Source organism: Candidatus Methylospira mobilis, from assembly GCF_009498235.1.
Lineage (GTDB): Bacteria > Pseudomonadota > Gammaproteobacteria > Methylococcales > Methylococcaceae > Methylospira > Methylospira mobilis.
Map to the genome: position 1 here is coordinate 574,114 of NZ_CP044205.1, position 57,671 is coordinate 631,784.

The 57,671-nt window shown below is 54.1% G+C and carries 53 protein-coding genes and 2 pseudogenes (2 of these 55 only partly in view); 8 read left to right on the forward strand and 47 right to left on the reverse strand.

Annotated elements, in window-relative coordinates; translation table 11 throughout:
- The 11 genes and pseudogenes from odhB to gcvA form a co-directional block, all read right to left on the reverse strand.
- Window positions 1-1,078: the 5' portion of a 2-oxoglutarate dehydrogenase complex dihydrolipoyllysine-residue succinyltransferase gene (gene odhB, locus F6R98_RS02385; protein WP_153247595.1), read on the reverse strand. It extends 179 nt beyond the left edge of the window; only the first 1,078 of its 1,257 coding nucleotides appear in the window; the start codon lies at window positions 1,076-1,078; the stop codon falls past the left edge of the window.
- Window positions 1,079-1,093: 15 nt separating this feature from the next.
- Window positions 1,094-3,892 carry a 2-oxoglutarate dehydrogenase E1 component gene (locus tag F6R98_RS02390; protein ID WP_153247596.1) on the reverse strand — a complete coding sequence of 933 codons (2,799 nt, stop codon included), beginning with the start codon at window positions 3,890-3,892 and terminating at the stop codon, window positions 1,094-1,096.
- Between the two features lie 3 nt (window positions 3,893-3,895).
- Complete coding sequence (locus F6R98_RS02395; RefSeq protein ID WP_153247597.1) at window positions 3,896-6,046, reverse strand: YgiQ family radical SAM protein; 2,151 nt, start codon at window positions 6,044-6,046, stop codon at window positions 3,896-3,898.
- Window positions 6,030-6,848, reverse strand: coding sequence for an indole-3-glycerol phosphate synthase TrpC (gene trpC / locus F6R98_RS02400; RefSeq protein ID WP_153247598.1), 819 nt, complete (start codon window positions 6,846-6,848; stop codon window positions 6,030-6,032). The genes F6R98_RS02395 and trpC overlap by 17 nt, the downstream gene beginning before the upstream one ends.
- A 47-nt stretch (window positions 6,849-6,895) precedes the next feature.
- Window positions 6,896-7,921, reverse strand: a complete 1,026-nt coding sequence (gene trpD, locus F6R98_RS02405; RefSeq protein ID WP_153250873.1) for an anthranilate phosphoribosyltransferase — start codon at window positions 7,919-7,921, stop codon at window positions 6,896-6,898.
- 166 nt (window positions 7,922-8,087) lie between these two features.
- Window positions 8,088-8,675: an anthranilate synthase component II gene (locus tag F6R98_RS02410; protein WP_153247599.1), complete on the reverse strand. Its 588-nt coding sequence runs from the start codon at window positions 8,673-8,675 to the stop codon at window positions 8,088-8,090.
- Window positions 8,672-10,159, reverse strand: coding sequence for an anthranilate synthase component I (gene trpE / locus F6R98_RS02415; protein ID WP_153247600.1), 1,488 nt, complete (start codon window positions 10,157-10,159; stop codon window positions 8,672-8,674). The genes F6R98_RS02410 and trpE overlap by 4 nt, the downstream gene beginning before the upstream one ends.
- Before the next feature lie 12 nt (window positions 10,160-10,171).
- Complete coding sequence (locus F6R98_RS02420; protein WP_153247601.1) at window positions 10,172-10,885, reverse strand: phosphoglycolate phosphatase; 714 nt, start codon at window positions 10,883-10,885, stop codon at window positions 10,172-10,174.
- Window positions 10,860-11,552 (reverse strand): ribulose-phosphate 3-epimerase, encoded by a 693-nt coding sequence (gene rpe / locus F6R98_RS02425; protein WP_153247602.1) that lies wholly within the window; start codon window positions 11,550-11,552, stop codon window positions 10,860-10,862. Before rpe ends, F6R98_RS02420 begins: the two co-directional genes overlap by 26 nt.
- Before the next feature lie 602 nt (window positions 11,553-12,154).
- Window positions 12,155-12,919: pseudogene (locus F6R98_RS02430) on the reverse strand (IS5 family transposase).
- A 107-nt stretch (window positions 12,920-13,026) separates the two neighbouring features.
- A complete protein-coding gene (gcvA, locus tag F6R98_RS02435) occupies window positions 13,027-13,998 on the reverse strand; it encodes a transcriptional regulator GcvA (protein ID WP_153247603.1) in 972 nt (323 codons plus the stop codon).
- A 152-nt stretch (window positions 13,999-14,150) separates the two neighbouring features.
- On the opposite strand from gcvA, the gene F6R98_RS02440 reads away from it, so the two are divergent.
- Window positions 14,151-14,450, forward strand: coding sequence for a hypothetical protein (locus tag F6R98_RS02440; RefSeq protein ID WP_153247604.1), 300 nt, complete (start codon window positions 14,151-14,153; stop codon window positions 14,448-14,450).
- A 30-nt stretch (window positions 14,451-14,480) separates the two neighbouring features.
- Here F6R98_RS02440 and F6R98_RS02445 read toward each other — a convergent pair whose 3' ends face one another.
- The 33 genes and pseudogenes from F6R98_RS02445 to cysG form a co-directional block, all read right to left on the reverse strand.
- A complete protein-coding gene (locus F6R98_RS02445) occupies window positions 14,481-14,984 on the reverse strand; it encodes a retropepsin-like aspartic protease (protein WP_153247605.1) in 504 nt (167 codons plus the stop codon).
- 131 nt (window positions 14,985-15,115) lie between these two features.
- Window positions 15,116-15,427, reverse strand: coding sequence for a hypothetical protein (locus F6R98_RS02450; protein ID WP_153247606.1), 312 nt, complete (start codon window positions 15,425-15,427; stop codon window positions 15,116-15,118).
- 299 nt (window positions 15,428-15,726) lie between these two features.
- Window positions 15,727-15,930 (reverse strand): hypothetical protein, encoded by a 204-nt coding sequence (locus F6R98_RS02455; RefSeq protein ID WP_153247607.1) that lies wholly within the window; start codon window positions 15,928-15,930, stop codon window positions 15,727-15,729.
- A gap of 417 nt (window positions 15,931-16,347) precedes the next feature.
- Window positions 16,348-16,776: a hypothetical protein gene (locus F6R98_RS02460; protein ID WP_194270101.1), complete on the reverse strand. Its 429-nt coding sequence runs from the start codon at window positions 16,774-16,776 to the stop codon at window positions 16,348-16,350.
- Between the two features lie 199 nt (window positions 16,777-16,975).
- A complete protein-coding gene (locus F6R98_RS02465; protein WP_153247609.1) occupies window positions 16,976-17,638 on the reverse strand; it encodes an alpha/beta hydrolase in 663 nt (220 codons plus the stop codon).
- A 4-nt stretch (window positions 17,639-17,642) separates the two neighbouring features.
- Window positions 17,643-18,266, reverse strand: coding sequence for a hypothetical protein (locus tag F6R98_RS02470; RefSeq protein WP_228125052.1), 624 nt, complete (start codon window positions 18,264-18,266; stop codon window positions 17,643-17,645).
- A 36-nt stretch (window positions 18,267-18,302) separates the two neighbouring features.
- Window positions 18,303-18,674, reverse strand: coding sequence for a hypothetical protein (locus F6R98_RS02475; protein WP_153247610.1), 372 nt, complete (start codon window positions 18,672-18,674; stop codon window positions 18,303-18,305).
- Between the two features lie 135 nt (window positions 18,675-18,809).
- Window positions 18,810-20,267 carry a hypothetical protein gene (locus F6R98_RS02480; RefSeq protein WP_153247611.1) on the reverse strand — a complete coding sequence of 486 codons (1,458 nt, stop codon included), beginning with the start codon at window positions 20,265-20,267 and terminating at the stop codon, window positions 18,810-18,812.
- 1 nt (window position 20,268) lies between these two features.
- Complete coding sequence (locus F6R98_RS02485) at window positions 20,269-21,621, reverse strand: KGGVGR-motif variant AAA ATPase (RefSeq protein ID WP_153247612.1); 1,353 nt, start codon at window positions 21,619-21,621, stop codon at window positions 20,269-20,271.
- On the reverse strand, window positions 21,618-22,058 hold the full coding sequence (locus tag F6R98_RS02490) for a hypothetical protein (RefSeq protein WP_153247613.1): 441 nt from the start codon (window positions 22,056-22,058) through the stop codon (window positions 21,618-21,620). The genes F6R98_RS02485 and F6R98_RS02490 overlap by 4 nt, the downstream gene beginning before the upstream one ends.
- Before the next feature lie 159 nt (window positions 22,059-22,217).
- A complete protein-coding gene (gene prlC / locus F6R98_RS02495; protein WP_228125053.1) occupies window positions 22,218-24,254 on the reverse strand; it encodes an oligopeptidase A in 2,037 nt (678 codons plus the stop codon).
- A 148-nt stretch (window positions 24,255-24,402) separates the two neighbouring features.
- Window positions 24,403-24,738, reverse strand: coding sequence for a BrnA antitoxin family protein (locus F6R98_RS02500; protein WP_153247615.1), 336 nt, complete (start codon window positions 24,736-24,738; stop codon window positions 24,403-24,405).
- A gap of 65 nt (window positions 24,739-24,803) precedes the next feature.
- The gene (locus F6R98_RS22380; protein ID WP_265588125.1) at window positions 24,804-24,932 is read right to left on the reverse strand and encodes a BrnT family toxin; all 129 of its coding nucleotides are present in this window, start codon (window positions 24,930-24,932) and stop codon (window positions 24,804-24,806) included.
- A 478-nt stretch (window positions 24,933-25,410) separates the two neighbouring features.
- Window positions 25,411-25,814 (reverse strand): annotated as a pseudogene (locus tag F6R98_RS02510) (recombinase family protein).
- A gap of 145 nt (window positions 25,815-25,959) precedes the next feature.
- Window positions 25,960-26,991 carry a hypothetical protein gene (locus tag F6R98_RS02515; RefSeq protein ID WP_153247616.1) on the reverse strand — a complete coding sequence of 344 codons (1,032 nt, stop codon included), beginning with the start codon at window positions 26,989-26,991 and terminating at the stop codon, window positions 25,960-25,962.
- A gap of 364 nt (window positions 26,992-27,355) precedes the next feature.
- On the reverse strand, window positions 27,356-27,601 hold the full coding sequence (locus F6R98_RS22675; protein WP_153247617.1) for a hypothetical protein: 246 nt from the start codon (window positions 27,599-27,601) through the stop codon (window positions 27,356-27,358).
- 296 nt (window positions 27,602-27,897) lie between these two features.
- On the reverse strand, window positions 27,898-29,841 hold the full coding sequence (locus F6R98_RS02525) for a heme lyase CcmF/NrfE family subunit (protein ID WP_153247618.1): 1,944 nt from the start codon (window positions 29,839-29,841) through the stop codon (window positions 27,898-27,900).
- Complete coding sequence (gene ccmE, locus F6R98_RS02530) at window positions 29,838-30,290, reverse strand: cytochrome c maturation protein CcmE (RefSeq protein WP_153247619.1); 453 nt, start codon at window positions 30,288-30,290, stop codon at window positions 29,838-29,840. Before ccmE ends, F6R98_RS02525 begins: the two co-directional genes overlap by 4 nt.
- The gene (gene ccmD, locus F6R98_RS02535) at window positions 30,287-30,454 is read right to left on the reverse strand and encodes a heme exporter protein CcmD (protein WP_153247620.1); all 168 of its coding nucleotides are present in this window, start codon (window positions 30,452-30,454) and stop codon (window positions 30,287-30,289) included. Before ccmD ends, ccmE begins: the two co-directional genes overlap by 4 nt.
- Window positions 30,451-31,182 carry a heme ABC transporter permease gene (locus F6R98_RS02540; protein ID WP_153247621.1) on the reverse strand — a complete coding sequence of 244 codons (732 nt, stop codon included), beginning with the start codon at window positions 31,180-31,182 and terminating at the stop codon, window positions 30,451-30,453. Before F6R98_RS02540 ends, ccmD begins: the two co-directional genes overlap by 4 nt.
- A 14-nt stretch (window positions 31,183-31,196) precedes the next feature.
- Window positions 31,197-31,874 (reverse strand): heme exporter protein CcmB, encoded by a 678-nt coding sequence (gene ccmB / locus F6R98_RS02545; protein WP_153247622.1) that lies wholly within the window; start codon window positions 31,872-31,874, stop codon window positions 31,197-31,199.
- Window positions 31,871-32,488, reverse strand: coding sequence for a cytochrome c biogenesis heme-transporting ATPase CcmA (ccmA, locus tag F6R98_RS02550; protein ID WP_153247623.1), 618 nt, complete (start codon window positions 32,486-32,488; stop codon window positions 31,871-31,873). Before ccmA ends, ccmB begins: the two co-directional genes overlap by 4 nt.
- Before the next feature lie 479 nt (window positions 32,489-32,967).
- Window positions 32,968-34,116, reverse strand: a complete 1,149-nt coding sequence (locus tag F6R98_RS02555; RefSeq protein ID WP_228125216.1) for a GGDEF domain-containing protein — start codon at window positions 34,114-34,116, stop codon at window positions 32,968-32,970.
- 434 nt (window positions 34,117-34,550) lie between these two features.
- Complete coding sequence (locus F6R98_RS02560) at window positions 34,551-35,282, reverse strand: amino acid ABC transporter ATP-binding protein (RefSeq protein WP_153247625.1); 732 nt, start codon at window positions 35,280-35,282, stop codon at window positions 34,551-34,553.
- Entirely contained in the window at window positions 35,272-36,072 is an 801-nt protein-coding gene (locus F6R98_RS02565) for an amino acid ABC transporter permease (RefSeq protein WP_153247626.1), read from the reverse strand. Before F6R98_RS02565 ends, F6R98_RS02560 begins: the two co-directional genes overlap by 11 nt.
- Before the next feature lie 2 nt (window positions 36,073-36,074).
- The gene (locus tag F6R98_RS02570; RefSeq protein ID WP_153247627.1) at window positions 36,075-36,860 is read right to left on the reverse strand and encodes a transporter substrate-binding domain-containing protein; all 786 of its coding nucleotides are present in this window, start codon (window positions 36,858-36,860) and stop codon (window positions 36,075-36,077) included.
- 131 nt (window positions 36,861-36,991) lie between these two features.
- Window positions 36,992-37,564 (reverse strand): chemotaxis protein CheW, encoded by a 573-nt coding sequence (locus F6R98_RS02575; protein WP_153247628.1) that lies wholly within the window; start codon window positions 37,562-37,564, stop codon window positions 36,992-36,994.
- A gap of 127 nt (window positions 37,565-37,691) precedes the next feature.
- Complete coding sequence (locus tag F6R98_RS02580; RefSeq protein ID WP_228125054.1) at window positions 37,692-40,976, reverse strand: methyl-accepting chemotaxis protein; 3,285 nt, start codon at window positions 40,974-40,976, stop codon at window positions 37,692-37,694.
- Between the two features lie 1,130 nt (window positions 40,977-42,106).
- Window positions 42,107-42,958 (reverse strand): FTR1 family iron permease, encoded by an 852-nt coding sequence (locus tag F6R98_RS02585; RefSeq protein ID WP_407079302.1) that lies wholly within the window; start codon window positions 42,956-42,958, stop codon window positions 42,107-42,109.
- Window positions 42,955-43,290, reverse strand: a complete 336-nt coding sequence (locus F6R98_RS02590) for a cupredoxin domain-containing protein (protein ID WP_153247630.1) — start codon at window positions 43,288-43,290, stop codon at window positions 42,955-42,957. Before F6R98_RS02590 ends, F6R98_RS02585 begins: the two co-directional genes overlap by 4 nt.
- A gap of 187 nt (window positions 43,291-43,477) precedes the next feature.
- Entirely contained in the window at window positions 43,478-43,990 is a 513-nt protein-coding gene (locus tag F6R98_RS02595; protein WP_153247631.1) for a DNA-deoxyinosine glycosylase, read from the reverse strand.
- Window positions 43,991-44,045: 55 nt separating this feature from the next.
- On the reverse strand, window positions 44,046-44,291 hold the full coding sequence (locus F6R98_RS02600; RefSeq protein ID WP_153247632.1) for a hypothetical protein: 246 nt from the start codon (window positions 44,289-44,291) through the stop codon (window positions 44,046-44,048).
- A gap of 33 nt (window positions 44,292-44,324) precedes the next feature.
- Window positions 44,325-45,713: a siroheme synthase CysG gene (gene cysG / locus F6R98_RS02605; protein WP_153247633.1), complete on the reverse strand. Its 1,389-nt coding sequence runs from the start codon at window positions 45,711-45,713 to the stop codon at window positions 44,325-44,327.
- Window positions 45,714-45,770: 57 nt separating this feature from the next.
- On the opposite strand from cysG, the gene F6R98_RS02610 reads away from it, so the two are divergent.
- Window positions 45,771-46,010, forward strand: coding sequence for a sulfurtransferase TusA family protein (locus tag F6R98_RS02610; RefSeq protein ID WP_153247634.1), 240 nt, complete (start codon window positions 45,771-45,773; stop codon window positions 46,008-46,010).
- Window positions 46,011-46,022: 12 nt separating this feature from the next.
- Here the strand turns inward: F6R98_RS02610 and F6R98_RS02615 are convergent, their stop codons facing one another.
- Complete coding sequence (locus tag F6R98_RS02615; RefSeq protein WP_153247635.1) at window positions 46,023-46,676, reverse strand: histidinol-phosphatase; 654 nt, start codon at window positions 46,674-46,676, stop codon at window positions 46,023-46,025.
- Between the two features lie 1,182 nt (window positions 46,677-47,858).
- On the opposite strand from F6R98_RS02615, the gene F6R98_RS02620 reads away from it, so the two are divergent.
- From F6R98_RS02620 to F6R98_RS02630, 3 genes are all read left to right on the forward strand, one after another.
- Window positions 47,859-48,968, forward strand: coding sequence for a hypothetical protein (locus F6R98_RS02620; protein WP_153247636.1), 1,110 nt, complete (start codon window positions 47,859-47,861; stop codon window positions 48,966-48,968).
- 844 nt (window positions 48,969-49,812) lie between these two features.
- A complete protein-coding gene (locus tag F6R98_RS02625; RefSeq protein ID WP_153247637.1) occupies window positions 49,813-51,345 on the forward strand; it encodes a hypothetical protein in 1,533 nt (510 codons plus the stop codon).
- A gap of 61 nt (window positions 51,346-51,406) precedes the next feature.
- A complete protein-coding gene (locus F6R98_RS02630; protein ID WP_153247638.1) occupies window positions 51,407-51,916 on the forward strand; it encodes a hypothetical protein in 510 nt (169 codons plus the stop codon).
- Between the two features lie 942 nt (window positions 51,917-52,858).
- Here the strand turns inward: F6R98_RS02630 and gstA are convergent.
- Window positions 52,859-53,482 carry a glutathione transferase GstA gene (gstA, locus tag F6R98_RS02635; RefSeq protein ID WP_153247639.1) on the reverse strand — a complete coding sequence of 208 codons (624 nt, stop codon included), beginning with the start codon at window positions 53,480-53,482 and terminating at the stop codon, window positions 52,859-52,861.
- Window positions 53,483-53,854: 372 nt separating this feature from the next.
- Between gstA and F6R98_RS02640 the strand changes: the two genes are divergently transcribed.
- Window positions 53,855-54,265 carry a winged helix-turn-helix transcriptional regulator gene (locus F6R98_RS02640; protein ID WP_228125055.1) on the forward strand — a complete coding sequence of 137 codons (411 nt, stop codon included), beginning with the start codon at window positions 53,855-53,857 and terminating at the stop codon, window positions 54,263-54,265.
- A gap of 191 nt (window positions 54,266-54,456) precedes the next feature.
- Here F6R98_RS02640 and pdxR read toward each other — a convergent pair whose 3' ends face one another.
- Window positions 54,457-55,932 (reverse strand): MocR-like pyridoxine biosynthesis transcription factor PdxR, encoded by a 1,476-nt coding sequence (gene pdxR / locus F6R98_RS02645; protein ID WP_228125056.1) that lies wholly within the window; start codon window positions 55,930-55,932, stop codon window positions 54,457-54,459.
- A gap of 191 nt (window positions 55,933-56,123) precedes the next feature.
- On the opposite strand from pdxR, the gene F6R98_RS02650 reads away from it, so the two are divergent.
- Both F6R98_RS02650 and F6R98_RS02655 read left to right on the forward strand, forming a co-directional pair.
- On the forward strand, window positions 56,124-57,140 hold the full coding sequence (locus tag F6R98_RS02650) for an FAD-binding oxidoreductase (protein WP_265588127.1): 1,017 nt from the start codon (window positions 56,124-56,126) through the stop codon (window positions 57,138-57,140).
- A gap of 31 nt (window positions 57,141-57,171) precedes the next feature.
- Window positions 57,172-57,671, forward strand: the 5' portion of a protein-coding gene (locus tag F6R98_RS02655; RefSeq protein WP_153247642.1) for a M24 family metallopeptidase. 187 nt of this gene lie beyond the right edge of the window; 500 of the gene's 687 nt are visible here — the first part of the coding sequence; its start codon is at window positions 57,172-57,174; its stop codon lies off the right edge, out of view.

Consider the following 57,671-nt stretch of genomic DNA (forward strand, 5'->3'; position numbering starts at 1 on the left):
CGAGTATGGCGCTTTGCGGCGGGTTGATGATTGGTGTCGACAGCATGGAGCCGAAAATACCGCCGTTGGTGATGCTGAAGGTGCCGCCGGCGAGCTCTTCGTAACTCAGGCGGCCTGCGCGCGCCTTGCGTGAAAACTCGACCACGGATTTTTCGATTTCGCCGAAGCTCAGGGTGTCGGCATCGCGCAATACCGGCACTACCAGACCCCGTTCGGTCGATACCGCCAGACCGATGTCGTAGTAGTCGTGATAAACCAGATCGTTGCCGTCTATCGAGGCGTTGACGATGGGGACGCGCTTGAGGGCTTCGACCGTGGCCTTCACGAAAAACGACATGAACCCCAATTTAACGCCGTGTTCCTGCTCGAAACGTGTTTTATACAGGTTGCGCAGTTCGTAAATCCTGTGCAGGCTGACTTCGTTGAAAGTGGTCAGGGTCGCGGTATTTTGCCGAGACGCCAGCATGCGCTCGGCAATGCGTGCACGAAGGCGCGTCATGGGCAGCCGGCGTTCAGCGCGTGGCTGCGCCACGCGCTGAACGGGCGTGCTGGTGTTATCCGTCTGTATATCGTTTTCCGGTTGCGCGGAATCGTTTTGCTTCGCAATAGCCGGATCATGCCTGCCGGCGAGATAGTCCATTACGTCCTGACGCGATAACCGGCCTTCCTTGCCGGAGCCGGGTATCTCGGATGGGTCGAGCCCATGTTCGGTCAATAAGCGGCGTACGGCGGGGCTTACCGGTTGCTTGTACGGGTGGGATGGCGTGGTGACGGCAGCTACGGGCGCGGCGGTTTCCGGCAGCACCGGGGTGTTCTGTATGAGGCTGCTGTTTTGGGTTATGCTTGTTTCCAGTATTCCAAGCAGTTCGCCCCCGGTAACGAGATCTCCTTTATTGCGGAGTATCTGCTTGAGGATGCCGGAAACGGGAGCCGGAATATCCAGGATCACTTTATCCGTTTCCAGTTCGACCAGCGTTTCGCCCTGCGCAACCGCGTCGCCAGGCGCTTTGCGCCAGTCGAGCAGGGTTGCGTCCTGTACCGATTCGGGCAGGTTGGGGACGGGTATTTCTATCTGCATGTTGGTTCCTTTTTCCTAACCGAAAAGCGCGCGCCTCACCAGATCTTTCTGCTCTGCCTGATGCCTGGAGAATTTGCCGACCGAAGGCGCGGCGCAACGTGCGCGGCCCGCATAACGCGGTAATATACCCGACTTCAGTTCATCCAGGAATCGGTTCCTGATATGGTGCCATGCGCCCTGATTTTCCGGTTCTTCCTGACACCAGATGATATCCGCCAGATGCGGAAAGCGTTGCAGCGCCTGCTGCAGTTCTTCCCTGGGGAACGGATAGAGCTGCTCGATGCGCAGTATGGCCGTTTGATGCAAGCCTTCGGTGCGCCGCCGCTCCAATAAGTCGTAATAAACCTTGCCGCTGCACAGTATGACGCGCGTAATCAGCTCCGGGTTCAGCTCGTCGGTTTCGCCGATTACCGTAAGGAAACGGCCTTCGCTCAGCTCATTCAGCCGTGAGGTCGCGTGCTTGTGGCGCAGCAGGCTTTTCGGAGTCAGCACGATCAGCGGTTTCCTGAATGGGCGCAGCAGTTGCCGGCGCAACAGATGAAAGATTTGCGCGGGCGTGGTGGGGACGCATACCTGTATGTTTTGCGATGCGCACAGTTGCAGGTAGCGTTCCAGACGTGCGGAAGAATGTTCCGGTCCCTGACCTTCGTAGCCATGAGGCAGCAGCATGACCAGACTACAGAGCCGCCCCCATTTGGTCTCGCCGGAACTGATGAACTGATCGATGACTACCTGAGCGCCGTTGGCGAAATCGCCGAACTGCGCTTCCCATACCACCAAGGCGTTCGGCTCGGTCGTGCTGTAACCGTATTCGAAACCGAGTACGCCTTCTTCCGACAGCAGGGAGTCGTAAATTTCGAAACGGCCCTGACTGGGAGACAGGTGCTGCAGCGGCAGCCAGGGGTAGCCTTCATTCTGATCGAAAAGGATGGCATGGCGATGGAAAAACGTGCCGCGTCCTACATCCTGTCCGCTGATACGCACCGGATGGCCCTCCATCAGCAGGGTGGCGTAAGCAAGATTTTCGGCGTAGCCCCAGTCCAGCGCCAATTCTCCTGCGGCCATTTTCCTGCGGTTGTTGAGTATGGCAAGTACTCTGGGGTGAACTTCGAAACCCGCCGGCGCGTGCGCCAGCAATGGTAGCGCCTTCGCTAGTTGCCCGACTGATATTCGGCTGCCGCAGGGCTCGCGCCAGTCCTTGCCGAGATACGGGTCCCAGCGGGTTTTAGCGTAACGCGTGGCGTCGTTCAGCGTGACCCGGAATTCGTTTTCACCAAGCTCCAATTGGGTTTGATAGTTCTGACGCAGGCTTTGCAAGTCATTTTCGTCCGTCAGGCCGCCGGTAATCAGTTTTTGCGCATATATTTCCGTAACCGGGGTATGGGTGCGGATAAAGCGGTACATCAGCGGCTGCGTCACTGCCGGTTCATCCGCTTCGTTGTGGCCTTGACGCCGGTAGCCGATCAGGTCGACGACCACATCGCGCTTGAACTTCATGCGGAAATCCAGCGCCAAACGGGCTGCGTAAACCACCGCTTCCGGGTCGTCCGCATTCACATGAAATACCGGCGCCTGTATCATGTTGGCGACATCGGTGCAGTTCAGCGTCGAGCGCGCGTCGAAGGGGTTGCTGGTGGTGAAGCCGATCTGGTTGTTGATGACGATATGCAGCGTGCCGCCGATGGTAAACCCCGGCGTTTCCGCCATGTTCAGCGTTTCCATGACCACGCCTTGGCCGGCAAAGGCGGCATCGCCATGTATCAGTACCGGCATGATGGCGTTTTCGCCGTTTTCGCCAGCGCGGTCCTGGCGCGCACGCACATTGCCGCAGACTACCGGGTCGATGATTTCCAGGTGGGAGGGATTGAATGCCAGCGCCAGATGCATCGCGCCGTAAGGCGTTTCCAGGTCGGAGGAAAATCCCTGATGGTATTTGACGTCGCCGGTTTGCCTGCCGGTTTCATGCAGGCCGCTTTCCTCGAATTCCTGAAACAGCAGCGCCGGCTTTTTCCCCATGATGTTGACCAGCACGTTGAGCCTGCCTCTATGCGCCATGCCGATTATCATTTCGCGCGTGCCGTACTCGCCCGCGTTCATGATCAAGGCGTCCAGCAACGGTATCAGGCTTTCGGCGCCTTCCAGCGAGAAACGTTTTTGCCCGGTATATTTGCGGTGCAGGTATTTTTCGATGCCTTCAGCGGCAACCAGCAGTTTGAGCAGGTTCAGTTTCTGTTCCCTGGCGAGCGGCATTTGCGCACGGGTGCTTTCCAGCCGCTGCAGTATCCAGGTGCGAATTTCGGTGTCGACGATATGGGTATATTCGGAACCGATACTGCCGCAGTAAGTGGCGCGCATATCGGCAATGATGTGGTTCAGGGTGCGTGTTTCCCGGCTGCCGAGTATGTCGGGGTAAAACAGGGTTTCGCCATCCTCCGGCGTCAATCCATGAGTGGCCGGGTCAAGGTAGCGTAACTGTAACGGCGACATGGTGGTAAGCGGATTGTTGTCGGCTACCTGGTGTCCGGCATTTCGATAATAACGGATCAATCGATCCACCGCCGCTTGTTTACGCAGACGGTCTTCCAGGCCTGGCGTTTGCTCGAGAGGCGGAGAAGGCGCCGCTATCTCGGCTTTAACGGGGTCATGCGGCGCAATGGCTGCAAATTTATTGCGCCATGAAATATCTACCGACTCCGGGTTGAGCCGATAGTTTTCGTATAGCTGCTCGATAAAGCCGCTATTGTCTTCGGTGAGGACTCCGCTGTCTTCCAGTTGTTGCAGCAGCAACAGGGCTGTTTCGGGAGATGGATTCATGGATTAACGCCTCCGGGCCGGTTTTTTTCCGGGCTTGCCCGGATTTTCTTGTCCGCGAGTATGCTGGGTGCGGAATGCGATCCCGCCGGCAGGCGTTCTATGTCCTTCGCTGCGCACGCCGGTACCGGCCGGTTGATAGCCGGGTATCAGATGCTGCTTGCCGTTGCCGATCAGATCGGAGCGTCCCATGCGCTTGAGCGCGTCGCGCAGCATCGGCCAGTTTTCCGGGTCGTGATAGCGCAAAAATGCTTTGTGCAGTCTGCGCTGTTTCATGCCGCGCGCAACCGGAACCTCTTCGCTGTCGCGGCGGATGCGGCGCAGCGGATTTTTGCCGCTATGGTACATGGTGGAAGCGATAGCCATCGGCGACGGCAGAAACGCCTGCACCTGATCGGCGCGGAAACCGTTGCGCTTGAGCCACAGCGCCAGCGCCAGCATGTCTTCGTCGGTGGTGCCGGGGTGGGCGGCGATGAAGTATGGAATCAGGTATTGTTCCTTGCCGGCCTGTTTGGAGTAGCTATCGAACAGGGCTTTAAAGCGGTCGTAAGCAGCGATGCCGGGCTTCATCATTTTCGAAAGCGGCCCGCTTTCGGTGTGTTCTGGGGCGATTTTAAGATAGCCGCCGACATGATGGGTAACCAGTTCTCGCACATATTCCGGCGAATGCACGGCAAGATCGTAGCGCACCCCGGAACCGATCAGGATCTTTTTGATTCCCGGCAATGCCCGCGCGCGCCGGTAAAGCCGGATCAATGCGTCGTGGCTGGTGTTCAGGTTCTTGCAGATGCCGGGGTATACGCAGGAAAGCCGACGGCAGGACGCTTCGATTTCGCGGCTTTGACAGGCCAGCCGGTACATGTTCGCGGTAGGGCCTCCCAGATCGGAAATAACGCCGGTGAACGACGGCGCGTGATCGCGTATGCTTTCGATTTCGCGGATGATCGAGTCTTCCGAGCGGTTCTGGATGATGCGCCCTTCGTGTTCGGTGATGGAGCAAAACGAGCAGCCGCCGAAACAGCCGCGCATGATGGTCACTGAATGCTGGATCATTTCGAATGCCGGGATTTTGGCGTTTCCGTAGCTGCGATGCGGAAGGCGGCTGTACGGCAGGTCGTATACCGCGTCCATTTCCGCCGTGCTCAAGGGAAGCGCTGGAGGGTTCAGCCAGACATGGCGCTCGCCGTGTTGCTGTATCAGTGCGCGCGCGTTGCCGGGGTTGGTTTCCTGGTGAAAAACCCGCGAAGCGTGGGCGTACAGCACACGGTCGTCGCGTAGCGCTTCGAACGACGGTAGCCGGACAACCGTGTTATTGTAATCGTTGTGCGCCGCGGCGCGCCTGAATTGAATCGGGGCTTCCTGTCTGGGCGTGTTTTGCGTGCCGCATCCGGGTTGTGTTGTCGTGTCCAGATACGGACTCACCGGTACTTCGGCGTTGCCGGGGGTGTCGATATGCGTCGAGTCGATCACCGCCCAGTCTTCCGGTATGCCTTTACAGATCTGCGCGGTGCCGCGTATGCCGGTCAGTTCGCCAACAGGGGTTCCGGCCGCAAGGCGGTGAGCGATTTCGACAACCTGCCGCTCACCGTTGCCGAAAACCAGCAAGTCGGCCTTGGCGTCGAGCAATATAGAGCGCCGGACTTTGTCCGACCAGTAATCATAATGCGCGATGCGTCTGAGGCTGGCTTCGATGCCGCCGAGGATGACCGGAGCATCGCGGTAGGCCTCGCGGCAGCGTTGCGAATAGACCAGTACGCAACGGTCCGGGCGTTTATCGGCGGCGCCGTTCGGCGTGTAGGCGTCGTTGGAGCGTACGCGCCGGTCCGAGGTATAGCGGTTGACCATGGAGTCCATGTTGCCGCCGGTCACGCCGAAAAACAGCCTCGGCCGTCCCAGTTTTTGAAAGTCGCCGGTGCTGTTCCAGTCGGGCTGCGCGATGATGCCGACGCGGAAACCCTGTGCCTCCAGCAGGCGTCCGATCAGCGCCATGCCGAAACTGGGATGATCGATATAGGCGTCGCCGGTGACCAGTATGATGTCGCAGGCATCCCAGCCCAGCGCATCCATTTCTTCGGGGGAGGCTGGCAGTTCGGGCGCAATGCCAAAGCGCTTTGCCCAATAGGGACGGTAGGAAAAAAGACTAGGGGGTTTTTGCATCTGTACTGGAAAACAGGACTCGTAATTTTTCCCCTGGATCATCGGCGCGCATGAAGGCTTCACCTACCAGAAAGGTGTCGACATGATGATCCCGCATCAATTTGACGTCAGCCGGGTTGAGGATGCCGCTTTCGGTAACGACGATACGATCATCCGGTATGATCGGCAGTAAATCAAGCGTGGTTTGCAGGCTGACTTCAAAAGTGCGCAGGTTGCGGTTGTTGATGCCTATCAATGGTAAGTTAATTTTCAGCGCGCGCTCCAATTCGATGCCGTCATGGACTTCGACCAGAACATCCATGGCCAGTTCCCCGGCCAGAGCGGCCAGATCGGACAGTTGACGGTCGTCCAGCGCTGCTGCGATCAACAATATGCAGTCGGCGGCGATCGCGCGCGCTTCGTAAACCTGATAGGCATCGATCAGAAAGTCCTTGCGTATCACCGGCAGCGCGCAAGCAGCGCGTGCCTGTTGCAGGAAGGCTTCGCTGCCCTGAAAAAAGTCTTTGTCGGTCAGTACGGAAAGGCAGCTTGCGCCTCCTGCTGCATAGCTGCGCGCACAGTCGGCCGGGTGGAAGGGCTCGCGCAATATGCCTTTACTGGGGGATGCTTTCTTGATTTCGGCAATGACCGCGGCATTCCCTGCGGCGATTTGCCTGCGTATCGCTTCGGCGAATCCGCGCGGCGCGTCGGCTTGTTCCGCGCTGGCGCGCAAATCGTTCAAGGTTGTGAGCCGGCTGCGTTCGGCAATTTCTTCGCGTTTGCGCGCGATGATTTTTTTTAGTATGTCGGGCGTTTGCGGCATGGTAATTTTTGCTGGGAAATTCCGATGTAATGACAATGTGAGCGGGTTCAGGTAAAACTGCGGCTCAAAGCAACCAGTTCTTCCAGTTTTTCGCGCCCTTTACCAGATGACAGCACATTTCGCGCCAACTCTATGCCTGCTTCCAGCGAGTCGGCGACATCGGCGGCGTAAATGGCGCCGCCGGCGTTGAGCGCGACGATGTCCCCTGCCGGGCCGGATTCGCCGTCCAGAACCGAGCGCATGATTTGCAGGCTGACGGACGGGCTTTCGGCAACCAGTTTGGTGAGCGGCGCGCGGGTAAAACCGAATTGTTCCGGCGTGATGTCGTAACAGCTGATTTGTCCGTCTTTTAGTTCCGCGACATGGGTAGGCGATGCGATGCTGATTTCGTCGAGCCCATCATCGGCATGAACGACCAGCACATGTTTGCTGCCCAGTTTTTGCAGTACGCGCGCCAGCGGCTCGACCCATTGCCGGTGAAAAACGCCCATCAATTGGTGAGTGGCGCCGGCAGGGTTGCTGAGCGGACCCAGCAGGTTGAATATGCTGCGCACGCCGATTTCACGTCGCGGACCGATGGTGTATTTCATCGCGCCATGATGACGTTGCGCAAACAGAAAGCCGACGCCGATTTCGTTGATGCAGCGCGTAACCTGCTCCGGTCTCAGTTCTATGTTGACGCCCGCCGCCTCCAGGGTATCGGCGCTGCCCGTTGCCGTTTTTCCGGAAGCGGAACGATTGCCGTGCTTGGCGACCTTGCAGCCGGCGGCAGCCGCCACAAATGCCGCCGTTGTCGAAATATTGAAGGTATGGCTGCCGTCGCCGCCTGTGCCGCAGGTGTCGATTACATGAGAACCGTTCACGGATACCTTGGTGGCCATTTCCCGCAACACTTCGGCGGCGGCGGTTACTTCGTCTACGGATTCGCCTTTGGCGCGCAGCGCTATCAGGAAACCGCCGATTTGCGCGGGCGTCGCGCCTCCGCTCATGATGGTGCGCATCAGCCCGCGCATGTCGGTTGGCTGCAGGTTGTGACCGTCCAGCAGGGTTTGTATTGCTGCGGGCATATCCATCATATATTCACCTTCATGCTTTATTGTTATTGTAGACCGCACCTTGCGCTCATCCATGGTCTTCGGCTCCGGCATATAATCCCTGGACCGACGGCTTTGATCAATGTTGCCAGCCGGTCTTGAATGCTTGTTCTTACGGAGGCTGCAGGCGCAAGTCAACCGAAGATCAACGCTCGAGAAAATTGCGCAGCAGCTCATGGCCCTGTTCGGTCATGATCGATTCCGGATGGAATTGCACGCCTTCAATATCCAGGGTTTTGTGCCTGACCCCCATGATTTCCTCTATGCCTCCGCCGGCATTTTCGGTCCAGGCCGTAATTTCCAGGCACTCCGGCAGGCTGTCCCCGGCGATAACCAGAGAATGGTAGCGTGTGGCCTGTAACGGGTTTTTAAGGCCTTTAAAAACACCGCTGTTGCGATGATGCACCATTGAAGTTTTGCCGTGCATGATTCGTCCTGCATGGACAATATGTCCTCCGAAGGCGTGACCGATGCTCTGGTGCCCGAGGCAAACGCCCAGTATCGGATAATGTCCGGCATAGGCATGGATTGTATCGACCGAAATACCCGCTTCGCGCGGCGTACAGGGGCCAGGCGAAATCACGATTTTATCCGGGTTGATGCCGGCAATATCTTCAACGCTGATTTGATCGTTGCGTTTTACTTCCACCTGCGCGCCCAGCTCGGCCAGATACTGCACCAGGTTATAGGTAAACGAATCGTAATTGTCGATCATTAACACATGCCCGCTCATAGGCTGGCCTCCTTTTCCAGACCGGCTTCCACCATGGCGACCGCCCGGAAAATCGCACGCCCTTTATTCATGGTTTCTTCCCATTCGTTTTGCGGTATCGAATCGTGTACGATACCCGCTCCTGCCTGAATATGCAGTAATCCGTTCTTGATGACGGCGGTGCGCAACGCGATCGCGGTATCGAGATTACCTGACCAGCCGATGTAGCCGACCGCGCCGGCGTATACGCCGCGTTTGACCGGTTCCAGTTCTGCAATGATTTCCATGGCTCTGATCTTGGCCGCGCCACTGACCGTGCCGGCGGGAAAAGTCGCTGCCAGTACATCAAACGCGTCGTGATCGGGCGCCAGTTTTGCGGAAACATTGGACACGATGTGCATGACATGCGAATAGCGTTCGACGACCATGCGCTCGGTCAATTTTACGCTGCCGGTCTGCGCGACGCGTCCGGCGTCGTTGCGCCCGAGATCGATCAGCATCAAATGTTCGGCAATTTCCTTCGGATCGGCCAACAGTTCCTGTTCCAGCTGCCGATCCTGCTCCGGCGTTGCGCCGCGCGGACGGGTGCCTGCGATCGGACGTACCGTGACCATGCCGTCTTCGAGACGCGCCAGGATTTCCGGCGAAGAGCCGACAATATGAAAATCGCCCAGGTTCAGGTTGAACATATACGGCGATGGGTTCAAGCAACGCAACGCGCGGTACAAATCCATGGCTGATGCGGTGTAAGGGATGCTCATGCGTTGCGAGAGCACCACCTGCATCACGTCGCCGGCGACAATATACTCCTTGATGCGCCTGACTGCTTGTTCGTAACCTTCACGGGTAAAACCCGATACGAAGTCGGATTCGTTCACTTGATGCGGTGGTCCCGGCGCCGGAAGCGGCGCCGATTTTTCGCGCAAATAGCGTATCAGCCGGTCGAGCCGCTGTTCCGCTTTTGCATAGCCGTCGGCTTCGGATACTTGCGCATGGGTAATGACCAGCAGCCTGCCGGACAGGTTGTCGAAAACCAGTACGTCTTCGGATACCATCAACAGTATATCCGGGTTGCCGATCGGGTCCGGTTTGTCGTTTTTCAGGCGCGGTTCGATATAGCCTATGGTTTCGTAACCGAAATAGCCGACCAGTCCGCCGGTAAAACGCGGCAGTCCTGCAATTTCGGGTACTTTGAACGCGCTTGCATAGTTTTTTATCCATTGCAGCGGATTGTCCGCTACATGGAATTCGACATCGGCGCCGTCGTTTTCCACGGTGATTTCATTGCCGCGAACCCGGATACGCGTGCGGCAAGGCAAGCCGATGATCGAGTAGCGTCCCCACTGCTCTCCGCCATGAACCGATTCGAACAAATAGGAATAGGGCGCATCGGCAAGCTTCAGATAGGCGCTCAATGGCGTATCCAGGTCGGCGAGCACCTGGCGCGCCAGCGGGATACGGTTGTAGCCCTGCCTGGCGTAGTGGGTATATTGTTCCGGGGTCATTTCAGCCTGTTGTTATTGAGAATCTTCATGGAGCAGCCTAGCCAGATCAGTCAGAGATGCGACCAGAAAATCCGCCGACAACTCTTCCGGTTTTTCACAACTGCGATACCCATAGGGTACGCAAGCTATGGCGTAACCGGCAGCGCGTGCGGCTTTCACATCGTTCTCGGAGTCGCCGACCATCAGGCACTCCGCTGGCGTCACTGAAAAGCGCTCGGCAGTTTTCAGCAAGGGCTCGGGGTGCGGTTTCTGTTTCTCGTACTGGTTGCCGCAGCCGATAAAATCAAAATACCGGGCTATGCCCGCACGTTCCAGCAGCGGCATGGTGAAGTCCGCATGCTTGTTGGTCAGACAGGCGGTGATGTAACCATCGGCCCTGATTTGCTGCAAGCCTTTCAATGCGCCTGGATAAAGACGGCTGAGATGGAAAACATGTTCCGTATAGAGCGATTTGAAGCGCGCGAGCGCGCTGTCATAGTCTTCAGGCGTGTTTTCCGGCTGCATTTGCCCGGTCAGCGCGCGTTTGACCAGCATCGGTACGCCATTGCCGATCCAGCCGCGCGCCCTATCGAAACCGGCCGGGGCGCGTCCGGTTTCTTCCAGCATGCGTTCTATAGCCCAAACCAGATCGGGCGCGGTGTCCACCAGCGTTCCATCGAGGTCGAACGCGATCAGTTTGGGGTGATAACTCAGTCGCCCGTCAGGCGCGCGCTTTAGCAAGTTCATCTCTTAGCGCTTTGATAATGCTGTCGTAGCGGTTCGGGTCGCTGTCTTTGCCTGCGCCGAATACCGCCGAGCCGGCGACAAAGGTATCGCAGCCGGCTGCGGCGATTTCGCGGATGTTATCGACTTTGACGCCGCCGTCGATTTCCAGGCGGATGTCGCGTCCGCTGGCGTCGATGCGCTGACGCACTTCGTGTATCTTGTCGATCACGTAAGGAATGAAGGACTGACCGCCGAAACCGGGATTCACCGACATCAACAGGATCATGTCGATTTTGTCCATCGCATAGTCGAGGTAATTAAGCGGCGTGCCGGGGTTGAATACCAGTCCCGACTTGCAGCCGTTATCGCGTATCAGTTGCAGGCTGCGATCGACATGATCGGATGCTTCCGGATGGAAAGTGATATAGCTGGCGCCCGCCTTGGCAAAGTCGGGAATGATGCGGTCGACCGGCTTGATCATCAGATGAACGTCGATCGGCGCGGTGACGCCATGCTTGCGCAACGCCTCGCATACCAGCGGGCCGATGGTCAGGTTCGGGACATAATGATTGTCCATGACGTCGAAGTGTACGACATCTGCCCCGGATTTAAGCGCTTGTTGGACTTCCTCGCCAAGACGGGCGAAATCGGCAGACAATATAGAGGGAGCTATCCAGTTATCTTTCATATCACAGGCTCTGGGTGGGTGAGGTGTTGCTCATGAGTCACGACACGGCTCTGGGCGCGATCAATGACGCAATGAAACCATTGATTTATCGAACTGGGCTATTTTCCCACTTCGCGCAGGCAGCGACAAGCCGAACACGTAGAAGACCCCGTTGCGCCAATAACGGGAGTTTCCACAGAACCTGTGGATAAATCTGTTGATGGGTCTGTTAACTAGACCGCCGTGTGCGGGTTGGGTTGGGTTGGTTAAAATTGATGCATATTCAACTTGTTGAAATTATATACTATTAATGTAAGTTGTTGATACGGTACTGATGTGGTGCGCCGGGGCCGCCGATGTGCATAAAGCCTCAGGAAGTCATTTGCTTATTGCAAAAACAGCGTTTTTATCTCTGATGCTTCAGGCAGTATCAAGCGCCGTGTGTCCAGCAGAATGGCAAAACCCATAAACGCAGCGCCTGCGCTTGTGGGAAAACAAAGACCGGAAGCGGTTGCTCGAATAGTTCTGTTTTCTGATAAACCAGCACGATATCGCCGCGACTGTCCAGATAATGATGACCGTATGCATAAAGTTGATAAAAACCGGTCTGGCTTAGAAGCCGTTCATAATCTTTTCAGTAATAACGCCAGGAAGGCCAGATGGATAAACTGCAAGCCGGTATTGAGCTCGCGCTCGCAGTTTTTCCATAAACGCCGGCATTTTTCCAACCAGGCGAAAGAACGTTCAACCATCCGGCGTTGAGGTATCACCGCAAAGGTATGTAGCTCGTTACGCCTGGCTGCCTGCACGGGTTGCCCCCGGTTTCTCTTTAACCGCCCGGGCAAACGGTTGTCTGCTGTAACCGCCATCCACCAATCCGCTACGCACCTGCTGAAGACTCGAGAAACATCGATCGAAGGCCGCCAGCGCTCCCTGGCGATCGGTTACTTCCGCCGTGCTGACCGCTATCGCATGCGGCAGACCCTGCGTGTCCACGGCACTATGCCGCTTGATGCCGGAAACTTTTTTGCCCGCGCCGTAGCTTTTATGCCGCGCGCTATCCGTGTTCCTGACGCTCTGCGCATCGACGATCAAAAAGCTTGTCGAGGCGTTGCGCCCCTGTTTCATGCGGGCCTCGCCACCCTGATTTTTTAAAGCCCGCTCAGAGCGCTTATGCCTTCCGAATCAGGTTCGCTCCATTTGGCAAAGTATGAATGGACCGTGCGCCATTTCGGAAAGCCGCTGGGCGGCATTCGCCACTGACAGCCGGTCTTCAACAAGTACAATACGGCGCAGCAGGTTTCGTACCGATCGACCGTACGCGGTTTCGTTCGTTTGCGCACGCTTTCCAGGATCGGTTGGATTTGCTCAAAGGCTTCTTTACTGATATCGCCCGGGTATTTTTTCTCATTCTGCTATTTTACGACTTTTCAGCAAAAACCGTGAACAGCTTCTTAGTGCACCCTCAATCCGCAGGGTGTGATCACTCTCCGTTTCAACTAACCGGCCTGAGCGCTTTCATGCTCCTGATTTCGTCGAACAGCCATTGACGGAAAGCAATCAGACTTGGCCGCTGAGCGGTTGCTTCCGTATAAATCAAGTAATAGGTAAAATCCATGGATAGCTCTTGCCGGAATGGGGCAACGAGCCGGCCCGTAGCAATATCGGAGGCTGCCAGTATGGATTGGGTCAGCGCTACGCCAAGTCCGTCTATGGCTGCTTCCAATGCCAGATAAGCGTGATTGAAATGCATGCCGCGGACAGGATCGATTTTTCCTTGCAAGCCTGCGGCTTCCAGCCATATTTCCCAATACGACTGGTGCTCGAACCGATAAATGGGATCGACATGCAGCAACGTATGATGAACCAAATCCGAAGGATTACGCAACGGATGCGTGTCCTCCATCAGTTTCGGGCTGCATAGAGGGAGCACGGTAGCGGGAAAAAGCTTTTCTACCCGGAACCCCGGAAACTGTCCCGAACCGAACCGGATGGCTATGTCGATACTGCCGAGTTCGACATCGACCAGTTCCTTGTCCTGTAAAAGCGTCATGCTTTTGTTATCGACCAGTTTCGTGCTGGCCGTAATTCTGACTTCGATATCCGGATGTTTGGCGACAAAACGATGCAGCCGCGGCATCAGCCATTTGTTGGCGAATGACGGCGTCACGCTGACGGTGAAGATCGGGTCATTGTCGTAAGAGCGCATGTCTTCGACTGCTTCGGCTAGTTGATTAAAACCGGCATGTAGTTTCCCCAGAGCAACCTGACCTACCGGCGTCAATGCCAGCGTGCGGCTGCCGCGATGGAACAGCCGAATATCAAGGTTGTCTTCGAGCGCCTTGATTTGATGGCTGATCGCGGCTGGAGTGACGTGAAGCTCTTCCGCTGCTTTTTTGAAACTCAGATGTCTGGCAGCCGATTCGAAAGCACGCAGCGCGTTTAATGGCGGTAAATGACTGATCATGGCGATTCTCAGATTAGTTTATATAAACAATCGGATTATAATTTATCGTTTGTTTCCTTATTGCGAATTATATATAGTTTAACCGTCGGAAATGAAGTGGCAAGCGTATCAGCATGCCAACTCATCGACTGTTCAGCTAACAGGAGAGATTTATGAAAAACAAGCAACTTTTGTCTGCAGCCCTATTGGCTCTGATTTCAGGATATGGCGTTGCCGGTAGCGCTCAAAATACGTCCGGATCGCGTATTGATGTCTATCCGGAAAGTACCCTTCAACAACAGGTACTAGAGCCCCGCTCTATGAAGGCGGGCGAATTCGCGCGCTTCGAAGCTATAAACGCAAGGCCATACCCTGATGATTACCCATACCCTGGCGACCAGGGAAATCAGTCTGCCAGCCCTCATCAGTCACAGGTGCTCGGGAAGGAAACGAAACAAAAAACCATTCCTTGACGGAACGGCCGATCAGTGAAAAACGGAAAATTATTGCAGCGCGCTGACTTTTGTTGGCGCGTTGTCCGCACTGATATTGCCCTGACAGTTGCTTAACAGCAAGGAAGGAGGAGACATGGTGAACATGAAGGACGAGGTCTTGCTCAAAGTGCTAAGGCCGAGTATTTGACGGCTTTCTCCAGGGAATACAGCAGCTTCTACATTATTGAGTATGCAATGATGACCAATATCGATGGATTGAATCAAATAAACGGAAACCATTTTGATGCTGCCGTCAGCCATGACGCCTTTGATATCGTATGCGTATTTTGCGGCTCCGTTTTCTTTCAGAACGGCTAGGGTATTTTCATTAATAACCGTATGGCTGGAACCGGTGTCGATGAGAAAATCCGTACTGCTCCCGCCTTTGAGATGGACTGGAACGTAAAAGGTGCCTGCATCGCTTTGTCGCATGGCAATATGCTTATCCGCCTCGCCTGCAAAACCGAGTCCAAAAGGCAAAACACAGGCAATCATCAGAATAAGCCGCTTCATAGCTACTACCACCTTTGCAGTTACACGTATATCTACCGGGCTGCATTGCGCACGAACTCAGATAGACCGTGAGTCAAAACGAATGGCCGACAATCGGTCACGATACCTTGGACGTTGCCAGTTATGGTTAATCAACCGGAGATACCCGGCGTCTCCTGTACCATTGGCCTTATTGCGCGGCCCCTGCAACGAGCGATTCTTTTTGGATGCTGAACGATAGCACCAAAAAACACGATAAACAATATATTTACCGGCAGTTCTCGAAAAAACCATGTACCGGGCAGGATATTGATCGCACTGAAGAAACCCTTGACACACCAGAGGCTCTCTATATCCTGTCGCGGCGTATGGCGTATGGCGTATGGCGTATGGCGTATGGCGTATGGCGTATGGCGTATGGCGTATGGCGTATGGCGTATGCTCCAGCAGCAAACGCGGGTCATCGGCAAATCTGCCTTCACAGGTGTAAAACAAATCGGAGGTGAACCGGTAGACGGTCAATCACGGTTATGCAGCTAGGTTCTGTTGACGTATCACCGCAACCAAATGAGAGCTGAGACGAAGTGAAGGAAGGCCATGTAGTTGCGAGCCGTTTTTTCAAAACGCGAAAATATTCGCCGTTAATGTTTGATTTTGTTGAATAAGCATTCAATCAGATGGCGTTCCTTGTAAATAAACCAATCGCACTCGCGCACCTTGCTTCGATTGCAGCGCGGAGGAATGACGGCTTTCATATCCCTTGCTACGATGGCCTGGACCACGCATCGCTGTCATGGCCTTTGTCGCCGACAAACGCACGCGCACCCGCTGGCGTCAGCGCTGGCAAGGTTTCAACCTGTCCGATGTCACTGGCCAGCCTTCCGGTCAGTACGAATTCGAGAGGATTCCCCAAGTCATCCGTGATGGCGTGAATCCTGGCAGTAAAGCCGCCCTTCGATCGTCCCAAGGCTTCGTCCCCGGCATTGCTACCCGCCGCGCCACCGGCGCAGGGATGAGCCCGGTTGATGGCTTAACCCCTTTTCGGAAGGGACAATAAGCAATAAAAGGATCAGACCTTACGCTAAACCGTCGATTCTCGATTTCTGTCAACAAAGCCGCTTATCGGATAATATGCCGCGCCGGTCGTTACTTCGCGTCGTCTGCCCAAACTTTTTGAGTTTCTGCAATTACACTCTCGGGTACTTTACTGCATTCGCGTCTGGCGAAGGCCGATCCTTCGGGGTGTTTCACCTTCACTGCGCCATCTATATGAACCGGATAGCCGGCTGGGATTATTGCTTCTGATACAGATCTGCCAAAGTTCGACGTTAATTTGATAGTGCTGCCGGGTAATCCAGCATTGGACCAGTAGTCAGTCATTGGTCTACGCGGCCATGTACGAAGGGTCTTTCGTATAGCCTGCAATCCAGGCATTAGCAGCCTTTTCATCAGCGAAGTGGATTTGTCCTTCCTCGACGACAGGGCGTGAAATGCCGTCGTACCCTGCTATTGGATTTATTAAGAGCCGTCCTGCTGGGTCGTACATGCCCAGATTTCCATACCATCGCTGTTTCCTGGCGAACATGTTCTCATCCAGCCCGGAGCCGTTCCACTGATACCTCCGCTGAAGCCCGGAACCGGCAACAACCGCCATATGCGAACAATCCGCCGTTGCTTCGAGGCGCGCGCCAGGTTCGAAGACCAATTCGATCTGCGCTTCCTCTGCGCGCAAGCCGGCAGCGGCCAGAAACAGGCTAGCCCAAAAGGCAGTCGGGCGGCGACTGCTTTGTAGAAAATGAGGCCGGAAAATCAATGTTCACCTCAATGAGTCAGGCCCCTTTCCGGTACATATATTGCCAGTGTCTCTGTCACAAAAGACTAGGTGATTAGCACTAATGTTCACAAGCCATTGATTACTGGTGCAGGGCGGAAATTAGTTTGTCCTTATAATTCCAATGGCTTCCATTGGTCGAATCCATACTTTCGTGAATTTCGGTGCTAATCACCAAAGACTATTCCTCCAATAGTTCCAGCAACCACTGTCTGATATCGCCGATTTCATGGGCGCATACCGAATGCTGCATCGCATATTCGTGCCAATCTACATCATAGCCTTGTTCCGTAAGCTTTTTTCTGGCCGCAATCCCAAGGCGATACGGCACCACGGTATCGTCCGTACCGTGCGCAATGAAGACGGGCAGGCGGGTCGGGGAAACCGGCACCGCGTCCGGATCGGAAAGGTAGGAAGACAGCACCATGACGCCGCCCAGCGGTTCTGCGCTGGCAAACGCCGTTTCCAGCGCGATGACGCCGCCCTGGGAGAATCCCGCCAGAATGATGAGGTTGGCGGCGATGCCGCGCGCGCGTTCGCGCGCGACAAACCGGCCGATGGCGTCCACGGACTTTCCGATGCCGACGGGATCGCGCGCGCCGTCGATGTCCATGGCTACGATGTCGTACCAGGCCGGCATGACGTAACCGCCGTTGATCGTTACCGGCTGCCTGGGCGCGTGCGGAAAAATGAAGCGCACCGCGTAATCGGAGGGCAACGCCAGCTGTTTGGCGACCGGCTCGAAATCGTGACCGTCCGCTCCCAGTCCATGCAGCCAGATGACCGAGGCCGTAGCCGGTGTTTTGGGTTCTATTTCTATGCAGGGGAGTAATTTGTCGGTCATGGCGTCAGGATAAGGTTTTACGTTGCGACAACAGCGACCAGATCACCAGTATCGACAGCAGCAGGCTGGTTTCCAGTAGCACGAAGGCCGAGATCTTGAGCCAGGCGAATCCGGGATGAACGAAGCGGATCAGCCAGCTCGACAATTCGTCGGTTACAGCCGACGCAAAGGTGATCAGGGTCAGACCTATCTTGAGCGGCAGGCTGACCGAGGTGAACAATAACAGATGCATCAGGGTAACCACCAGTATGACCATTGAAAAAAGATGGAAGTGACTGACTTTGAGCAGACTCTGGTAGCTTTTCGGTTCGGTAAAGGTTTCCGGCGATCCCAGGCAGCAGGCAACGACGGACTGCGGATTCAGGCTCATCTTGTGAAAATACATCAGACCGTTGCTGATCCAGAACAGAACAATGTAGCCCAGAAACATCGGCACTATCGTATTCAATACGATGCGCCGGTTATGTTCGCCGTTGGCAAAAAAACGCATTACCGCCCCTCCGCCTTGAAGTCGACGCGAAATACCGTTGTGACTCTGCGCGCGGCCCCTATTACCGCGCGCGAGGTCAGGGTAGCGCCGGAATACCGCATCCACGCCCTGGATCAGAAACAATGCGTTCGGCTCCACGTTCGCCAGCGCGTGGGCGAGCGATACTCGGGCGGTTCATGAAACGCGAGTATGATCACGCGCTGCAGTTTCCCGACGGGGCTGAGAGTACCACCAGAACGGTTTCCTGTTGGGTTCTGACGGTATGGGTGTCGATTGCGGCGTAGCCGATAACCGTGCGCCGTTACGGCGCCCTTCAAAAAAGTGAAATAAATGGCTATCCAGCTTCATTTTGACCTGACGCTGGATTTCCGCTTCCTGGGCGTCGTCGATAAATACCGGCAGGGTCTCGATCGCGGCGTCCATACCGAAAGCCGCTTCCATCGCTTCTTCCTTGCTCATCAATACCGCTGCGCCGGCATATCGTTTATCGGGTGAACCGGGGGTTTTGATGGCGCCCTTATTAAATCTGACAATGTTCGAATTCAAGCATTAAGCACTTTACTGCTTCCTTTCTGCTTAACCGGATGAACCAGCAACCAGATCATGGAGTACAGCAAACTGACAGCAAGATGAATGTGATTCGAATTCATGACGGAGAGATGCGGGAGGGCGGCATAGCGCTCATTTAAGCGGCTTCACCCCGCCTTTGCGTCCGAAACCGAACGCAATCCGGTAAACATCCGGCATTTGAATGCGCTGATCCGGCATGGTTTGAATCAAGCCCAGGGCTTCCAGATCGCGCAACACGCCGCGCGCATCGTCTTCCAGATTCTGTGGGGGCAGTTTGACGATGCCCTGTTTTTTTTGCAGTTGCTCTTCCAGCGTGACCAGCGTTTTTTGCTCTTTCCAGATTTGCTTGAAAGCCTCGACCTCGCAAGGCACGGTCAATTTGCCATACAGGGGCGACATCACCAAATCCACCCAGGGGTAATCTTCGCTGGTGATTTCCTGTACCCGGATTTGAGAGGCTTTTTGTACGCCAAGCTGTATGGCCCGATAATCAAGCGCCAGCTCGTAATCGTCGCGCGTTTCTTCGGATGCGGTTTTCAACGCGGAAAAAAAACTTCTCGGGCTGACCTGGTTCAAGCCGTCCTGCAGATGGTTGACCAGCCAGCTGTAAGGCTTGCCGCGCTTGGGACTGCTGCCCATGGCGGAACCGGCCAACTCCTTGAAGGTAAGTTCTTGGTCCGCTTCGTCAGAGCGCAACGCTGACGGCAAAACCCAATACTCGGCCTTTTTCAGCAGTGCTGCGCCGCATGTATCCCTGGCTAAAGCACGAAAATCGCTTCCTCCTCCCTGGGTATTCGCCAGGCACTGGAAGAAAAGCGCATACAAATCGGATCGACGCCAGGCCAGAGAGGCTTTGTGCGCCGACAGTTTGGAAAAATCGGGGAAGCCGATGATGGCGTGATCCTGCAACATATCGGGACGGAGGAAAACCTTGAAGCGAATCCGTTTCGTGGAGCGCGCATCCAGCGCAACCTGCAACAGCGCTTTCGCCAACGGGTTGATGTGTTCCCAGTTTTCTGCAAGCCGGTCCAGCGCGTCGAACAGGATAAGCAATGTTTCCCCGCGTTGGTCGAGCGCTCGATCCGCCTGATCGAGCAACTCGTCGAAATCTTCCGCATGATTCTGTACCCAGTCCGCGCGATCCGACCATCGGCCAAGCTGAGCAAATTCATCGGAGAAACCGGCGTGATGGGCAAGAACGGCGCGCCAGATCGCACGCGGCCGATAGTTTTGCTCGACCAACTGCGCCAATACGTCCGCGCCGGGCGCGTCTTTGGTGGAAAGCCCGGTGCCAAAGCCTCTGACTACCTTGATGCTGGAGTCAAAACGAGCCTCAGGGTACGCCGACTGGATAAAAGCGCGGTGCGTCGATGACGCCAGTTGCGCCCACCAGAAGCTCTTTCCCGCACCGCGTATCCCTTCGACCAGCGTCGACTGCGGATCGAGCGCGCGCGCATGGCTGAGCGGCACATAGGTAAAGCCGGGGAGGCGGTTGGGCTGGCCCCCGGCCTGATCCAATGAATCCGCCGCTTCGCGCACCCCCGCTCTCAATTTGCGTGCATTGACCACTTCAGCCTCCATTCACTCGGGATGTAATCCACGCGATCAATGCACCGAACTTGGCATCAATTTCGGCATAGCTGACGCCGCCATGCTCCGGGCGCACCAGGGGATTGAATTCCTGAAACACCTCGTCCCAATCGACGCGGATTGGAAAATGAGGCGCAGATTCGTCTTCCATGGGCGGGTTGAAGCGGTCTGTCGCTTCTGCGGAAAGAAACGTCTCCCTGCTTTTGGGCGGGGCAATTTCATCGTATAACGTATTCGAAAACAGCTCGTATGACTGTTCCAGAAAGGACTTTGCGCGGGCTTCCCGGTTATGTTTGGGGGCGAGCGCCTGCACAATGGCAAGACGTTCCCGTACCTGGCGGCACACATCGGGGCGATGCTGCCAATGTGCGAATAATTGCTGATAGCCTTGCCAGTTCTGGGCGCTATCGCCAGCAAACAGGAGTGCGATATCCGCCAGACGGGTAATGGAAATAGCCGCGATATCGTGTAAACCCGCTCTGCTGTCTATCAGCACCACATCCGGCTGTTCCTGCGCCTCCAGCAGCGTTAACACCTGTTGCATGCGTGCGGGGAACCGTTCAGCCCCGCCAGCCCTTGGAATATCGGCATAGATGCGCGCCAATTTGGACAGGTAGGCGGTTTCACTCTGCCCCATGGCGGCTGCTATACGAATGGCGCCAGTTGTGGTTTCCGCCAACGGGCTGGACGAAACCAGATTTTGCAGCAAGGCTTCGCCTTGTCCAACGGCGTCTTCAACAAACCAGTCCACTAACCCAAATTCGGCAACACGCGCTATCGGTAACAGCAGGCCGGAAAGACCCGGCGATTCCAGATCGAAGTCAACCAACAGTACGCGTTTTCCCGCTCGCGCCAAGCCGTAAGCCGCCATCGCCAACGCAGTAGAGCGGCCCACGCCGCCTTTCAAACCATAAAACACAATACGCTGAGGATGTTGCGCCTGTGACGGGAGCGGTTTAAGCCAGTCTTGCCCGATAATTTGCCGATCAAGAACGGAAATGACCCAGTCGGGTTGCTGCGCATCGTCGCTATTGAACCCGGCTGGAATCGTGGTTTCGTGCCAGTCCGGGCTGTTGAATATCGCATCGGGGTTGGCGAAGTCATCCCGGAACATGACTTCGCCTTTGGTTGCATAGGCGCCGAAACCGGCAAGAGCGGATTCAAGACGCCGGCGTGCGTCGTCAGGGTACTCTTGCAGAGTACAGTTCACTGCAAAACGTATGCGACCATAAATATCGCGCACCAAACGTACCGGCCATTGGGAGGGCAACCCCGATTCCAGCGCGATTCGCGCGGCCTGTTGCAACGCTTCGTTGAATCGAAGTACGTTCATAAGAATATTCCGTCCGCTTCTACTTGATCCAGCATTTGAATGACTTCCCTGGCGGCTTGCTCCCACTCCGGTAAGTTGGCAAGCGGTATGGCGGTTTCCCGGTAGTAGCGATGCTCGACGCTCCAACTCGACAATTTATCCAGGCCTGGAAGCTGGGCAAAATAGCGGCGAGCGAGAACGCCGTCCGGGATCAGCTCCCCGAACGCACTGATGTGATTGCTCAGAGTGGGCATATGTCGGCGAAACTTATGCTTGCCGGGTATTCCGCCATCGCTATCCGTTGGCACGCCAGAAGCAACCAGCACCGCCTTGATGCCGCATTCGACGCAGAACCCGAACAATTGCCCGCTGTTTGCTTTGGCTTCGGACTGTAACAGGATGTAGGCATCATTCAAATGTCTTCGCGCTGAGGCGATGTAGTCTACTGCTGTAGTCATTATGCGTTACGCGTTAACCGGAGGCATAAGATAATAGCGTTGATAGTTCAGAATATTGGCTATCATACATTGGCCTGATAGCATCGGATCAGGCCAATGAGCGGTCTTTTGGAATCGGATGCGGGCAAAGCCCGCTTGTATCCAGCGCGTCCAACCGTCTCAGGCGGCTATGCCGCTATGCCGCAACAGCGCGTCGATTTCCGGCTCGCGCCCGCGAAAGTCCTTGAACAGTTCCATGGCCTTGCGGCTGCCGCCGCGTTCGAGGATTTTTTCCATGAATTCGCGCCCGGTTTCCGGGTCGAACACGCCGCGCTCTTCGAATAGCGAAAACGCGTCGCTGGATAGCACTTCGGCCCATTTGTAGCTGTAATAACCGGCGGCATAGCCCCCGGAGAAGATATGGGAGAAGCTGTGCGGAAAGCGGTTGAAGGCAGGCGGGCGCAATACTGCCGTTTGCTCGCGCACTTCGGCAAGGATGTCGTATATCCTGCCGCCAAGCGCCGGGTCGTATTGCTGATGTATCCTGAGGTCGAACAGGCTGAACTCGATCTGTCTGGCCATCTGCATGCCGGACTGGAAATTGCGCGCCGCGATCATTTTCTGGAACAGGCTGTCCGGCAGGCTTTCGCCGGTCTGGTAATGTCCGGAAATCAGGGCCAGCGCTTCGCGTTCCCAGCAAAAATTTTCCATGAACTGGCTGGGTAGCTCTACCGCATCCCATTCCACGCCGCGTATGCCGGAGACGCCGAGATAGTCCACGCGCGTCAGCATGTGGTGCAAGCCATGGCCGAATTCGTGGAACAGCGTCAACACTTCTTCATGGCGCAACAAGGCGGGGTCGGAACCGGCGGGAGGGGTGAAATTGCACACCAGATAAGCGACGGGGGGCTGTACGTATCCATCCAGCTTGCGCCGCACCAGGCAGTCGTCCATCCAGGCGCCGCCGCGCTTTTTGGCTCGCGCGTATAAATCGAGGTAAAACGCGCCGCGTAATTTTCCAGCGGCATCCAGAATTTCATAAAACCGCACATCCGGGTGCCAGACATCGACGTCTTCGCGCGGCTTGATTTCCAGACCGTACAAGCGCCGCACTACATCGAACATACCCGGCACTACGCGGGTCACCGGAAAATAAGGTTTGAGCTCTTCATCCGACAGCGAGAACGCATGCAACTGCAACTTTTCCGAGTAATAACCGATATCCCAGGATTCCAGCGTCGCTACACCGTGCTGTTCGGAGGCAAAATTACGCAAGTCGTCCAGATCGCGCCGCGCAACCGGCAACGAGCGGCGAGACAAATCCAGCAAAAAATCGACTACATCCTGCGGCGTATCCGCCATTTTCGTCGCCAGAGACAGCGCCGCGTAGTTGTCGTAACCGAGCAGTTGCGCTTCTTCATGGCGCAGCGCAAGTATCCGTTCCATGATTGGGCTGTTGTCCCATTGCCCCGCGTTAGGGCCTTGATCGGAAGCGCGCGTGGCGTAAGCCGTGTAAAATTCGCGGCGCAGTTCGCGGTCGTCCGCATAGGTCATCACCGCATAATACGAAGGAAACTCCAGGGTAAACATCCAGCCGGACAGTTGCCGCTGTTCCGCTTCCTGCCGCGCGAGCGTGCGCGCGGTCTCGGGTATGCCGCTCAGCAGCGCTTCGTCTTCGATATGTTTCGTCCAGCCCTGGGTTGCGTCCAGCACGTTATCCTGAAACTGACTGCAAAGACGCGAAAGCTCCTGGGCGATTTCCTTGTAGCGCGCTTTTTTATCGGCAGGCAGCGCAATACCTGATAACTGGAAATCTCGCAATGCATGCGAAATTACCTGTTTTTGCGCTTCGTCCAGATCGGCGAACCCGGCGCTATCGGCCAGTTCGCGATAGGCTTGAAACAGCTTTTCATTCTGTCCCAGCTCGGTTCCGTATTCGCTCAACTTGGGCAGGCAGGTATTGTAGGCTTCGCGCAGGGCATCGTTATTGACTACCGCATTCAAATGCCCGACCGGCGACCAGAATTTGTTGATGCGGTCATCCAGTTCGTCCAGCGGTTCGATCAGGGTTTTCCAGCTCCATTCTTGAGCGCTCGCCAGTAAAGCTTCTATCCCGGCGCGGTTATCGCTCAACAGAAGCTCCAGTTCTGACACTACATTGTCGGGTTTGAGCGAGGAGAATTTTGGAAGATCGTTCAGATTAATGCGAGTGGTCACGTTATGGCCTTTATTTATCATGATTGAGCTGGGCGCGAAGCGGCGGCTGAGTGGATGCGCGCGTCGCGGATTTAAGATTTACAACTATCAGCCACCCTTACGCTGCCGACTGACTGACACAGTATTGCGCGGCTAGACGCTTTGTGGCTCAACCAGGATGTGCATCTATCCATTCCTTCAGCGCTGCATCCATCCTTACCTGCCAGCCTACACCCGTTGCCCGGAAATAATCCAGCACTTCCGGGCTATACCGTACAGATACCAACACCTTGCGTGTATCGACTTTTGGCCGTCCACGCTTTAACTTTTTCCGATCTGCCGCTTTGCCTGCTTCCGGCGAGACTGCATTCCCAGCCATGTACCATGTGGCCTTATCGAAAAACTCATCGGCCAATTCAGGGGGTTCGTCGTATTCTTCCCCTGTGATGACATGGGCGGCAACTTTCGCCAAGTTGCTTCTCAAAACGCGCTTGTTCTCGTTCATTTGCTTTCCTCATAGATTATGATCTGGCGAAAATCGCCGCGTTGCGTCCACGCTGCAATCATCATTCAACCGCGCAAATGTCCGACCGTGATGATACGTGTTTCGCCGTAGTCCCGCCGCGTATCTTCAAAATGGAGCGTAGCACCTTCAAAAACTTCAGCAGCATCGGCAAAGTGGATACCGCGTTCGTTCACTGTTTTTCGCGCTTGGCCGGATCGCTGGTTACTTTAAAGATTTTCATATATTTATTGTAGCTACATTAAACTGCAATATCAATGAATTCGTGTAGCTACAATGTCTAACAAACGAATGTTTTTTAGACAAAAATACAATCCTGTTAAACCCAGGAAAACACTGATTTAATCGCGGCCTATTTCCATGTATTTATTATTGATAACATTTAATCATGATATAACAATCAATATATTACACTGTAATGGTGTCCGGCGCATGATGAAACAGACCACTCTCCCAGACCTACTTCTCCAGCAGAAATCCCGCATCACGCGGCGCGAGACTTTTTTGAACGCGATGGATCGGTAGTTCCCTGGTCCGAGCTGGTTGAGATCATTCAGCCGGTGTATCCCGCTTCCGGGCGAGGCCGCGTTCATGATAGAACCGGATGGCGGGTTGCCGTGTATTGGCATCCAGCGCCTTGGGACGTCCACCGTTTCATCCGCGCGCCCTCGCGGCCAAAAGTCCGGCCTGGGTATGTTCGCGAATCAGGTTACGCTCGAACTCCGCCAAGGCGCCAAACAGATGAAACACCAGTTTGCCGCCGCTGCTGGCGGTGTCGATGTTCTCGTACAGGCTTTTAACGCCACCCCGCGCTTTTCCAGCTTATCGACCTGGCAATCAGGTCTTTGAGGGAGCGGCCCAGCCGATCCAGCCGCCAAGACCACCAAGGTATCGCCTTCACGCAGCATTTCCAGCGCGGTGATCAGACCTGGGCTTTCGGCTTTGGCGCCGCTTTCCTTATCTTCATACTGCTTGGAACAGCCGGCTAGAGTAAGTGCGTCGCGCTGCAGTTCAAGATTCTGATCATCGGTGGAAATGCGGGCATGGCCTATCAGCATGACGCGCCTCGGTGTGAACAGCAGGAACCAGGCTGACAAAGCGGGGTAAGGCGCCGAAGATAGGAGGTTGACGAGAAATCAGGAGATATTTGTATGACCGTTCAGTAAAGAAATTCATGTAAAGCGAGTATAAATTAAAGGTGTACTATTCACTCCCGTTTCTTTCGGAAAACCTTAGTTTTACATAAGCCGTGTTGATCAGCTCGTCGAGAGTGGCAGGAATGTTTCCTGCCTTATAGGCTAAATACATGTGCATCGCCAGTTCCTTGAGCGTTTTTTCGTCCCAGCTTTCAAAACGGTTTTGAAGTGTGCTGACTAATTCCGGGCGGGTTATATTGTAATGATGCAACAAGGTATCGAAAGTGATCTCTGAAGTTGGCTGTTCCTGCAAATCGGACTCCAAGGGCTCATCTTCGAGTTTCAATAATATTGCTCCGGAATGCGGCGACTGTTCTTCGGGTTCTGGAAAATAGCTTTCCGGCGTAAAGGAGTGTTCTTCGGGTGCTAATGCCTCGTCTTCGGCTGTGTCTTCCTGTGAAGGCGCTTCGTATCCCGCGGGTTCAGCTTCCATTGTTTCAATGGATTGCTCCCGGGGTTCCGTGGCGTGGGATACGGTCGGGGATATCCGGGTTATACCCGGGTCGGGTGGAGCCGGCGCCAGTGAACGCACGATTTCCCTTATTTCTTCGATCTCCAGTTTAAAGTGATCGTTTTCTTTCTTTATCTGTTCGAGTTCCAGTTTCAAAATTGCAATTTCTTGTTCATGGCCGGCCAAGGCATCGTCGTTCCGTCCCAGTCTGTCGGCAAACTTCTGCGCAGAACTTTCTTTCTGATCGTGAACCTGCTGCAGTGCACTGATTTGCCGTCCGAAATGATAGATTTTCTGCTCCAGGGCTTCCATCTTGTCCTGCTGCTCAAGGGGGAGGTACGTACTCGTTACGGTAACAGGCTCAGGGTTGGACTCGATATAATGATCAGACTCGCTGGTGATTTTATCGAAGACCGCTCTTTCCGCTCTCATCTCCGCTTCCCTGTATTCCCGGCTTAATGTTTCATCATAGAATTCGGAGATGCGCCTCATTCTTGCCAGGATCTTGGGGCTCAAATTCAAGGTAGCCCGTTCCTCGTTGCTCAATGCAAGCGGGCGGTTTTCCGCAAATTCTTTTGATTCTGTCATGATCGTATCCTCGGAAGAATGATGAAGCACATTTGGCATGGCATGCTGATATGCTGTAGCGTGAAATATACGCCAAATTTCAGGTTTCACCTACTGCCGCTTTATTGTGAGGGTCGCAATGGCGTTTGCTGGGAAGCGCATGGCAAGCGGAATTCCGTGTTCAAGCGTTTTCCCGCTGGAGCAGGCATGGGGTTTGGCAGTTGCTGTTCGCCGGTTGCGTTCATCATGCTGATTTTAAAGGCGTATTTATCTTCTCCATCATCAATCGAGTTCATCCCCGCGCCAGTGGCGCTGCGGGCGGTAACGCCGGGGACGAAGCTTTGGGACGATCGAAGGGGCGGCTTTAGCACCAGGATTCACGCCATTACGGATGCCTTGGGGAATCCTCTCGAATTCGTACTGACCGGAGGCTGGCCATGACATCGGACAGGCCGAAACCTTGCCGGCGCTGATGCCAGCGGGTGCGTGCGCGTTTGTCGGCGACAAAGGCCATGACAGCGATGCGCTGGTCCAGGCCATCGTAGCGAGGGATATGAAAGCCGTCATTCCTCCGCGCTGCAATCGAAACAAGAAACGCGAGTGGGATTGCTTTATTTACAAAGAACGTCATCTGAAAATTTTCTTATTAGTAAGGCGAGACCTTCTGCGCCGATGGATGGGCGCAGAGAGTTTCTAGAAGGCTGTCCGAGAATTCGATAATTGAAAATTTCACCACAATGTATGGTGCTTGCTCTTATAAAATAACGCTATACAATGTAGCGTTTTTTTCTGAGTTTACATGCTCGGACAGCCTCTTAGGGGGGGGTTGCTGCGTGTCTCGACTGGCTTTGCCTCGGTTTCCGGTCGAACCGGTCCCGATTCCACCGCTCACCCAAATGTACTCGTGCGCGCAAAACCCGGTAAGGTTTACTTTGTCCTCTCAGCCGTCAACCGATAACGCCGGTCGCTGGCAGCCAAAACGCCTGCTATCGCCATCAATACCCCGCCCAGCCAGATCCAGCGGATAAACGGCTTGTAGTAAACGCGCACTGTCCAAGCCCGTTCATCCAGCTTTTCGCCGAGCGCGACGTAAAGATCGCGGAACAGGCCGGGATCGATGGCGGCTTCGGTCATTGGTTTGCGCTGCACCGTATAAACGCGTTTTTGCGGGTTCAGTTCGGCGGCGCGCGATGCGCCATGGTAAACCTGAAAATCGCCTTCCAGCGCCCGGTAATTCGGCCCTTCCACTTCTTTAACGCCCTGAAATTTGAAAGTATAGCCGCCCAGATCGACCGCTTCGCCTATCGCCAGACGCACATTCTTCTCGACGCTGTAATGACTGGACAGTACAGTGCCGACCAGAAACACCGCAGCGGCGAAATGCGCCAGCGTCATACCGTAGATGCTCGGGCTTTGCGCGCGCAAGCCTTCCAGCAGCGACTTGCGCACGCGCACGCGGTTATAAAATGAAAACAGACAGGTTGCGCTTAACCATAGCGCAGTCGATAAACCCGCCATGGTAGCGTAATCATTCGGCTCGAAGCATAGCAGGGTCAGACCGACACCGGCTATGAAACAAGCAACCAACAGCCAGCGCAAGCGCTGAAAAACTGCAACAGCGGAAGCATCGCGCCAGCCGACCAGCGGCGACAACCCGGCCAGCAAAAATATCGGCGCCATGATCGGCGCAAACACGCTGGAAAAATACGGCGAACCGACCGATATTTTGCCCATGCCAAGCGCATCCAGCATCAATGGATACAGCGTACCGAGCAGGATGCTGGCCGCCGCCGTCACCAGCATAATATTGTTCAGCAACAGCAGGTTTTCACGCGAAAACAGCGCATAACGAGCATGATCGCGGATTGCCGGCGCGCGCCACGCATAAACCCCAAGCGAGCCGCCGACAACCAGCAGCAGGAAAATAAGGATAAACAAACCGCGAGTCGGATCGGAGGCGAACGCATGCACCGAAGTCAGCACGCCCGAGCGCACCAGGAAAGTTCCGAGCAGGCTCAGCGAAAACGCGAACAGCGCCAACAGCACGGTCCAGGTCTTGAACGCGCCGCGCTTCTCGGTCATTGCCAGCGAATGCAGCAACGCGGTCGCTACCAGCCACGGCATGAATGAGGCATTTTCCACAGGGTCCCAGAACCACCAGCCGCCCCAACCGAGTTCGTAATAAGCCCACCACGATCCCAGCGTGATTCCCAGCGTCAGGAATACCCAGGCCACCAATGTCCACGGGCGTGTCCAGCGCGCCCAGGCGGCGTCTAGCGAGCCGCCGAGCAAGGCCGCCAGCGCAAAACTGAAGGCGACGCTCAGGCCGACGTAACCCATGTAAAGCATCGGCGGGTGTATGGTCATGCCGAAATCCTGCAGCAGCGGATTCAGGTCGTTGCCGTCCACCGGCGCGGGAACCAGGCGCGTAAACGGATTGGAGGTAAACAGGATAAAGGTGAGCATGCCGACGCTGATCAGTCCCATGATGCCCAGCACGCGCGCGAGCATCGCATCGTTGAGACTGCGGCTGCGCACGCTGACCGCCAGCGTCCACAGCCCGAGGATGAACACCCAGAGCAGCATCGAACCTTCGTGCGCGCCCCAGACCGCGGCAATGCGGTAATACAGCGGCAATGCGGTATTGGAGCCGCGCGCGACGTATTCCACGGAAAAATCGTTATTGATGAAGCATAGCGCCAGAGCGAGCATCGCGATCAGCAGGAAAAAGCTCTGCGCCTGCGCGGCAGGCCGCGCCGCCGCCATCCATAGCTTCCGCCTCTGATGCGCGCCGACCAGCGGCAGCGCTGCCTGCAGCAGCGCCGTCAATAGCGCCAGCGTCAACGCCAGTTGTCCCAGCTCAGGTATCATTTGCGGTAGTCCTTGTAGTTCGGTTCAATCCGCCCGTTCTTTTTTAACGCTTCGCCGACTTCGGGAGGCATGTAATTCTCATCGTGCTTGGCCAGCACTTCGCCGGCGACAAACACGCCGTTGTTGTCGAGTTGCCCGATGGCGATGATGCCCTGACCTTCGCGGAACAAGTCCGGCAGTATGCCTTCGTAGCTGACGCCGACCGTTGCCGGACCGTCGGTCAGATCGAAGGCGACCTTGACGCCGTCGCCGCGCTTGACGCTGCCTTTTACAACCAGGCCGCCGACTCGGAACGAATAGCCATGCGGCGCTTCGCCGGAAACGATCTGGCTCGGCGTATAGAAATACAGCAGATTTTTCTGAAACGCGCGCAATCCAAGAAACGCCGCCAGACCGATGCCCAGCAACAGCAGCCCGATCCACAGCATGCGGCGGCGGCGCGGCGTCATCGTTGCGGCCCACGGGCAAGATGGCGGCGCGTCTGCGCTTTTATTTGCGAGATTTTCTGTAATGCGGCGAGCAGATTCCAGCCGAGCACCAGCAAGGCCAGACCGTAGCTCGGCCAGACGTAGCGGGCGTAGCCGCCCATATCGAAAAATTGTTCCAATGTCATAGCTCCAGCTCCTTCACCCACGCGCTGCGGCGCTCGCGCTCCAGTACTTCGGCGCGGGCATTGATCAAAATCACCGTGGCGGCAAACAGCTTGAAAGCCAGCATCATCACCAGCAACGGCGTCAGCATACTGAGATGTATCGCCGGTTTATCGAAGCGCGTCACCGTCGGTCCCTGATGCAGGGTGTTCCACCATTCCACCGAATAATGGATGATCGGGATGTTCACCACGCCGACCAGCAGCAGCAGGCCGCCTGCGCGCGCAGCTACGCGCCGGTCTTCGATCGACGATACCAGCGCGATATAGCCCAGATACAAAAACAGCAGTATCAGCTCGGAAGTCAGCCGCGCGTCCCACACCCACCAGGTTCCCCACATCGGCTTACCCCACAGCGAACCGGTCGCCAGCGCGATGAAGGTAAACGACGCGCCCAGAGCCGCCGAGCTGCGCACCATCACATCGGCGAGCTTGATGTTCCAGATCAGGTGGATCGCGCTGACCGCCGCCATGAAGGTATAAAGGGCCAGCGACATCCACGCCGCCGGCACATGCACGAACATGATGCGGTAGCTTTGGCCCTGTTGATAATCGGGCGGCGCGACCACCAGGCCTAAATATAGCCCGGTCAGCAGCATCAGCGCGGCGAGCGCGCCCAGCCAGGGAATAAACTTTCCGCTCAACGAATAAAAATAAGGGGGAGATGCCAGCTTATGAAAAAAACGCCACATAAAGGTAAACAGGGTCAACTTACACTGATTCTAAGCGCGGCGGCGATTGCCAGCGGCGTCAGGGTCAACGCCAGCAAAGCCATTGCCGCCAGAAAATAAATTTGTCCTTCAATTGGAAGACCTGCCGAAGCCGCGGTAATCGCATTGGTGGCAAAGATAAGCACCGGAATGTAAAGCGGCATGACCAGCAATGTCAACAAAATACCGCCGCGGCGCAAGCCCAGCGTCAGCGCCACGCCGAACGCCCCTACAAAGCTGAGCACCGGCGTGCCGAGCAGCAAGGTCAGTTCCATCGCGGCAATGGCAGCGGGCGGCATCGACAGCAGCACGCCCAGCAACGGCGCGAGCAGCAGCATCGGCAAAGCGCTGACCAGCCAATGCGTCAGTATTTTTGCGATCACCAGCAACGGAACCGGATATACGCCCAGCAGCATCTGCTCCAGCGTGCCGTCTTCATAGTCGCTGCGAAACAGGTTTTCCAGCGAAAACAGCGCAGCCAATAACGCGGCGATCCAGATCACGCCCGGGGCGATGCGCCGCAGCAAATCGACCTCGGGACTCACGCCCAGCGGGTACAGGCTGACGATCATCAAAAAAAACAGCAGCGGATTCGCCAGCTCGCCGCGATGACGAAACGCCAGCAGCAAATCGCGCCGCACCAGCGTCCACAATGCGAAAACCAAACCGTTCAAGACAGCACCAGCTTTTCTATCACGCAGGATACCACCAGCGGCTGATGCGAAGTGACAATCGCCATGCCGCCGGTCTCAAGGTGCGCATCCAGCAGACCGCCGAGCAGGGCCACTCCGCCTATATCCAGCGCGGTGAACGGCTCGTCCAGTATCCACAAGGCCGCCGAGCGCGCCACTATGCGCGCCAGCGCGATGCGCTGATTCTGTCCTGCCGAGAGTTTGCGCGCCGGAATGCCCTCGCATCCATCCAGGCCGACGTGCGCCAGCAGCGTCAACGCTACCGTTTCGCTTAGCCGGATACCGGTCAGGGGTAAGAACCACAACAGGTTTTCCAGCGCGGTCAAATCGGCCTTGACGCCCAGTGCATGCCCCAGATACGCCATTTCGGCCTGATAATCGGTCGTATGCTCGGCAATAGAGCGTCCGCGCCAAAGCACCTCGCCCTCCGCTGGACGGCTCAGGCCAGCCACGATGCGCAGCAAACTGGTTTTGCCACTGCCGTTGGCGCCTTCCACCTGCAGTAAACATCCCGGAGAGAGCGTAAATCCCACCTGCGAGAAAAGCTCTCTTTCACTGCGTACGCATTCGAGATTCCGGGCCGTCAGTATCCCCATCTCACCTCAATATCAGGACTAAATCAGATGATTATACCGGAACATGAGTAGCATGACTGCGTTGACGCGATAAATGAATGATAGTGTATCAGTTCGAATTTTGCTTTTGGTACGGGTCACGCTTCGTCGGAACCGTCCAGGACAAGGCTGCCATCCTGTCCATGATCCATACGTGATTGCCAATACCGACTTCCATTGCCGGGGTGAAGCGCTGAGTTGAATGGATGCGCACAAACTTGTAATGCACGAAATACGGCGCTACTGCTTGCCCAAGGTTACGAATCTTCTTGCTGATACCATTAGTTCAGACGGGGAACTCGGCGTATCGCCATGAGCATAGTCTGATTTTGTTGTCCGACATGGCTTGTGGATACTTCATTCATATCGGAAATTCAGTTGATGGGGCACTTTTTTGCGTCTTCAGTTTTTTAAGGGCCAATGTTTACATTAGATTCTGATAGGCCTTGCGGCAATGGCTCTCAAGCCGCAACGGCAACTTCATTTAACTGCGCTACCGTCAAGGCTCTGTTGCGCCCATTCTGTTTTGCGTAATAAAGCGCTTTGTCGGCCTGATTCACCATGGTTTCGAAGTCCAGTCCGAAATGCTCGGAATCGCAGATACCGATGCTGATGGTGCAGGTGATCGTATCGCCGGTTTCTGTTGGCAGCGGCGTATTGGCGATACTGTTGCGCATGCGTTCGGCAATCTGCAGCGCTTCGCTTTCCGTTGCGTTAGGCAACAACACACAAAATTCCTCGCCGCCATAGCGGCCCAGATAATCCGTGTTGCGTATCGATGCGCGGGCAAGCTCTGCCAAGCGCCGCAGCACATCGTCGCCTTGCGGGTGACCAAAGCGGTCATTGATGGATTTGAAATGATCGACATCAAGCATTATCAATGCCAGCGGCTGCTGTAGTTTGGTCAGCTGCAGACATAATCGGTCGGCGATGAGCGCAAGACTGCGGCGGTTAAGGGCGCCGGTAAGACTGTCGCATGATGCCGCATGTTCCAGAGCGGCGGCCAGACGGTAGTTAAGCATGAGCATGAAACCAAAAGCGGCGCAGAATTGCGCAACGCTGGCCAATAGTAGAAAACCATGATTGACATAATAATGATCTGCCGGCGAATCGGTGCGCAGAGTGGCTATCGCCCTTAGCGCGATAAGCAATACCAGAAACGCATAGGCGCCGCCGGTCAGCCGATACGCCATGCGTACCAGTGTTTCTGTCCGAATCGACAACGCCCGGATGCACAACAGATTGATCAGGCAAAAAAACACCGAGTTGGTCATCGCCCGCAAGCTTGCATCGGTATGAACCACTACCCACCAATAAGTATTGATTCCTACCAGTATCATGATGACAAATGGTAATAAAAGGTTGGGTTTTTCGCCATTGAACGCGCGTATGCCGTTTATGCGCAATGATTGCCCAAAAGTCAGGACCATTGCTTCGAGCACCATGCACTCATCGTCTGCGGCCAGCGGAGAGTAATAGCCCCCCACGCAAAAAGTCAAACCAATACACAAATCTCCCAGGGCGTATTCCCTGATGCCCCGGATCGATTTGAGATGCCATCCAGTCAGCAACAGCATGCCCGCCAGCAAGCAACTGAGCAGGCCCAACATAAATGCCACGGTGCGGATATCAAAAGGTATCATCTGTAGTTTGGGGGAACTGACTCGCGGCGCGGATGTTGACGGGGGAAGGCTGTAAGCGGATAGTGATGCGTTCTGTCTGGGATATACCCCAAACCGGATAACAACATCCGGATAGTATTGTAAACGATTCTTAACTATACAGTATCACGATTGAGGCAGAGCAGTTAACAATGGCTACGGGCGACTTCTTCGGCTCCGTTCAGGACAATGGGAGGCGAGAGGGCATCACAGCTCATCGGCTATGCTTCAACCGATCGCCGAGTGGTTTCACTTGTTCTGGGCATTCGTCTTTTAATCGCGAAGAGGTCTCAGGCTCTGCCGGTATGACCATGTTTTCTTTTCTGATCGGCCATAACTCCTTGCTATAGCTGTTTCAGTTTTACTGATAACGCCGACAGAAGCTAATACTGAAACACTCTCTGCAAAAATTGTTTAAGGTCCGCGCTGTCCGGTTGGTCGAATAACCGGGATGTCGGACCTGTCTCGACTATGCATCCGTCAGACAGAAACACGGCTTGATCCGCCACCCGGCGCGCGAAACCCATTTGATGGGTGACCAGAATCAGGTCGCGTCCTTCCGATCTTAATTCTTCGATAAGATCGAGCACCTCGCCGGTCATTTCCGGGTCCAGGGCTGAAGTCGGCTCGTCAAACAGCAAAAACCGCGGTTTGATCGCGACTGCTCTGGCGATGGCGACGCGCTGTTGCTGTCCGCCGGACATCTGCGCCGGTTTTTTATGCGCATGCTCCGCAAGGCGAAAACGTTCCAGCAGACTCATGGCCAGCTCAGCAGCATCGGCATGGTTGTAACCATGCGCTTTTTCCAGCGGCAGAACGATGTTTTCCAACGCCGACAGGTGAGGGAACAGATTGTAGGACTGAAAGACGGTGCCGACGCTACGCCGGTGATGCAGCAGGTTCCGTTCATCGAAACTCATCGCTTGCCCGTCGATTTCCAGCATGCCCCGGTCCGGGGTTTCCAGGCCGGCGAGTATCCGTAATAAGGTCGTTTTGCCTCCTCCGGAAGGGCCAATCAGCACCAGGGCATGAAAGTCCGGCAACTCCAGGGAGGCCGGCTTCAGCACGACATTGTCGCTGAAGCTTTTTTGCAAACCGTTCAGCTTAACTCGCATAGCGGTATTTTTTTTCCAGGTAGCGGCTGAACAGCGATATCGGCAAGGTCAGCAGCATATAGCCCGCCGCCAATGGCAGATAGCTTTCCAATGCGCTGTAGGTGAAAGCATTTACCTCCTGCGCGTTCAAAGTCAGTTCGCTGACGGCAATGATGGACAACAGGGAAGAATCCTTGATTAATGCGCCGAACTGCCCGGCCAATGGCGGCAGGATACGGCGTATTACCTGAGGCAAAACCACATAACGATAGGTTTGCGCTTTGGTCAGGCCGATGGCTCGCGCCGATTCCAGTTGCGATTCGCCCAGGCTTTCTATCCCTGCGCGGACGATTTCCGCAATATAAGCCCCGGAGAACAAGGCCATGGTCAGTATCCCGACCATATAGCGGTTTTCAATGCCGACCGCATCCGCAACCACATAAAAAAACACCAGTATTTGCACCAGCAACGGCGTGCCGCGTATCAGCTCGATATATAGTTTTCCCAGATACCTAAGCGGCAGAAAGCGCGAGCGCTGTATCAGCGCGCACAGCATGCCGATCAGCAGACTTAACAGCAGAGATGCGGCGGAAACCGCCACAGTGACCAGCCAGCCCTGGATAAACTTCTGGCGATATTCGTAGACTGCTCCCCAGTTCCAGCCGTATTGGAGGCGGTCGAAGGCCAGATAGAGCAATAGCGCAATCAGCAGAAAAGCCGATAAAAATCCGCAGATGCCTGCCGCCAGTGGAATATGCTCCGCGCTCCGGTCACGCGGCGCAAAAAACAGATGCGCTAAAAATTTGGGCATGGTTATAACGGAAATGGGACGCCCAGCTTCTCGAATCCGGCTTTCTGCTCTTGCAGATAGGCATCTGCCAGACGCGAAAATCCGCCGTTGGCGCGGAAAGTTGCCAGAAACGCATTCACCTGTACCTTGAGCGCATCGTTGCCTTTACGAATACCGATAGCCCATTCTCCAGCGTCTATCGGATCAAGCAGGACGCGGGTGGTGTCCGGGTTGCGCTGCCAGTTCTGCACCACGAAAATCTGGTCGTAAATCGTCGCGTCGGCTTTAGCCTGGACCACTTCCATTACTGCGGAGGATTCCTTGTCCAGTAGTAATAGATGCGCCTTTTTCAGGTGCTGAGCCACGTAAATATGCCCGGTAGTGCCTCTTTTCACCGCTATGGTGCGCTGAGGGTTATCGAGATCGGCAACCGATGCGACTGGCGACGATTTGTTGACCAGCAGCGACAAACCGCTTTTAAAATACGGCTCGGAAAAGTCGATGGATCTGGCGCGCTCGGCAGTAGCCGTCATTGAAGACAGGATCAGATCGATCTTGCCGGTTTTCAGCGCCGGAATCAGTCCGTCAAAAGCCATATTTTGTATCGCGATGGGTTTGTTTAACGCTTTACCCAGTTCCTGCGCCAGTTCAACGCTCAAACCGCTGGGTTCGCCGGCTTTATCCGTCATTTCGAAAGGAGGGTAGGATAAATCCATGCCGACAACCAGGGTGTCGGCGTGCGTTGCGGCACCGGCCGAAATCGAGCAGGCAAAAAACAGTGTCGCGCATGAAATCAGCAGTGCGTGCATGGTTGTCTCCACGGAATAAAACGAGGAGTAGATGGTACCAAAACACGGCTGCTCCATGGGCTTTATCGTGCGGCGATGCGCGGATTGCGCTCAGACGAAGAGTCTTTCGCGGTTTTCAATCTCGTTGCTGTTCAAGCCCGTGCATCGGCCAGATCTCCCATGCCCGCCAGATTAGCCCTGTCGTCCAACGACAATACGACTCCTATATTAAGCAGTATCACAAATTTTCCGTTCACCTTGCCCATACCGGCGATATAGTCGGAGCGTATATGTGCACCCAAAGCCGGCGCCGGCTCTATATCGCTTGCAGGTATCTCCAGCACCGCGCTTACCGCGTCCACCAGCACGCCCGTATCATGCTTTTCGTCTTCGTGACCGATCTCAACGATGACAATACAACTGCGTCGCGTTATCTGGCTCGCAGACTTGCCAAGGTACACTTTCAGGTCGATTACCGGCACCACCGCGCCGCGCAGGTTAATTACACCGCGAACAAACTCCGGCATACGCGGCACTCTGGTCAACTGTCCGTACTCAATGATTTCCTTGATGTGCAGGATGCCGATAGCAAAAGACTCGTCTCCCAGCATGAAAGTCAGGTACTGCAGCTCCTGCTCCTGGCCACTACTACCGGCAGCAGTGCGTAGCGCTTCATTGTATGGCTCAATATTACCGCTCCTGACGGTCTGGTGCTGAGCGTTCATGTTTATTCTCCCTGACGCATTAGCTTTCGTTGGATTTACAGTGTTTGCGCTGAACAAAAAACCGAAGCCTGCAGGCCGGGCGTCGCATCTCCAAGGTATCGGACCGGCGCTTCCAGGCTGTTACGGCTTAAAAACGCACAAATTCTCTTTGATCAAGCGCGGGATTCCCTGTTTCAGCAAACCCGGTTTTGGGCTTCGCTTTCGATTTGACGGATTTCAAGGCTGCATTCCGTTCTGTCCCGGTTTGCTGCGCCACGTTTTTTACCGTAAAGAAACCCATCAGTTCCTTTAGTTGTTCGGCCTGTTCGTTCATTTCTTCCGCCGTTGCCGCCAACTCTTCCGACGCGCCGGAATTTTGTTGAGTGATCTGGTTGAGCTGCGTCATCGCGTTATTGATTTGCTCCGCGCCTGCAGTTTGCTCTTCCGACGCCGACGCAATTTCCTGCACCAGTTCGGAGGTTTTGGCGATGCTAGGCACAATTTCGTTGAGTAGGTTTCCGGCCTTTTCCGCCATCGCCACGCTACTGCGCGCCAATTCGCCGATTTCCTGCGCCGCCACTTGACTGCGCTCCGCAAGTTTGCGCACTTCCGCCGCTACCACGGCAAAACCTTTGCCGTGTTCACCGGCGCGCGCGGCCTCAATGGCCGCATTGAGCGCCAACAGGTTGGTTTGATAGGCGATATCATCGATGATGAGGATTTTCCCGGCGATACTTTTCATGGCCTCGACTGTCCTGGTGACTGCTTCGCCACCCTCGCCGGCTTCCTTGGCGGCCTTGTTGGCCATGCCGTCTGTTACTTTGGCATTCTGCGCGTTCTGAAGAATGGATGCGCTCATTTGATCCATCGAGCTACTGGTTTCTTCCACGCTCGCCGCTTGCTCGCTGGCGCCCTGCGACATCGACTGAGCCGTCGCGCTGATTTCTACCGCCGCACCTCCCAAAGCATCCGTGGCGATTATGACTTGACCGATGGTTTGCGCCAGCCTGTTGATAGTATTGTTGACCGCATCGCGCAATTGACGCAATTGTCCCTGGTATTCCTCGGCGATGCCAAGCGTCATATCGCCCTGCTCCATGGCCGTCACCACTCGCATGACTTCATTGACCGGTCCGATGACTGCATCCATGGTGTCGTTGAACCCCTGGATAATTTTGCGAAAATCGCCTTGATGTCTGTTTGCATCGGCGCGCGTCGATAATCTGCCCTCGACCGCCGCTACCGACAGCATATTGGCATCGTTTATCAGCGCAGTGATGTTGTTTTTGACCAATACCAGATATTCGTGAATTTGATCGTCGTCCGAGGCCTTGCTCATCTCTGCGGTCAGGTCGCCCGAGGCAATACGGGTGACGTAGGCAATCAGCTCTTTAAGCCAGTCGTGTACGCCGTTCACGGCGTCCTTCATTTTCTGGTGATCACCGTGGCAGGTGATCTCGACTTTTTCACGCAGATTGCCTTCGCTGATCTTCGACAGTATGCGGTTCCCTTCGCCGATCGGCAGCAAAATCGCGTCCAGCATTTCGTTGATCCCGCTTATCACTTCAGCGTAGGCGCCTTTAAACACGGTGGTTTCGCCACGCTTGTCCAACTGTCCCTGGCGGCTGAATTCGGTGAGCTTGCCCAGTTCAGCCTTGAATTTTTGCAGCACCAGGGCGATGTTGTTGACCGCCTGCTTCATTTTCTCGTGATCGCCCTGGTAGGTCTGGGCGATCAGTTCGTCGATGTTGCCGTTGGAGATTTGCACGAGAATGCGGTTGCCTTCGCCGATCGGCAGCAAAATCGCGTCCAACATTTTGTTGACGCCGCTTATCACTTCAGCGTAAACACCTGTAAAACCAGCGGTTTCGCCACGCTTGTCCAACTGTCCCTGGCGGCTGAATTCGGTGAGTTTGTCCACTTCAGCCTTGAACTTTTGCAGCACCAGGGCGATGTTGTTGACCGCCTGCTTCATTTTCTCGTGATCGCCCTGGTAGGTCTGGGCGATCAGTTCGTCGATATTGCCGTTGGAGATTTGCGCGAGAATACGGTTGCCTTCGCCTATCGGCAGCAGTATCGCGTCCAGCATTTCGTTGATGCCGCTTATCACTTCAGCGTAAGCACCTGTAAAATCCGCTGTGTCGCCACGCTTGTCCAACCGTCCCTGGCGGCTGAATTCGGTGAGCTTGCCCAGTTCAGCTTTGAACTTTTGCAGCACCAGGGCGATGTTGTTGACCGCCTGCTTCATTTTCTCGTGGTCGCCCTGGTAGGTCTGGGCGACCAGTTCGTCGATGTTGCCGTTGGAGATTTGCGCGAGAATGCGGTTGCCTTCGCCTATCGGCAGCAGTATCGCGTCCATCATGTCATTGGTATTGCGAAGAATTGCGGCATAAACGCCTTCGAATTGGTCCGGTCTGGCGCGTTCGGATAGCAGTCCTTTGCCGGAAGCGTCTGTCAAGCGTTGCAATTCTTTTTGCAAACCGCCCAGGACCTCGGTGATGCGAATCAGGCTTTTGGCCAGCTCGTCGTTGTTTGAGCGTGCTGCGATCTTGACCGACAGGTCTCCTGCTGCAATGCATCGAGCGGCTTCGGCTTGATGATTAATCATGTCGATACACGTATTAAGGCCGTTTTTTAGCGTATTGAAATCGCCGTTGCAGTCACCGGTAATTTTCGGCGGTATGTCGCCTTTGGCAATACGATCGACATAACCGGCTGCCATATTTAACGGTCCTGCCAACGCGTCCAATATCCGGTTCAAACTTTCGGCGGTTTGGCGGTAACTCCCCCCTTTCGGAATGTTATCCAGATCGGCGCGCACAGCCAGTCGTCCATTTAGTACGCCATCGACAACTTCATTGATCTGCGCTTTGAAATCTGCTTCGGACGAACGATTCGTCCATTCGATCACCGTGGCGATACGCCGCCTCCCATCCGCATAAAAAACCGGGTTTGCCATCAAGGAGAACACCAGCTTGCCGATATGGATTTCGGTTTTGTACTGGCCGGTCAGTTCGTTCAGTATGCGACGCAGTTGAGGTGGATTGTCAATGAACTGGTCGACATTGGCGCCTAAAATACGGTTGGCGTTAAAGCCGGGGGATGCTTCGCTAAAATCGTCTTCGGCAGCTTTGAACATCGAGACGAGAGCGGGGTTTGCATAGATGATATTAAGATTCTCGTCCGCCACCATCACACAGGATCTGACCGAACTCAAGGCCGCTTCAATGATCATCACCTGCCGGCTGCTTTCGGTATCTGCATCCTGTATTTTCTTAACGCTCCGCATTAACGGCACAAAAGCATCGGAATTGTTGATATCTACGGGCTGGCTAAAATCACGCGCCGCTATTTTTTCGAGGATGCCCGCTACTTCATCGATACGCGCCTGTACTTTGGTATTGGGTCTGCCGGAAAACAAACTATTCAACATGATAATTTCCTCAATTCGCAGATGGGATGTGTTCGGAGTTAGGTAGCCGCAGTCTTTGCATGCGTGTGGTAAGTTTCCAGTCCCTGCCGTGAGGTCTTTCGACCGCCCTGCTGCAAAGACCGCATTGCCGACAAGGATTCGCGCTCCTTCAATCGGCGCAGGTTGGCGCCGGGTAATGCGATAAGCGGTGGGAGGCTGGGAGGGCTAGCCTTACACGGTGCAGCAACATGAACCTGGCTTTACCCTCGCTTGGAGCCCACAGTCAATCGGCATGACTTCATTCTCTCATTAAATAAGATCAATGAAGTAAGGTTCTCCTGAATCCGTGGTCTATTTTCGGAATAGTCATGAAATTCATATGGATGAGGCGCTTTTTGCTTCACCCGAAACGAACGTGAATTTCTTGTAAAATCATATTGTTGACTCTTACTGTCACGGGCTCATGGTTCTGTCAACACAGTGTTTACTTCAAATGCAGCTTTTTTTAATTATGCACAAGCGGATTATTACAGAACATACCTCAAATAGGTTAAAACGGCATTTGTGTGGTGCGCATAAAACTGTATCAGAAATAATATGTTATGCGGAAAGCAATTCTTTTTTTTTAATTAAAGGCCGTGTTTTCAATAGCTTCATCCAGGCTTGCCCATAAAAATCATTAACCCGCGTTTATCGGACAGCGCTTTGTCCTAGCCGTTCAGCTTTGCTTTGAACGACGACGGTTATAGACTAAAAGATGGAAAAATTTTTGTGCGGCCCGCTGTCATTAAAACCAATAATCGCGAATATCCAATTCTTGTGGCAAGATGGGACGCAGCTCGGGGTGGTTAAAGCGTTTTGGTTGAGAATTGGATGGTAAAGAGACATGACTCAGACAGTTTGTTCCAGTTGCGGTCATAAATTAACGCGGAAGGAACGCGAACTGGGATGTTTTTTATGTGAGATTTGCGAAGCCAAATGGGCTGTAAAGCATCCCAAAGTACTGGATGCGTTGAAACGTATAGCCGCCGACAGGTCTGATCATGTTCATGCGGTGAAGGAACGGCATAACAGAAAGCTGGACACCCCCAGGTCCAAGCCCGCGCAAGGCTAATCCTGCGCGGCGGTTGGTCTATTGGTTTGCGCCCGAATCAGGATGAAACCGTCTTGTCATCATCGCCAAACAAGCGCATCAACAGGCTGATGGCTACCAGCGTACCCAGATAAAACAGGATCTGAATGCCATCCGGACGCGAGACGTAGCCGATCAACGTGTGCAGCACCTGGCCGGGAAGGCTGTCCTCGGACAACAGCGCGGAGCTGTTCCATACTTCATGACCGAAAGCAGGCAACCAGTCGGCTTGCACCAGACAAGCCGCGCCCTGTGAGGCAAGCCCGGCAGCAAGCAACAGAATCAACCCGCTGGTTACGGTAAAAAGATGCTGAGCCGGAATGCGTAACAGTCCACGGTACATACCCGCTCCTATGGCCGCGCCCAGCACAATACCGAGCACGCCGCCGCTAATCATTGCGCTCCCCCCGCCGCTTTCTGTCGATGCAATGCCGTACAGAAACAGCACTACCTCGGAGCCTTCACGCAAAACCGCCATGCCGACGACTATGGCAAGCGCATAAAGCGGCCGTTCGCCCGATGCCACCGCTCGCCCGACACGGTTCATGTCGCGCGCTATTTCACGGCCATGCCGTCTCATCCAGACATTGTGCCATCCCAGCATGATGACGGCTGTAAACAGTATCGCGGCATTGAACAATTCCTGCCCAAACCCAGCTGCCGCTTCCGCCAGGGTGCCGGCAAAAGCGGCGACGACGCACGAGCCGATCAATCCTGCGGCCACGCCGCCTGTTATCCACAGGTTGCGGAATGCCGCCCCCTGGCTTGCCGCCATTACGATGCCGATAACCAGCGCGGCTTCAATGACTTCGCGAAATACAATAATGGCTGTAGCCAGCATGGTCGGTACCCCCTCTTCCAGCTCCTTTATTCTGCTACGATGCGTCCTTTGGCCGACGCTTCGTGAAACTCGCCAACGAAATCGTAAGCGCCTGGATGCAGAGGGCCGAGGGACAGGGTAATCCGGCTTTTTCCTGCGACCACTTTTTCCCGTTTCAGGGATTTGCTTTCGAATTCTTCAGGGGTGCCGTCCTCATTGATCACCACCAGCTTGATTTTTTGACCTGCAGGCACCTTCAGTTCCGCAGGAGCGAACTGATGATCCTTGATTGTTAAAGTATACGCGTCTTCCGCATAAACGGCGCTTTGCGAAAAAAACAGCAAACCGAACACAGCGGAAATGGAGAAGCGGTAACGGGGCATATAGTCATCCTAATGAAATTTATCAAAAACTTTTCCCGTCAGGGCAATAGGGGATTTATACAAATGATAAGCTTTCTCATTTGATTGCTCAAGCGGTTTTACAAGATTTTACTGCGTCCAAGCGTTTTTTAATTAAATGAAGCTGATGGGGTATGGCGAGGCATGCCGCCCGATCAAGTCAAGCGGATCACCGGCCAGTACCAAGTAAGTTGCGCCATATCTCTAGCTTGCGCGCATAGGATAATGAAGCATGGGCGGGGCTGGTGGACGGGGCGCGAAAGTAACGCGGTGGTTTACCGTTCAAGTGCGGCAATACCCGGCGCACATAATAATGTTCGGCTTTGGAGCCATTGAAAATAACGGAGCCGATTCTGTCGTAGCGCAGAAAAAATTTTTGAAAGTCGTTGACGACAACGGTATCGGCTTCGATGGAAGAGTCCAGACTGCCCGGACGTTTGCACGAATGCAAAACATCCCATAAGGCGATGCGGGCGTCGCTCAAGGCCGCTGTTCTGTTCTGGTACGGCACGCCGGCATCGAAATGCAGAATTTCCGCCATAATGCGCCAGAAAATATTGCGGGGATGGGCGTAATACTGAGCGGCTTTCAGTGAATCGCGTCCCGGCATACTGCCCAGTATCAGAATCTCGGCATCGGTTTCCGCGATAGGTTCGAAACTGTAGGCCAGCGCTTCAGACATCCGGCAGCCTTCCGTTGTCTGAGACCGGCTCTACATTTCTTAATCGTTTACGCTGTCAGGCGAAAAATTTCTTGACCGTGGTTTCTATTAAAGCCCACGGCATGACCATCGGTTTCTTGGTAATGTCTATGGTCAGCTGTTCACCGTCAATCTGATAGCTCCCTTCGATGCCCTTGCCGGAAAAGTTTCCGCTGGATGCGTCGCCCTTAAAATCAACGCCATTTTTTTCCGCTCCGGCCTGCGCCCGTGTAACCAATTGGTCCGCAGGCATATTCAATTTGACTTCGATACGCTTACTCATGCATTTAATTCCGCTAAATTAGTGACTTACTGTTTATCTACCAAACCAGGACAGCCTGTCATGCAAGCTGACAACTTCCCCGATGATAATCAAGGTAGGGATGTTATTATCAAGCTGTTCGCCCAGTTGCGCCAGACTTTCCAGTTCACCGGTAATCACGCGCTGTTCCGGCGTCGTGCCCTGCTGTATCAGCGCAGCCGGGATGTTCGGAGAACATCCTGAGCGGATCAAAGTTTCGCAGATAGTACGCAAACCATGCAAGCCCATATAAATTACCAGCGTCTGCGCGGGGTTGACGATACGCTTCCAGTCCAGTTCCGCCACCTCGCCGTTTTTCAGGTGGCCGGTGATAATCAGGCAGGATTGCGCGTAATCGCGATGCGTCAACGGAATTCCCGCGTAAGCCGCGCACCCTGATGCGGCGGTTATGCCCGGCACCACCTGGAACGGGATACCCTGTTCCATCAGCGTCTCAATTTCTTCGCCTCCGCGCCCGAAGATAAAAGGGTCGCCGCCCTTCAAGCGAACGACACGCTTGCCCTGACAGGCCAGTTCAACCAGCAGGTGGTTGATTTCGTTCTGTGGCAGGCTGTGACGGCTGCGCTGTTTTCCGGCGTATATTTTTTCCGCATCAAGCCGCGCGCGGGCCATGACGCCGGCTGACACCAGCCGGTCATAGACGATGACGTCGGCTTCCTGTATCAGTCGTAGTGCCCGTAACGTCAACAGCTCGGGATCGCCAGGGCCCGCGCCGACCAGATAAACCATACCTGTGTTAGCCGTTGAACCGGCATCGCCGCACAGCGCTTTTTCCAGGCAGGCCTGCGCTTCTGCGTCGCGCCCCGCGCAAACCATATCGGCCCAGCTGCCTTGCAGCAAGGCTTCCCAGAAACGGCGGCGCGCGACGGCGTCGCCTATCGCCGCTTTTACGCGCCGGCGGTTACGTTCGGCGAGTTCGGCCAAACGGCTGTAGGCGGGATGCAGCAGGTTTTCGATTTTCACTTTCAGCAAGCGGGTCAGTAACGGAGAACCGCCACCGGAAGACAACGCCACTACTACCGGCGAACGATCTACCACGGCGGGCATGATAAAACTGCACAACTCAGGGCAGTCCACCACATTTACCGGGATATTATGCGCATGCGCGACGGCGGAGATCTGTTGATTCACCTGGGCGTCGTCGGTGGCGGCTATCACCAGCCGGCAGCCTTCGACATCGTTGGGTTCAAATTGTCTGGGAAGCCAGACAAAGGCATTTTCATTCGAAAGTGTAGTCAGTTCACAGCATAGTTCGCTGCTGACCAGCGTAACGCGCCCGCCCGAGCGCAGCAGGGATTGCATCTTGCGCAACGCAACCTTGCCTCCTCCTGCAACCAGGCAGTTCTCGCCCGTAATTTTTAGAAAAACCGGAAAATAATCCATTTTGATATGCGTCTGCTAAAATTCACTCACGATCCGTATTATTTTCGAGAAACAAACATGCCAGAATTTGACTTGGAGCTGGATACCTGTGGTCTGATGTGTCCTTTACCGTTACTCCGGCTCAAAAAAATATTGCAAACCATGCAGAATGGTCAAACCGTGCGCGTTACCGCAACAGACCCGGCCTCTACGCTCGATTTTGGCGTTTTTCTCGAACAGGCGGGACATAGCTTGTTAAAAATCGAACACGAGCAGGGCGTCATCATTTTTTTGGTCAGGAAGGACGGCGTAGTTTAAATCACCAAATCCTCAACGCAGGCTGATCACCGGCCAACCGGCCGCCAGCGCGACCTGTCGCAATTTCGCATCAGGATCGACCGCGACCGGATTGTCAACGCGACGCAACAGCGGTAGATCGTTGTGCGAATCGCTGTAAAACCAGCTTCCCTCCAGGTTTTCATGCTGTTCGTTCAGCCATTGTTCCAGCAATTTAACCTTGCCTTCCTGAAAACTGGGGATATCGATATAACGACCGGTATAGCGTCCGTCGACAAACTCCGGCGTGGTGGCAATCAGGAGTTCGATGCCGTACAAGCCGACAATCGGTTCGGTGACAAAACGATTGGTTGCCGTAATCACCATCAACCGATCGCCGGCCTGGCGGTGACGCTCTATCAACTCCCGTGCGGCCTGCAACAGGATAGGACGGATTTTTTGCTCGACAAAAGTTTCACGCCAGGCAAAAAGTTGATCCGGTTCGTGTTCAGCCAGCGGACGCAGGGAGAATTGCAGAAACTCGTCGATATCCAGTCCGCCCTCCTGATACTGGCGATAGAATCGCTTGTTGGCTTCCCCATAGGTTTCCTTGCAGACCACTTGCTGCTCGACAAGAAATTCGCCCCACAAATGATCGCTGTCGCCGGCCAGCAGCGTATTATCCAGGTCGAAAATGGCTAGCGACATATCAAGCCCTCCAAGCCATGATATGGCCGGATCGGAGCCGAGCGGCTGCTTGATGGATAAGATAAACTCTGGGGCGAAAAGATTCGGTTAATCATCATGGGGTCAAGGAAAGGAATGCTTGGGCAATTATAACAAAGCGGATAGCGAGTTGACGGAGATTGTCCGGCGATAATAGGCCGAAAACCGCTTCGCTTATGGTAACCGGCTCTTGGTAAAGTACGGAACCGAAATCGGACGGTAAGCTGCCGCGTAGGACGCCAGATGCGAATGCCTGATATAGACGGTAAAATCCGGCTGCGCTGCTAAGCGGGTACGAATTTCGGGGGCAGTCGCCGGTAATGCCGGCTATCTTCGTGGTTGCCAATTTGCTCGTGAAGCGGCCCAATCGAATTTAAGCGGGCGATATTAAAAAATCTTAGAGGAAAGCTCCGCTGATCACGGAGGCTGGGGCGGCGGTATCAATAGTCGCATTTGTCAGAAATAACAGGTCTCCGCGGAAGAATTGGAACTGCGTGAAAAAGAGTTCCTTGTCAGCGGTAACGGGTTCGGAGCCCTGACGCAGGAGCATGGTATTTGTGAGCAGCGCAATCAGCGGGCGAGATCAAGGCGGATCCCTGGCGCAACCTTGCGGGTGAGCCGAATCCGCTTGATAGAATCTTCATAGAAACTTCAACCCGTCTGCACTGAGCAGGATTGTGCATCCGGTATTTTAAGTCGCTGATGAATCCAGACATCTGCGCAGATGTTTTCAAGATGGCGTGGTCACTCAAAAATCAGGGTGGATCGATGAGGTATTCCGAACGGAGTAGCCAATACATCCGCCATGCATTCGCGTATGAATGCCTGGTAGCCGAAACGGATCGCCGGAGCTTCACATGATCCAATTAGACCATATGAAATTAGCGAAGTGCTATGTATAATCGGCATCGCATTGAGCTGAAACCGGGCCGGCGCAATTGATCGGCATTAAATTTTCAGATGGCTTGATAGACTCCCGGCGTGCGCGGCTGCGCCGTTTTTCCGCCATAGCGGTTTATGACAGTATGGGCAAGGGACAGGCCGACTTGCTGGGTTTTAATCCATTGATTTTATGTTTCGCAATACAGTCAATTGGTGCCGAATCAGTGTTTCCTGAAAACTGAATGTTGTACTAATTTTAAATAGATGCATGGAGACGGATGCATGTTGGGTCCAAGGTGGCAGGGTTTGGCTTTCGAAAACAAGATGCTGGTTTTTAAAGCGTCTCTTATAACCATATTAATCTATGCACTGATTATTTACTTTTTTGCGTCGATGATGAATCAGTCGCGATCTCGCTCCAATGAGACTCATATTGCCAGAATGAGTCCGACACTGGGAGAACCCGGTCATACGCCGCCGGAACCTTACCCTTCATCTGAAAATTACGTCACCGTTAAGGTGGGAACCTATTTTGATAATGTCGATGTACTTTCCATTAAAGACAGCATGTGGAGCACGAACTTTTATGTCTGGTTCAACTGGAAAGGCGATGCAAAACTTGATCCGGGCGGCAAGCTAGTTGTTGTTGACGGGACAATAAATAAGAAAGAGTTGCTTGAGGAATATCATGGCGATAATGGAAATTATCAGAAGTACCGGATTTCAGCAAAGATTATCAAGTTTTTTGATACATCCCGCGTGCCGCTTGAAAATCATATGCTGAATGTCTATATCGAGAACGGCGAGATGGACAGCACGAAACTTCGCTTTGTTGCCGACGAAGCCTCTAATATCAGTTCCAGGCTTAAAATATCTGGTTTTAAAATTACCGGTAAAAGTAATGTCGTAAAGCCTCATACTTATAAAACCAACTACGGCTCTCCAAATCTTCCCGCGGATAGTAGATCCATATACTCTCAATACATTGCCGCAATTGAGATCAGCCGTATAAATTACGGATTTTATTTCAAGGTGTTTCTCTCTTTGTTTGCGGCTATATTGCTTGCTCTTTCCAGCTTTTGCATCAACCCTGCAGATGTTGCTCCACGTTTCGGCTTACCTACCAGCGCGTATTTCGGCGCAGTGGCTAATACCTATTTAGTTAGCTCGCTTTTGCCTGCGTCGGGCTCGTTTGGGCTGGTTGACAGCATTTCCCTTATTGGCTTGTTTACAATATTCATTGCAATTGTTTTATCGCTTGTGGCAGCTTATTACCACCGCAATGATAATAAGGACCTGGTTGTTGTTTTTGATAAAGTGATGTTATGGGTGGTCGGGCTCTGTTGTTTGGTCGCCAATATAATTATACCCTGGTGTGCAAATTCAGTATGATATGGTGCGGCTTTATCCCACCTATTCTCAATGAGTCGTCTACGGTCGGATTTTTACAGTCACGGCGTGGAGATAATCAATGGAAAGGTTTTAATCTAAAAGATTGATCCAATGACTAACGTCTGCCGGCGATAAATGGGTCCCTCAATCGGAGCGCCGATAGAGGACGATAGTCGCCGAACACCGCATTCATAAACATGAATACATCAAAAACATCTTACTCAGCGTAGCGCCGGCTAATTTTGCTCCGTTTGCTTTAGCCGGCAATTCCGAGCGTCCGATCCGATATGGGCGCTTATCTGCTCATCCGTCGGTTTCTGTTTCGGTATTTTCGCAACAGGCAGTCTGCGCCGCAATTATTTGTAGGGTTTGTCACTGTCATGACCGGGGCTCTTGATAAGCAAGTCGAGTCCGCCTGTGCGCGGTTATTGCGCCACTGGAGGTGATTCTGAAATAGGACGATTGAAGCTTTATCAAGTAGATCGGCGTATTCATGCACCGGTATTTTCAATTTTTTTCAGTTTTTCATTGTCATGTAACATTCAATTTGTATATTGCGCACAAAAATGTGCTGTTTTGGTGTTTTGCATGACATGTTGTAGAGTATTTGCAACATAACGGTGAATATGTTCAGCGCGGCATGCTATTTTCGTAGCATATTGTTGCGATGTGCCGGGTACATTGCGGATTTGGGGTTGAGTCAAGCATATGTGCATACGTTTGCCGGGCGTGTTGTCGGGCATCGGCTTAAATGCAGTAAATTGTTAAAATTGAAACCATGAGGATGGGGGATTTGATGTCTAGTATATGTATTAGAAAACGTTTAAGGCCGGCCGTTTTAGAAATGCTGGCGAGAGCAGTTGTTTCATGCATGCTTGCAGGCACGGCGGTTGCATTCGCGCAGGAGCCGGCCCCGGCCCCGGCCCCGGGTAGCGCGACAGCTGGCGCCGGACAAAATCTGAAAAGCGAAGCCAAGACCGGCGTTCCCGCCAATATGGTCGGCGCGGCTCCTGTCAAGTTGGAAAGCGGCGGCCTGTATGATGAGGGGTCGTATACCGACATTCTGGACTGGATCAAGCAGACCAAATTCCATGGAAACCTCAGGGCGTACTTCTTCGCCCGAGAAGATACCGGCAGCAAAAGTCCGCTGGGAGAAAACTCCTTCTCGCTGGGCGGGTACGCGGGATTTCTGACCGCTCCCGTTTATGGATTGCAGGCCGCTTTTACGCTCGGTGCGGCAAACAGCATCGGCGTCAACCCGAAACCCGCCATGCCGCAGCAGTTGGCCAATTACGGGAATTACCATGGCGACATGAGCTTGCCGTCAGGGTCATTCTGGGTAGCGAAAGAAGCTTACATGAAATATACCAATAGGTATTTCATGGTTCGCGGGCCGGATCAGGTGCTGGACACGCCCTGGATCATGCCTTCCGACTCGCGCATGACGCCGAGCTCCTGGCGCGCGGTGTACGGTGAACTCTATCCTTTCAAAGACCATGACAATGCGGAGCTGAAAAAACTGTCGCTGGTCGGGTTAAGAATCTTTGACTTCCAGGGACGCTCGGATACGACATACCTAGCGAACAACCTCTACATGCCGGGGCATATGCAGGGCCAGGCCGGTTTGGCTGCGCTTAACAATCAGAGCACGCCGGGCGCGCTCGCATTTGGCGCCAAATACGGGACATCGAAGGACGCGCTTTCCGCACAGGTATGGTGGCATCAGTTCTATAATTTCTCGCAGTTGCTGTGGCTGGACGGCAGTTATCTGTGGAAGACCGGAACGGGATTCGATCCGCTCATCGGCGCCCAGTTCGCCAACCAGGAGCCCGACGGCTCCAATATGCTGGCTTTGGCTAAATCCTCCGGCGGCGCGGCTGCGGCCACCCAGGCCTACGGTGTGATAGCGGGCGTCGATACGCAATGGATACGTTTTACCGCGGCGTGGAACGATATCGTCGCAAAACAGGGCACTTTCCAGAACGGTAACCTGGTATCGCCCTACAGCTGGGGTTATGCAACCGATCCGCTTTACACCACCATGATGATTAACGGCATCATCGAAAAAAATACGTCCGGACAGGCATGGAAAATTGCCGGTACCTCTTTCTTCATGGACAAGCAGATCAAAGTCATACTTTCCTATGCTTCGTTTTATCTGGCTGGAAACGCCAATGGTGCTGCAGGCAACGGCTGGGCGTCCACCAGTTATGTTAACGGATCATCCAATGAAACCGACGCGGACGTGACCTACTTCTTTCCCAAGGATTCCGCTTTGGACGGCCTTTCGATCAGGAACCGGATAGGCGTGGCGCAGGGCAACCAGTCAAGGGGACACGACTGGTATGAGCGCTTCCAGATACAATACCAGTTCTAACGGTCTGCGCCATGCAATGGCGAGTAATTTAATAATTAAATAAAATCAGGGTGTTGTAATCATGATCAGAATAATTCTGGGTACCTTATCCCTCATTATGGTCTCGGGCTGCGCAAAGGATTCGTTCGACCGCTCCATGACTCAAAAGGAATACAAGGATCTATCGAGCGAGACAGTCGCCGTAAAACCGGTCACGGTAGCCGGAATCGATATTTGGGACAAGGGCGTACCCAACAAAAAATATATCGTTCTGGGCGTTATCAACGACAAGCGGAGAAATGTCGGATATAGCCAGGACAGCTATAATCAGAGCATTGCAAAGCTTACGCAAAAGGCAGGCGGCGATGCCGCGATCGTGCTGCTTTCTGAAAGCAAGATCGTCGATACGGTCGCTCAGGGGTGCGGCTCATCGCCCGGTAACCAGGGCGGTGAAAATTGTGCCGGCGGCGCTTCCGGCGACCCCAGTGCGCCGGGCGGTTCTGAAACCGTCTACAGTCAGAATCGTGAAGCGACGGATGCTGTGCTGGAATACCGGGTTTCACACGTGCTGGTTATAAAATATGTGAAATAGCGTCAATTCAGGCTTTCCATGTGCGGCGAACTTCATGAGTTTTTGAATCAGAATTAAATTGTCATTAACCAGATAAGGCCTTATGTGAAAAAATAAAGCCAATTTTGCGCTGAAGGTCCGATATTATTGAGCGGTTTCCGGTGTGGAGAACACCGGAAACCTTTTTTTGTTTGAATACGTCGTGCGTAGCCGCGAGAGGGTAGCCGTGTGCTGCTTCATCTACAACGCATTCTGAATTGACCTCCCACAGGTCATGCCCCGCCCCACCCCCCTATTCACGTTTGTCTGACTGCCGTGTTCAGATTGTGATTCGCTTCGCGATCACAATCCAACCGGTCACAGCGCAACAAGCGTCGTTTTCGAACATGCAAAGCGCTTACGCCTTGACCTGTTGTTTCCCCCACAGCTTTTCCCCAGGAGAGAGGCGGGCGGGTGTTCACTTAGCGATTTGCACGGTAAGCGATCAAATGCATTTAAATAGTAAATGAAGTTGGGCTGAAGTTTGGAGTTCACCCGCCCCTGACAGAACTCCGAACGAAGCAGAACCGGTGAATTTGCAACAGCGTTACAGTCCATTCTGACGCGCGGCGAAAATAGTTCTCCCTCATTCCTCTCAAAACCAGCGGAAAACCCGGCAAACCAGCCAAATTCGATGTCCACAACCTGTGGGAGCGATTCGCGGCGCACGAGGCGTCCGTGCTGCTGTTCGCCAAACAGCCGCATATAGCCATTACCAATAAACCGTGCCCGGTTTTCACAGTAAGTACCCCGCTCATGGTTCGGTAAGCCAACCATAAACGGGAGCAGCAAGCTACCTTCGTCCTGACCAGACGAAGGGTTAAATCGGCGCTTTCCCACAGTTAGACTATTGTGTTACATCGAACCTGATTGAACGGACCGACGAGTTTTATTCTTCCGTCCCGATCGGACATATGACATTCGTTACGCAGTCTGTGTAGCGAGTAAACCTTCAGCTATCAAGGTTAACTGAACCTGGGGACGGGAAGTAACGCGCTGTTGATAATCCGCCAAAACAGGCCAGTCGGAAATATCAAGATTGATTGCCTTATGCCAACTGAGCGTTGTAAACAAACAGGCATCGGCCACGGTGAATTTATCGCCCATCAAGTAGTGTTTGTTTTTTAATCGGGCAGATACGAAATTAAAATTATCTTTTAATTTTTGAAGGTAGTAATCCCGCGCCCTTTCGCCAACTTCTTCAGCGCGAAAAATCGGAGTATATGTTTTATGCAGCTCGGTAGAAATATAGTTAAGCCATTCCTGCAAGCGGGCTTTTTCCAGCGTGCCGTGTTGCGGCACCAGATCGGTCTCCGGTTTTTGGTCTGCAAGGTATTGCACGATAGCAACTCCTTCCGTCAGTAATTCGCCATTATCGAGTTCTAAAACCGGTACCATGGATTTGGTATTGACGAGGTTAAAGTTATCCCCTTTTTCGGTTGTTTTCGACTTCAGATCGACCCTGATAAGGTCGAATTCGTAACCCGCCTCGTTTAAAACAATATGAGGCGAAAGCGAACATGATCCCGGCGTATAGTAAAGTTTCATAATTGGTTTCCTGAAATAGAATAGCGTTGAGGTAAATGACTGCGGGGTTTATTTTAGAACCTTAATTTTTATAAACAACTAGTTACAAATGGGTAACTAATTACTTTTGAGTAACCGTGCGGTCATGCATTACGATGCGGAGTTTATGGTGTATGCTGACGGCATCTATATATTGCATGTCAGGAACAACCGTTTTTTGTGAAGGTTTCCGCCCGCGTGGCAAAATGCCTTTCCGATCCGTTCGGCTTTGGTTGGATCGTCCCCTGTAAAACTGAAACGGTTGCCCTGGGGGCATAGTGCAGGTATGCGTGTCCGGACAGAAATGCGTGATGCGATATGCGCGCTGAAGAATACAGTTATACATGATCGCTTATGAAAACAGATAATAAAAAAGTTATTTCCTTCGATATCCGTGATTTCAGTACGATGCGCTGTCCGATGCATGGACTGGTCAGCCTATTGACAGGGCCTTGGACAACTTACATATTGTGGTTGATACGTATAAACGGCACGCTGCGTTTTGGCCAACTGAAAAAGCAGATGCCCACTATTTCGGCCAAGGTTTTGACTGCACGGTTGCGTATGCTTGAGGAGGCCGGAATTATCGAGCGCCACCATGAAGCCACCATCCCTCCGAAAGTGTCGTATAGCTTTACCAGGCGTGGACATGAATTAGAGGCATTGCTGGATCAAATCAATACCTTGGCGGTACAGTGGAGCGGCAGCGAACAAACAGACGGAAAATCCCTTTCCGGTAACCGTGCATTTTCAAGACCATTATAAAAATATCCGGCTTGAAACGGGGCAGCGTATCCGTTTAATAAACCGGCTCAGTCAGGATATCCATCGGGCGGGTTGTTACGAATCATTCCGCCCGAGCATGGTTCTGTGTTGAACGGTATTTTGAAATCGGCCAAGCGGCGTGAAAGCAATACCGAAACGAAGACGCCATTCGAAATAGTAATGGAAATATTCTATTTCTTTCCTGAAATACGGAGCGCCGTTTTTTCGAATGCGTATCGCAGTTGTTTTACACCCGCCGCAATTTCGTCGGGCGTTAAACTGCCAAACCCCAGTCTAAGTCCGGGTGCTGGACGACCATCGTGTGCGAAATGCCGGCTCGATGGGATAATAACCCGGTTAGTTCGAGCCTCGGTTATAACGCGTTCTACATCCACTTTTTCTTTCAGGCGTAACCACAATGCCAGCCCCCCATCAGGCAAATCGAAATCAGCCCAGTTTCCAAGGTGTATCGAGACTTGCTCGGCTATCTGGGAGCGCCGCTCCTGGTAAATCCGCAAAGCTCTGCGTATATGGCGTCGTAGCTCTCCGTTCTCCAGGAGTTCAGCCACAGCGAGTTCGGTCACGGCGTTTCCTTGTCGGTCAATGATCATAATTTCAGAAGCGCATCGATCGATGACGGTTTTGTGGCCCGCCACGTATCCCACTCTTAAACCCGGCGCCACAACCTTCGATAAGGAGCCTATGTAAATCACTTTGCCTGTTTGATCCAGGCTTGCCAATGGAAACATCGGACGATTGGAGAAATGGAATTCATGATCGTAATCATCTTCCACAATTGCGAAGCCGTACTTTTCCGCGAGCAGAAACAGTTGCATCCTGCGTTCAACCGGCATTAGCCGGGTGGTGGGAAATTGATGATGCGGCGTGAGGTAGATCGCTGCGACTTGATGTTTCCGGCACAGGCTTTCAAGGGCATCGGGGCTCATTCCGAAGGCATCCATCGTAATGCCGTGAATCTGTGCTCCCGCCGCCTGAAAAGCAGCCCGGGCAGGGGGGTAGGAAAGCGTATCGACTGCGACATGATCGCCTGGGGATATCAGCAAACGCGCAGCTACATAAATGCCCATCTGGCTGCCGCGCACAATGCACACATTATCCGCCCCAACAGGAAGTTTACGCTCTGCCCTCAGCATATCTGCAAGAGCCTGCCGCAGCGCGGTCTCGCCGCGCGGGTCGCCATAGGCCAGACGATTGGCGCGTGCGGCGGTAATCAGCGCGCGCCGATAAGCGCGGCCCAGTATTTCAAACGGTATCAAACGGGAATCCGGCACCCCGTCGGAAAACATGATAGAGCCGTGCGGCGCCGGTTCATCCCAGGTAGAGGGCAGGTCTGTCAGCCGATAAGTCGGGGGAAGCAGTCCGCCGTGCGGCGGGCATACTGCCTCCTCGTTTGCCTGAAGCGCGGTAGAGGGGATATCCGGTGCAACGAAAGTGCCTTTTCCTCCTTGCGAGCGCAGCCAGCCTTGAGCTGTGAGTTCATCGAAGGCCAGAACTACCGTCTTGCGATTCAAACCCAATTCGTCGGCAATCGCCCTGCTGCCGGGCAAAACGGTGCCTGGCGCGAGTCGGCCGCGCTTGATTTCATCCACTATCTGCTGGGCGATCTGGAGATGCACCGGCAATCCATCTTTTCGGCTAATGGTCAAAGCTAATTTCCATGGACGCAGCATGAAATCTCCGGACTTTAAAACAGGTCGACCTTCATCCCGGCCCATATAGATTTGTAAAACCGGATATTGTGACGGGGCCAGTGTATGTCTAACATGGCCTCCATCGCAAATGCATCGGGACATCGGTTATGAAGACTATTGCACGGAATGATGCGTATCCGTTTATCTTGAAAGCAGTTAAGCCGCTCGCTGATGACGTAGTGCAACTGTCTTTGAGCACGAAAAATGGTGAGCCATTTTCATATCGGGAGGGACAGTTTCTCAGCCTGAGGCTTTCCAGCGGCGTTCAGCGCAGCTACTCCATGGCGAGCGCCTGCAGCGACGATGGTCAAGTACAGCTACATGTGCGATTGCTGGACGGAGGTCAGTTTTCGGAGTGGCTGCGAGGCCAGTCACGGGTTGGGGAATCGCTCCAGGTTTTGGGGCCTTATGGCGACTGTGTGTGGCAGCAGCCGGAAAGCGCTAGCGCCACGGTACTGATGCTTGCAACCGGAACCGGGATCGCGCCTTTGAAGGCTTTGATCGAAAAGGCATTAAGCGATGGGGTGCGAAACCCGTTGATTCTGTACTGGGGCGGGAATACGGAGAAAGATCTTTACCTGAAGGACTATTTTTTTGAGCTTGCCGGGTCGCACAGCAATTTCGCCTTTGTGCCGGTGCTCACGGGTGCGCAGCCAGACTGGCAGGGTCGGCACGGTTTCGTTCAGGATGCAGCAGCCGGCGATTTTCCGGATTTAGGTTCGGCAACCGTTTATGCATGCGGATCGCCTGCGATGGTTGAAGCGGCCCGCACGCTGCTGATATCCACGCGAAATCTTGATTCAACTCGCTTTAAGGCGGATGCCTTCTGTCCGGCGATACCCCGAAAAGCCATACACGATGCCGCGCATATCTCAATTAAAGTGAAGCAACAAAACGGAATGCGAAGTTCGCTCTCGGTTCCGTCAGGCATTTCTCTATTGCAGGCGCTTACATCCATTGACCAGGTGATCGGGGTATGCGGGGGGCAGGCTGCTTGCGGTAACTGCCGGGTTGTCATTCCCGATCCCTGGAAAAGCAACATTGCGCCTGCCGGGAGAAAAGAGGCGCGTCTTCTCGCCGCCATCGATAGCGCTCCCGAGCACAGGCTCGCATGCCAGATTCAAGTGAACTCCAGTCTCGAAGGCTTGTTGCTTGATCTCTAGTGATTTTTTAACTCCATAATAAGGAAAAGCCATGAAAAATGCTGAAAAACTCAATTTGGAAGCCGTCGGGCAGGCGTACGATCAGGATCAACTGCTCACCGCTCGGAACATGACCCGTGATGCAATAAACCGCATAGCCGCACAAGTACGTCCAGGAATGGTTGAAGAAGGTGCGGTAGAAATGGCGCGCGATATTCTGGCCGAAGCAGGCATGCTGCGCGGTTGGCACGATGTATTTGTGCGCTTTGGCAGCAATACGACCAAGACTTTCGGCGCTCCGTCCGAGCCGGGGGTGGCGCTTGGCAATGACGATATCTTTTTTATCGATATTGGCCCGGTGTGGAAAGATTCGGAAGGCGATGGCGGCGATAGTTTTGTGACCGGAAATAACCCCGAGTTACTTCGCTGTGCCGAAGACGCAAGAGCTATCTTTCACGAGGTGCGTCGCAAATGGATAGCGGAAGGGGCTACCGGTCGAGCTTTATATTCTTTCGCCGTAAAATGCGCCGAAGCGAGGGGGTGGGTATTGAA

Bases quoted from the DNA above. Each gene is read 5' to 3' on its own strand.
- F6R98_RS02390 (WP_153247596.1), bottom strand. From the start codon at position 3,892: ATGAATCCATCTCCCGAAACAGCCCTGTTGCTGCTGCAACAACTGGAA.
- F6R98_RS02395 (WP_153247597.1), bottom strand. From the start codon at position 6,046: ATGCAAAAACCCCCTAGTCTTTTTTCCTACCGTCCCTATTGGGCAAAG.
- trpC (WP_153247598.1), bottom strand. From the start codon at position 6,848: ATGCCGCAAACGCCCGACATACTAAAAAAAATCATCGCGCGCAAACGC.
- trpD (WP_153250873.1), bottom strand. From the start codon at position 7,921: ATGGATATGCCCGCAGCAATACAAACCCTGCTGGACGGTCACAACCTG.
- F6R98_RS02410 (WP_153247599.1), bottom strand. From the start codon at position 8,675: ATGAGCGGGCATGTGTTAATGATCGACAATTACGATTCGTTTACCTAT.
- trpE (WP_153247600.1), bottom strand. From the start codon at position 10,159: ATGACCCCGGAACAATATACCCACTACGCCAGGCAGGGCTACAACCGT.
- F6R98_RS02420 (WP_153247601.1), bottom strand. From the start codon at position 10,885: ATGAACTTGCTAAAGCGCGCGCCTGACGGGCGACTGAGTTATCACCCC.
- rpe (WP_153247602.1), bottom strand. From the start codon at position 11,552: ATGAAAGATAACTGGATAGCTCCCTCTATATTGTCTGCCGATTTCGCC.
- gcvA (WP_153247603.1), bottom strand. From the start codon at position 13,998: ATGATCAGTCATTTACCGCCATTAAACGCGCTGCGTGCTTTCGAATCG.
- F6R98_RS02440 (WP_153247604.1), top strand. From the start codon at position 14,151: ATGAAAAACAAGCAACTTTTGTCTGCAGCCCTATTGGCTCTGATTTCA.
- F6R98_RS02445 (WP_153247605.1), bottom strand. From the start codon at position 14,984: ATGAAGCGGCTTATTCTGATGATTGCCTGTGTTTTGCCTTTTGGACTC.
- F6R98_RS02450 (WP_153247606.1), bottom strand. From the start codon at position 15,427: ATGACCCGCGTTTGCTGCTGGAGCATACGCCATACGCCATACGCCATA.
- F6R98_RS02465 (WP_153247609.1), bottom strand. From the start codon at position 17,638: ATGACCGACAAATTACTCCCCTGCATAGAAATAGAACCCAAAACACCG.
- F6R98_RS02485 (WP_153247612.1), bottom strand. From the start codon at position 21,621: ATGAACGTACTTCGATTCAACGAAGCGTTGCAACAGGCCGCGCGAATC.
- F6R98_RS02490 (WP_153247613.1), bottom strand. From the start codon at position 22,058: ATGACTACAGCAGTAGACTACATCGCCTCAGCGCGAAGACATTTGAAT.
- F6R98_RS02500 (WP_153247615.1), bottom strand. From the start codon at position 24,738: ATGAACGAGAACAAGCGCGTTTTGAGAAGCAACTTGGCGAAAGTTGCC.
- F6R98_RS02515 (WP_153247616.1), bottom strand. From the start codon at position 26,991: ATGACAGAATCAAAAGAATTTGCGGAAAACCGCCCGCTTGCATTGAGC.
- F6R98_RS22675 (WP_153247617.1), bottom strand. From the start codon at position 27,601: ATGACGTTCTTTGTAAATAAAGCAATCCCACTCGCGTTTCTTGTTTCG.
- F6R98_RS02525 (WP_153247618.1), bottom strand. From the start codon at position 29,841: ATGATACCTGAGCTGGGACAACTGGCGTTGACGCTGGCGCTATTGACG.
- ccmE (WP_153247619.1), bottom strand. From the start codon at position 30,290: ATGACGCCGCGCCGCCGCCGCATGCTGTGGATCGGGCTGCTGTTGCTG.
- ccmD (WP_153247620.1), bottom strand. From the start codon at position 30,454: ATGACATTGGAACAATTTTTCGATATGGGCGGCTACGCCCGCTACGTC.
- F6R98_RS02540 (WP_153247621.1), bottom strand. From the start codon at position 31,182: ATGTGGCGTTTTTTTCATAAGCTGGCATCTCCCCCTTATTTTTATTCG.
- ccmA (WP_153247623.1), bottom strand. From the start codon at position 32,488: ATGGGGATACTGACGGCCCGGAATCTCGAATGCGTACGCAGTGAAAGA.
- F6R98_RS02555 (WP_228125216.1), bottom strand. From the start codon at position 34,116: ATGTTGGGCCTGCTCAGTTGCTTGCTGGCGGGCATGCTGTTGCTGACT.
- F6R98_RS02560 (WP_153247625.1), bottom strand. From the start codon at position 35,282: ATGCGAGTTAAGCTGAACGGTTTGCAAAAAAGCTTCAGCGACAATGTC.
- F6R98_RS02565 (WP_153247626.1), bottom strand. From the start codon at position 36,072: ATGCCCAAATTTTTAGCGCATCTGTTTTTTGCGCCGCGTGACCGGAGC.
- F6R98_RS02570 (WP_153247627.1), bottom strand. From the start codon at position 36,860: ATGCACGCACTGCTGATTTCATGCGCGACACTGTTTTTTGCCTGCTCG.
- F6R98_RS02575 (WP_153247628.1), bottom strand. From the start codon at position 37,564: ATGAACGCTCAGCACCAGACCGTCAGGAGCGGTAATATTGAGCCATAC.
- F6R98_RS02580 (WP_228125054.1), bottom strand. From the start codon at position 40,976: ATGTTGAATAGTTTGTTTTCCGGCAGACCCAATACCAAAGTACAGGCG.
- F6R98_RS02590 (WP_153247630.1), bottom strand. From the start codon at position 43,290: ATGCCCCGTTACCGCTTCTCCATTTCCGCTGTGTTCGGTTTGCTGTTT.
- F6R98_RS02595 (WP_153247631.1), bottom strand. From the start codon at position 43,990: ATGTCTGAAGCGCTGGCCTACAGTTTCGAACCTATCGCGGAAACCGAT.
- F6R98_RS02600 (WP_153247632.1), bottom strand. From the start codon at position 44,291: ATGAGTAAGCGTATCGAAGTCAAATTGAATATGCCTGCGGACCAATTG.
- cysG (WP_153247633.1), bottom strand. From the start codon at position 45,713: ATGGATTATTTTCCGGTTTTTCTAAAAATTACGGGCGAGAACTGCCTG.
- F6R98_RS02610 (WP_153247634.1), top strand. From the start codon at position 45,771: ATGCCAGAATTTGACTTGGAGCTGGATACCTGTGGTCTGATGTGTCCT.
- F6R98_RS02615 (WP_153247635.1), bottom strand. From the start codon at position 46,676: ATGTCGCTAGCCATTTTCGACCTGGATAATACGCTGCTGGCCGGCGAC.
- F6R98_RS02620 (WP_153247636.1), top strand. From the start codon at position 47,859: ATGTTGGGTCCAAGGTGGCAGGGTTTGGCTTTCGAAAACAAGATGCTG.
- F6R98_RS02625 (WP_153247637.1), top strand. From the start codon at position 49,813: ATGCTGGCGAGAGCAGTTGTTTCATGCATGCTTGCAGGCACGGCGGTT.
- F6R98_RS02630 (WP_153247638.1), top strand. From the start codon at position 51,407: ATGATCAGAATAATTCTGGGTACCTTATCCCTCATTATGGTCTCGGGC.
- gstA (WP_153247639.1), bottom strand. From the start codon at position 53,482: ATGAAACTTTACTATACGCCGGGATCATGTTCGCTTTCGCCTCATATT.
- F6R98_RS02640 (WP_228125055.1), top strand. From the start codon at position 53,855: ATGAAAACAGATAATAAAAAAGTTATTTCCTTCGATATCCGTGATTTC.